This is a genomic window from Streptomyces sp. NPDC058812, from assembly GCF_042744565.1.
Classification (GTDB): domain Bacteria; phylum Actinomycetota; class Actinomycetes; order Streptomycetales; family Streptomycetaceae; genus Streptomyces; species Streptomyces thinghirensis.
This window is the reverse complement of sequence record NZ_JBHYOB010000018.1, coordinates 56,382-113,259: the sequence shown is the minus strand read 5'-3', so window position 1 is coordinate 113,259 and position 56,878 is coordinate 56,382. Positions and strand designations below refer to the sequence as shown.

The following is a 56,878-nucleotide window of genomic DNA, read 5'->3' as shown; positions in this document are numbered from 1 at the left end:
GCGCCGAGTTCGCCGGTGCCTACCAGGCGCTGGGGTCGCGGGTCACCCTCGTGTCGTCGCGGGACCGGGTGCTGCCCGGTGAGGACCCGGACGCCGCCGCCGTGCTGGAGGACGTCTTCCGGCGGCGCGGCATGAATGTCATGTCGCGGTCGCGGGCCCAGTCCGCCAAGCGTGTCGGGGACCGCGTGGAGGTGACGCTCGCCGACGGGCGCGTCATCACCGGCTCGCACTGTCTGGTGGCCGTGGGCGCCATTCCCAACACCGAGGGGATGGGCCTGGAGGAGGCCGGGGTCAAGCTCAAGGACTCCGGGCACATCCGGACCGACCGGGTGTCGCGGACCTCCGCTCCCGGCGTGTACGCCGCCGGTGACGTGACCGGCATCTTCGCGCTCGCCTCGGTCGCCGCCATGCAGGGGCGTATCGCCATGTACCACTTCCTCGGGGACGCGGTCACCCCGCTGAACCTGAAGACCGTCTCGTCCAACGTCTTCACCGACCCCGAGATCGCCACCGTCGGGTACTCGCAGGCCGACGTCGACGCCGGCAAGATCGACGCCCGCGTGGTGAAGCTGCCGCTGCTGCGGAACCCGCGCGCCAAGATGCAGGGCATCCGGGACGGGTTCGTCAAGATCTTCTGCCGGCCGGGTACCGAGATCGTCGTGGGTGGTGTGGTCGTGGCGCCGCGCGCCTCGGAGCTCATCCATCCCATCTCGATCGCGGTCGACAACAACCTGACGGTCGAACAGATCGCGAACGCCTTCACCGTGTATCCCTCCCTTTCGGGGTCGATCGCGGAGGTTGCACGGCAGCTGCACACGCGCAAGGCCGGTGGCGAGAGCTAGCGACTGGGGCCGCGGCTGGAATCGACTCCCCGCTGGTCACGGGGAGTTGCGGAGCTTGCGGGCGGCATAGGCGGCCCGGGTAGGCCCGTATACCACTTCCGGCTCTGGTGTGCGAACAACTTCTGTTATTCGGCGCATACTGCTGAAAGCAGACGGTCGTTGGGGTTACTGTCAGTTTCGTGTTCGCTGCAGAACGTCGCCAATTGATCCTCGAAATGGTGCGAGCGAACGGGGCCGTGTCGCTCCGTGAGCTCGCCCGCGTCGTCCAGACCTCCGAAGTGACCGTACGGCGGGACGTGCGCGCACTGGAGGCAGAAGGACTCCTCGACCGCCGGCACGGCGGTGCGGTATTGCCGGGCGGGTTCACGCGAGAGTCCGGCTTTCCGCAGAAGTCCCATCTCGCGACCGCCGAGAAGACGGCCATCGCCGACCTCGCCGCGGGCTTCGTCGAAGAGGGCGAGGCCATCGTGGTGGGGGCGGGTACCACGACGCAGGAGCTGGCGCGCCGGCTCGCGCGGGTGCCCGGGCTGACCGTCGTCACCAACTCGCTGCTGGTGGCCCAGGCCCTCGCCCATGCCAACCGGGTCGAGGTCGTGATGACCGGTGGCACGCTCCGGGGGTCCAACTACGCCCTCGTCGGGTCCGGTGCCGAGCAGTCCCTGCAAGGGTTGCGGGTCTCCAAGGCGTTCCTGTCCGGGAGCGGGCTGACGGCCGAGCGGGGCCTGTCCACGTCCAACATGCTGTCGGCGTCCGTCGACCGCGCCCTAGTGCAGGCGGCCGCCGAGGTCGTCGTCCTCGCCGACCACTCCAAGCTGGGCACGGACACCATGTTCCAGACCGTGCCCACGGACGTCATCACGCGCCTGGTCACGGACGAGCCGCCCGCCCACGACGACCGGGCCGCCACCGAGCTCCAGGCCCTGGCCGACCAGGGCGTGCAGATCGCCGTGACCGGCGCGTCGGGGGGTGCGACGACGACCGGTCCGGGGGGACCGGGGGCCTCCGGAAATGATGCCGTCCCGGCGCGTCAGCAGCGTCGGGACGTGCCGCTTCCGGGGCCGCGCCGTCAGGTCCCGGGCGCGGCGGCGGGCCTGCGGTCGGCCACGGCCCTGGGAGAGCAGAACGCCGGGGCGGAACGGGCACGCGTCGCGGATCTGCGCCGACGCTGAGCCACCGCACGGTCCGTCGCGTCCCCGGCACCAACGGCGGGGCGCCCGGCGGACCGTTGTGGTCCACCGGGCGCCCAGGACGTCGCGTACGCTCGCTCAGTCCTTGATCTCGCAGATGGGGGCGCCGGAGGTGACGGAGGCGCCGACTTCGGCGCCCAGGCTCTTGATGGTGCCGGACTTGTGGGCGTTGAGGGGCTGTTCCATCTTCATGGCTTCCAGGACGACGATCAGGTCGCCTTCCTGGACTTCCTGGCCTTCCTCGACCGCGATCTTCACGATGGTGCCCTGCATCGGGGAGGCGAGGGTGTCGCCGGACGCGGCGGGGCCGGACTTCTTCGCCGCGCGGCGCTTGGGCTTGGCACCGGCCGCCAGACCCGTGCGGGCCAGGCTCATGCCGAGCGAGGAGGGGAGGGAGACCTCCAGGCGCTTGCCGCCGACCTCGACGACGACCGTCTCCCGGCCGATCTCGTCGTCCGCCTCCGTGTCGGCGGGGGCGGTGAAGGGCTTGATGTCGTTGACGAACTCCGTCTCGATCCAGCGGGTGTGGACCGTGAAGGGGTCGGTGGAGCCGGTCAGTTCCGGCGCGAAGGCCGGGTCCCGCACGACCGTGCGGTGGAAGGGGATGGCGGTGGCCATGCCCTCGACGGTGAACTCCTCCAGAGCGCGGGAGGCACGCTGGAGGGCCTCGGCGCGGGTGCGGCCGGTCACGATCAGCTTCGCCAGCAGGGAGTCCCACGCCGGGCCGATCACCGAACCGGATTCGACGCCGGCGTCCAGGCGGACGCCGGGGCCGGTGGGCGGGTCGAAGAGGGTGACGGTGCCGGGGGCGGGCAGGAAGCCCCGGCCGGGGTCCTCGCCGTTGATGCGGAACTCGAAGGAGTGGCCGCGCAGCACCGGGTCGTCGTAGCCGAGCTTCTCACCGTCGGCGATGCGGAACATCTCGCGGACCAGGTCGATGCCGGCGACTTCCTCGGTGACCGGGTGCTCGACCTGGAGGCGGGTGTTGACCTCCAGGAAGGAGATCGTGCCGTCGGTGCCGACGAGGAACTCCACCGTGCCGGCGCCGACGTAGCCGGCCTCCTTCAGGATCGCCTTCGAGGCCGCGTACAGCTCGTCGACCTGCGCCTGGGACAGGAACGGGGCGGGGGCTTCCTCGACGAGCTTCTGGTGGCGGCGCTGGAGGGAGCAGTCACGGGTGGAGACGACGACCACGTTGCCGTGGGTGTCGGCCAGGCACTGGGTCTCCACGTGGCGGGGCCTGTCGAGGTAACGCTCGACGAAGCACTCCCCGCGGCCGAACGCGGCGACCGCCTCACGCACGGCCGAGTCGTAGAGCTCGGGGACCTCTTCGAGGGTGCGGGCGACTTTGAGGCCGCGGCCGCCGCCGCCGAAGGCGGCCTTGATCGCGATCGGCAGGCCGTGCTCCTTCGCGAAGGCCACGACCTCCTCCGCGCCCGAGACCGGGTCCGGGGTACCCGCGACCAGCGGGGCGCCCGCACGCTGGGCGATGTGGCGGGCGGCGACCTTGTCGCCCAGGTCACGGATGGCGTGCGGGGGCGGCCCGATCCAGATCAGACCCGCGTCCAGAACCGCCTGCGCGAACTCGGCGTTCTCGGAAAGGAATCCGTAGCCGGGGTGGACGGCGTCCGCGCCCGACTCACGCGCGGCCTTGAGGACCTTGGCGATGTCCAGGTAACTGGTGCCGGGGGTGTCACCACCCAGGGCGAACGCCTCATCAGCGGCGCGGACATGCAGAGCGTCCCGGTCCGGGTCCGCGTAGACGGCCACGCTCGCGATCCCGGCGTCCCGGCAGGCCCGGGCCACACGGACAGCGATTTCGCCACGATTGGCGATGAGCACCTTGCGCACGATTGAGGCTCCCTCCTTGAAACAAGCCGAGTTTAGGGACTGCCGACACGGCACTTCGACCCATCCCCAATGGTGAGCTTGCCCACACGGAGTGTGACCCGAGGCTCGCTCGACCCGCGAAATCCCTTGTCGTGCCGCGTTACGCAGGACTCCTCGGGGAAACCCTAGCCCCCTGATGTGGGCAAGGTCTCTGTAAGAGGGTGCCGCGGGCCACTCCGTTTCTTTGTGGAGTCCCTACGAATGGCCCAATGATTCTTTGCTCCCTGCCGACCTCTTGTCGCGAGGTTTACCCGTTAGTAGCGTTCCGGCTGTCTCGAACATACTTGGGGTAACGGCTGTCCTGTGCGGCAGCGGTCGAAAGTGGGTGGGGACCGGTGTCAGTGCGCAGGCCGGTGGCGTGGATCGTGGCGGTCGTGCTCTTCGCGGAGGCGGTCGGCGTCGCGGCGCTGAACTGGTTCCTCGGGATCGTCGTCGACCGGCAGGACATGTCCCTGGCCGGTCTCGACCCGGACATGATGTCCGTGTCCTCGAAGATCGGCGGTGTCGTCTTCGGGCTGTACTTCGCGCTGTGCGGGCTGGTGGCCCTGCTCGTGGCGTTGCGTGACCGTCCGCCCGCCGGCCTCGGCCGGATCCTGCTGATCAGCGCGGCCGTGGTGCACGGGCTGCTCGGTGCCTTCACCTGGGGACTGGTCGGCTGGCACGCCTTCCTCTTCATGATCCTCACCCTCGCCCTCATCGTGCTGCTGCTGATGACCTACGACGCTCGCGCGGAACCCGCGACCGGGCAGCGGACCGAGGACGGCAAGGGTGACGACGGTTCCCCGGTCAGCCCTCCGCCGGCGCCCACAACTCCGTGATGCCGACCCCGAGTTCGGCGAGCAGTCGGCGTACGAGGGGCAGGCTGATGCCGATCACGTTCCCGTGGTCGCCCTCGATGCCGTCGATGAACGGGGCCGAGCGGCCGTCCAGGGTGAACGCCCCGGCGACGTACAGGGGCTCGCCGGAGGCCACGTAGGCCGCGACCTCCTCGTCGGTCGGCTCGCCGAAGCGGACGACGGTGGAGGCGGTGGCCGAGACGTGGCGGCCGGAGGCGGTGTCCCAGACGCAGTGGCCGGTCTGCAGCGTGCCCGCCCGGCCGCGCATCGCCTTCCAGCGGGCGGTGGCCTCCTCGGCGTCCGCCGGCTTGCCGAGGGCCCGGCCGTCCAGGTCGAGCACCGAGTCGCAGCCGATCACCAGGGCGCCGTGCACCTCGGGCTTCGCGGCCACGACGGAGGCCTTGGCCTCGGCGAGGGCGAGGGCCAGCTCGGCGGGGGTGGGCGCGGTGACGGCGTCCTCGTCGACGCCGCTCACGAGCACCTCGGGGGCGAGCCCGGCCTGGCGGAGCAGGCCGAGCCGGGCCGGGGACTGGGAGGCGAGGACGAGTCGGCGGCGCGGCTGCTGGTCTGTCATGGGACCAGGGTATCGGCGGCGCCGGGAGGGCCGGTGCCTAGCGCACGCCGATCACGATCATCGCGAGGACCATGGCCAGCGCCAGGAAAACGCTCAGCCGCCGCAGCATGTCCTGCATGTCGCGCAGTTCCTTGGGCGGCTCGTTCTCGGGGTCGGACCAGAGCATGCCACCAGCGTGGGGCTTGGCCGTGGGGGGCGCTTGAGTACGGGTACTTATTTGGGGGCGCGGGGTTGCGGTGCTGTGCGCGGTTCCCCGCGCCCCTGAGCCTGCTGCAGCTAGCTCGGCCAGTAGGTGCGGCCCCATGACGCCGGGCCGGGAGGTGGCAGGTGGGCCGCCGCGATGCGGGACGGGTCGGACCACGCGTCGTGCGGGGTCTCGGCGCCGGACGGCTCGGCGACTGCCGTCGCGGCGCGGGCGCGGACCACCGCCAGAGCGGCGGCCAGCTCCTCGGGGGTGGGGTTGCCCCGTACGACCTTGATCGTCACAGCGGCTCCTTAGAGGGGGATGTTGCCGTGCTTCTTCGGGGGGAGGGATTCCCGCTTCGTACGCAGCTGACGCAGGCCGCGGACGAGGTGGCGGCGGGTGTCGGACGGCATGATCACCGCGTCGACGTAGCCGCGTTCGGCCGCCGTGTAGGGGTTGAGGAGGGCGTCCTCGTACTCCTGGATCAGGCGGGCGCGGGTGGCCTCGGCGTCGTCACCGGCCTCGGTGATGGTGCGGCGGTGCAGGATGTTGACCGCGCCCTGGGCGCCCATGACGGCGATCTGGGCGGTGGGCCAGGCGAGGTTCAGGTCGGCGCCCAGGTGCTTGGAGCCCATGACGTCGTAGGCGCCGCCGAAGGCCTTGCGGGTGATGACCGTGATCAGGGGGACGGTGGCCTCGGCGTAGGCGAAGATCAGCTTGGCGCCGCGGCGGATGATGCCGTCGTGCTCCTGGTCGACGCCCGGGAGGAAACCGGGGACGTCCACGAAGGTGATGACGGGGACGTTGAAGGCGTCGCAGGTGCGGACGAAGCGGGCCGCCTTCTCGGAGGCGGTGATGTCCAGGCAGCCGGCGAACTGCATCGGCTGGTTGGCGACGATGCCGACCGGGCGGCCCTCGACGCGGCCGAAGCCGGTGAGGATGTTCGGCGCGAACAGCGGCTGCGTCTCGAAGAACTCGGCGTCGTCGAGGACGTGCTCGATGACGGTGTGCATGTCGTACGGCTGGTTCGCCGAGTCCGGGACGATCACGTCCAGCTCGCGGTCCTCGTCCGTGACCTCGAGGTCCGCCTCCTCGGGGAAGGCGGGCGGGTCGGAGAGGTTGTTGGACGGCAGGTACGACAGCAGCTGCTTGACGTACTCGACGGCGTCCTTCTCGTCGCCGGCCATGTGGTGGGCCACGCCGGAGGTGGAGTTGTGGGTGCGGGCGCCGCCCAGCTCCTCGAAGCCGACGTCCTCGCCGGTGACGGTCTTGATGACGTCGGGGCCGGTGATGAACATGTGGCTGGTCTGGTCGACCATCACCGTGAAGTCGGTGATCGCGGGGGAGTAGACCGCGCCGCCCGCGCACGGACCGACGACCAGGCTGATCTGCGGGATGACGCCGGAGGCGTGGGTGTTGCGGCGGAAGATCTCGCCGTAGGCGCCGAGGGAGGCCACGCCCTCCTGGATGCGGGCGCCGCCGGAGTCGTTGATGCCGATGACCGGGCAGCCGGTCTTCAGCGCGAAGTCCATGACCTTGACGATCTTCTGGCCGTAGACCTCGCCCAACGCCCCGCCGAAGACGGTGAAGTCCTGGGAGAAGACCGCGACGGGACGGCCGTCGACGGTGCCGTAGCCGGTGACGACGCCGTCGCCGTAGGGGCGGTTGGCGTCAAGGCCGAAGTTGGTGGAGCGGTGCCGGGCGAACTCGTCCAGCTCGACGAAGGACCCCTCGTCGAGGAGGAGGTCGATGCGCTCACGGGCCGTCAGCTTGCCCTTGGCGTGCTGCTTCTCGACGGCGCGTTCCGAACCGGCGTGCGTCGCTTCCTCGATACGGCGCCTGAGATCCGCGAGCTTGCCCGCGGTCGTGTGGATGTCGGGCTGCTGCTCTTCCGGCTCGGACATCGAGATGCGGCTCCCTGCCTGCTCAAAAGGGGGGACGGTTACTCGTTCGTAGAGTAGTAGGGGGCCTTCCGTTCGGCAGTGCGGTGTTTCCCACACCTAGTGTGGGTTGCATGACGCCGCGAGATGCCTCTGACTCCCCGAACAACCGCTGGTCCGACCTGGACCGGCCGCCCCTCAACACCACGGCCCTGCGCCGGGGGCTGGTACGCGAGGGAGGGCTGTGGCGGCAGGTGGACGTGGTGCAGCGCACCGGCTCCACCAACTCCGACCTCGTGGCCCGTGCCGCCGAGGGGAACCTGGCCGAAGGGGTCGTCCTCGTCGCCGAGGAGCAGACCGCCGCGCGTGGCCGGCTGGACCGGCAGTGGACGGCACCGGCCCGCTCCGGGCTCTTCTTCTCCGTACTGCTGCGGCCCGCCGAGGTGCCGGTGACCCGCTGGGGCTGGCTGCCGCTGCTCACCGGCGTCGCGGTGGCGACGGGGCTCTCCCGGGCGGCGGGTGTCGATACGGCCCTGAAGTGGCCCAACGACCTGCTGGTGACGGTCGGCGACGAGGAGCGCAAGGCGGGCGGCATCCTCGCCGAGCGGGCCGGGGACGACGGGGTCGTCATCGGTGTGGGCATCAACGTCACCCTCCGGGCCGACGAACTCCCGGTGCCGCGGGCCGGGTCCCTGGCGCTGGCCGGGGCCGTGAACACCGACCGGGATCCGCTGCTGCGGGGAATACTGCGGTCGCTCGAGGAGTGGTACGGGCGGTGGCGGGCGGCCGAGGGCGACCCGGCGGCCAGCGGGCTCCAGGAGACGTACGCGGCGGGGTGCGCGACGCTCGGTCGGGTGGTGCGGGCGGAGCTTCCGGGCGAGCGGTCGCTCGTGGGGGAGGCGGTGGCCGTGGACGGGGACGGGAGGCTCGTGCTGGCCACCGAGGCGGGGGTGCAGGAGCCGGTTGGGGCGGGGGACATCGTGCACTTGCGGTTGGCGTGAGTGCGCCCACCCGTGCGGCGGGCTGCGGGCCGCAAGCTCGCCGGGAGTGAGCTGGGGCACACCTGACGTAAAGTTGGGGCCGGTCGAACCTGACCGCAGCAGATCGGAAGGGCAGCAGGCGTGACCGTCGACGACACGGGCTCCGGCGCGGACGGGGGCGGCCGGGTGGACCCCGAGCCCGACCCGGAGTCCGCCGACTCCGGCGAGGACCCGCTCGCGCTGCGCCTCGAAGGGCTCATTCTGGGCGCCGAGCGCCGCTACACCCCCTTCCAGGCCGCCCGCAGCGCGGGCGTCTCCATGGAGCTGGCCTCCCGTTTCTGGCGGGCCATGGGCTTCGCCGACATCGGCCAGGCCAAGGCGCTCACCGAGGCGGACGTCCTCGCCCTGCGTCGCCTGGCCGGTCTGGTGGAGGCGGGGCTGCTCAGCGAGGCCATGGCCGTCCAGGTGGCCCGGTCCACCGGGCAGACCACCGCCCGGTTGGCCGAGTGGCAGATCGACTCCTTCCTGGAGGGGCTGACCGAGCCGCCGGAGCCCGGGATGACGCGCACCGAGGTGACGTATCCCATCGTCGAGCTGCTGCTGCCCGAGTTGCAGGAGTTCCTCGTCTACGTCTGGCGGCGCCAGCTCGCCGCCTCGGCCGGCCGGGTCGTCCAGGCCGGTGACGACGAGGAGATGGTGGACCGGCGTCTCGCGGTCGGCTTCGCGGACCTGGTCGGGTTCACCCGGCTGACCCGCCGGATGGAGGAGGAGGAGCTCGGCGAGCTGGTCGAGGCCTTCGAGACCACCTGCGCCGACCTGGTGGCCGCACGCGGCGGACGGCTGATCAAGACCCTCGGCGACGAGGTGCTCTACGCCGCCGACGACGCCGGTACGGCCGCCGAGATCGCGCTGCGTCTCATCGAGACGATGGCGAACGACGAGACCATGCCGGAACTGCGCGTCGGCATCGCCTTCGGCACGGTGACCACCCGGATGGGCGACGTCTTCGGCACGACCGTCAACCTGGCCTCCCGGCTCACCTCGATAGCCCCCCGGGACGCCGTCCTCGTCGATGCCGCCTTCGCGGAGGAGCTGATCCGTACGCGCGACGCCCCGGCCTCGGAGGCGGCGGCCGCCGAGGAGGCCGCCGCGGCGGAGAAGGAGGGCGAGGAGCCGCCGGCGTACCGCTTCGCGCTCCAGCCGATGTGGCAGCGGCCGGTGCGCGGTCTCGGCGTGGTGGAGCCGTGGCTGCTCACCCGGCGGGGGGACGGCGGGGAGTCGTAGGGCTTGCCGGTCTCCGTCGTGTCCCTCGTGGCCGTCAGCCGTCGCCGTCGAGCAGGTCCACGCACAGGCCGATGACCGGCACGCACAGGCCCGGAGGGTCCGGCTCCGGCGTCGGGGCGGGCGCGGGTGGCGGCGTACCGCGGTCCGGGGGCGGGGCCGGTGTGGGGCGCGGTGCGGGGGTGTCCGGCCGCGGTGGCCGCGAAGATGCCGGAGGCTGTGCAGGCCGCGGGGTGTGAGCGGGCGGCGGAGCCTTGTCGTCCGTGTTCGGGGAGTCCGGGACGGTCGTCGCGGAGGGGAGCGCGGCCGAGGGGCCGCTCGCGGACGGCCCCGGCCCCGGTATGAGACCCGGTCCCGGGGTGCCGCTCAGACCGCCCATGGCCGAAGTCGCCGACGGGCTCACCTCGGGCGGACCGGCGGTGCTCGCGGCCGCGGGTGTCGTCGCCGGGTCCGGCGCGGTGCCCTGATCCCCGCCCGCCTCCGCGCGCGGCCCGGCCTCGGCGCCGTACCCGTCCACGTCGCCGCCGCCGGGCTCGGGCAGCAGGCGTACGAGGCTCAGGGTGCCGACCGCCAGTGCGAGGCCGCCGACGGTGCGTACCGCCTTGCGGGGGCGGGGCCTGCGGTGTCGGCCGCGGTTGCCCCACGGGTGCCGAGGGTTCGCCGGTGTGCCGGTGGTGCCGCTCGTCGTCATGGTCCCTCCCCGGTGCGCACGCGCCCCCGCTGCGCCGGTGGCGGAGCGACGCTACGGGCTGCCGTGGGCTCGGACACGCCGGTCGGCCGGATGTCACCCGATCGGGTAAGCGGGGCGGGTGGTGAGCGGGTGCGTTCGGCCTTTCGCCGCGGGGGTCCGCCTGCGATGATCGGGTGGTCGACTTGTTAACACGCGTTAACCGGAGGGTGTCATGAGCGAGGAGCGGTTCGGAGAGTTCGTCCTGGTGCGGCGGCACGGGGACGGACATGTCGCGGAGCTCGCGCTCGACCGGCCGAAGGCCATGAACGCCGTCTCGACCGCGATGGCCCGGTCCGTCGGGGCGGCGTGCGCGGCGCTGGGCGAGGACCGGAGCGTACGGGTGGTGGTGCTGACCTCGACCCACGAGCGCGCGTTCTGCGTCGGGGCCGACCTGAAGGAGCGCAACTCCTTCTCCGACGCCGACCTGCTGCGGCAGCGGCCGGTGACGCGGGGGGCGTACACCGCGGTGCTGGAGCTGCCGGTGCCGACGGTCGCGGCCGTGCACGGGTTCGCGCTGGGGGGCGGGTTCGAGCTGGCGCTGTCGTGCGACGTGATCGTGGCCGACCCCACGGCGGTGGTGGGACTGCCCGAGGTGTCGGTCGGGGTGATTCCGGGCGGCGGCGGTACGCAGTTGCTGCCGCGCCGGGTGGGGGCGGCGCGCGCCGCCGAGCTGGTGTTCACGGCGCGGCGGGTGGCGGCCGCGGAGGCGCGCGAGCTGGGGCTCGTGGACCAGCTGGTGGACGAGGGCCGGGACCGGGAGGAGGCCCTGGACCTCGCCTCCCGGATGGCCGCGAACTCACCCGTGGGACTGCGGGCGGCCAAGCGGGCACTGCGGCTCGGGCACGGACTGGACCTGCGGGCCGGCCTGGAGGTCGAGGACGCGGCGTGGCGGGCGGTGGCGTTCTCGGGGGACCGGGCCGAGGGGGTGGCGGCGTTCAACGAGAAGCGGGCGCCGCGGTGGCCGGGGGAGTGACCCCGCTCGTCCGTCTCCCCGGCTGTCCGGTAGCCGCACCGCAGGTGGGCGCCCCCGTTCGCCCCGCTTGAGTCCCGTTTCGCCCTGAATCTCCCTAGCCTGGAGTGATGGGTGACGACAGGCGGCTCGCGGCCGTGGTGGCACTGGCGCAGGGCATGGCCGCCGCGCACAGCTCGCGTGAGGCGTGGCGGGCGGCGGCCGCCGGTGCGTGCCTGGCGCTGGGCGGCAGCTTCGCCGCGCTGTCGGTGTGGGAGCGTGAGCTGGGCCGGCTCCGGGTCCTGGTGAACGTCGGCCGGCGGGCCGAGGGCGAGGAGGAGTTCCCGGAGGACGAGTCCTATCCGGTGCACCAGTTCGCGGAGATCACCGAGTTCCTGCACGAGCGCTGGGCCGGCGGCGGTGAGCCCGACGCCTGGGTCGAGACGGCCGAGGGGCCCGCCGCCGGGCGTCCCGGGTACGTCCACCAGCGCGTCGCCGCCCTGCGCCGCCGGGGGCGCGGCTGCTGCGTGGTCGCGCCGATCGTGCTGCACGGCCGCGCCTGGGGTGAGCTGTACGTGGCCCGCCCGGTGGGGGAGCGGGTCTTCGCGCGGCCCGACGCCGACTTCGCCACCGTGCTGGCCTCGGTCGTCGCCGCCGGTATCGCCCAGACCGAGCGGCTGGAGGAGGTCCGGCGCCTCGCGTACACCGACGCGCTCACCGGGCTGGCCAACCGCCGCGCCGTCGACACGGCACTGGACGAGGCCGTCGAACGGCACCGCAAGGAGGACGTCGCCGTCAGCCTCGTCGTATGCGACCTGAACGGCCTCAAGCGGGTGAACGACACGCACGGGCACGCCGTCGGCGACCGGCTCCTGGAGCGTTTCGGGTCGGTGCTGTCGCTGTGCGGGGCGATGCTGCCGGGGGCGCTCGCCGCGCGGCTCGGCGGGGACGAGTTCTGTCTGCTCGCGGTCGGGCCGTCCGCCGACGAGGTGGTCAAGGCGGCCGAGGAGCTGTGCCGCCGCGCGGCCGAGCTGGAGCTGGGTGACGGCGTCGCCTGCGGGGTCGCGTCCACGGAGGACCCGGTCGGGCCGGTGTGCTCCGCCCGCAGGCTCTTCCGGCTCGCCGACGCCGCCCAGTACCGCGCCAAGGCCGAACGGTCCGCCGGGCCGGTCGTCGCCGGTCGCGAGGGGCCCGACGACCCCGTCGTACGGCTCGCCGACGAGCCGTCCCGGGAGGAGGACGGGGAGCGCCGGCGGTTCCGCGGGCGGCACTCGCCGTGACGCCGGTCCGGTAAGGGGCGCAACCGGCACGCATCCGTGACGTACCCCCTCGTGACATCATCGAATTCACTGCGTACGCTCCTGAATATGGATATGCACACTGTGGTGGTGGGGACATCCGGGGTCACCGTGTCCGACGTCCTCGCCGTGGCGCGGGACGGCGCCCGGATCGAACTCTCCGACGACGCGGTCGCCGCCCTGGCCGCGGCCCGCGGGATCGTGGACGCGCTGGCCGCCAAGCCGGACCCCGTGTACGGCGTGAGCACCGGTTTCGGCGCCCTGGCGACCCGGCACATCAGCCCGGACCTGCGGGCCCAGCTACAGCGCAACATCGTCCGCTCGCACGCCGCCGGGATGGGCCCGCGCGTCGAGCGCGAGGTGGTCCGCGCGCTGATGTTCCTGCGGCTGAAGACCGTCTGCTCCGGACACACCGGCGTCCGCCCCGAGGTCGCGCGGACCATGGCCGACGTGCTCAACGCCGGGATCACCCCGGTCGTGCACGAGTACGGCTCCCTCGGCTGCTCCGGCGACCTCGCCCCGCTCTCGCACTGCGCGCTCACCCTCATGGGCGAGGGCGACGCCGAGGGCCCCGACGGCACCGTACGGCCGGCCGGCGAGCTGCTCGCCGAGCACGGGATCGCCCCCGTCGAGCTGCGCGAGAAGGAGGGCCTCGCCCTCCTCAACGGCACCGACGGCATGCTCGGCATGCTGGTCATGGCCCTCGCCGACCTCGACACCCTCTACAAGTCCGCCGACATCACCGCGGCGTTGACCATGGAGGCGCTGCTCGGCACCGACAAGGTGCTCGCCCCCGAGCTGCACGCCATCCGCCCGCACCCCGGGCAGGCCGCCAGCGCCGCCAACATGGCCGCCGTGCTCAAGGGCTCCGGACTGACCGGGCACCACCAGGACGACGCCCCCCGCGTCCAGGACGCCTACTCGGTGCGCTGTGCCCCGCAGGTCGCCGGTGCCGGACGCGACACGATGGCCCACGCGGGTCTCGTCGCCGAGCGGGAGCTGGCCGCGGCCGTGGACAACCCGGTCGTCCTGCCCGACGGCCGCGTGGAGTCCAACGGCAACTTCCACGGCGCCCCGGTCGCCTACGTCCTCGACTTCCTCGCCGTCGCCGTCGCGGACCTCGGTTCCATCGCCGAGCGGCGCACCGACCGGCTCCTCGACAAGAACCGCAGCCACGGCCTGCCGCCGTTCCTCGCCGACGACGCCGGTGTCGACTCCGGGCTGATGATCGCCCAGTACACGCAGGCGGCCCTGGTCAGCGAGTTGAAGCGGCTCGCCGTACCGGCCTCGGCGGACTCGATCCCGTCCTCCGCGATGCAGGAGGACCACGTGTCCATGGGCTGGTCGGCGGCGCGCAAGCTGCGCACGGCCGTCGACAACCTCACCCGCGTGATCGCCGTCGAGCTGTACGCCGCCACCCGCGCGATCCAGCTCCGCGAGGGACTCACCCCCGCCCCGGCCTCGCAGGCCGTCATCGACGCCGTACGGGCGGCCGGTGTGGAGGGTCCCGGGCCGGACCGGTTCCTGGCGCCCGACCTCGCCGCGGCGGACGCGTTCGTACGCGCCGGGCACCTGGTGGCGGCGGCGGAGACGGTCACCGGGCCGCTGCGCTAGGGCTTGTCGGCGGCATGATCCGCCGGCCAGGCCCTGGCGGAGCCGGCGAAGTCCGAGGGGCCCCTGTCGGGAGGACGGGGCCCCTCTGCGCTGCCTGTGAAGAGCCTGCCGCCCCCGAACGGTCAAAAAAGCCAAAAGAACGTCAAGCGCTGTCAAAAATCAAGGCGTTCCCGGCGCACCGAATACCCGACGAACCCGGCGCCGAGACCGAGGCAGAGGGCGCCGCCGACGACGTACGGGGTGCTGTCGAAGCTTCCGGTGTCGGCCAGGCGGGCCGTGCCCTCACCGGTGGCCGCCGTGTCCGTGGAAGCGACTCTGGCCTGCTCGGTGACCTGCGGAGACGGGCTCGCGGAGGCGGACTTGAGCACCGGCGTGTCGGGTGTCGCGTTGGCGGACGGGACGAACCACATGGCGCACAGCAGGCCGCCTGCGGCGGCGGCGGTCAGCAACGGTCGGCGAGCGGATGACACGGAATATCGATCCCCTTGTGGCGCTGGCGAATTGGCCGTGTGGGCAGATGTTAGTGAAAGCCGCGGGTCACAGGAAAGTCACGGGAGCGGTCGGCCTTACGCTCCGGGCATGAGTACTCCAGAGACATCACGTTTTGTACGGATTCGCGTCGAGCTCGTTCTCGAGGTCGACGACGAGGAGGCCGTCACCGGGGCGGCGCTGCAGGCGCTCGCCGAGGACGCCGACCTGCCCGACGCGGAAAGGGCTCACGCCGAGCGTGCCGTGACGGAGGACACCGCGGAGGCCCTGGCTCACCTCGTGGACCCGTTCGACCTGGTCAGCGCGGTGCCCGGAGTCGAGCTCCAGCAGGCCTCCTGGAGCAGCGAGCAGATCGACTACGACCCCGATTCGCCCGAGTGGGACCTGGACGAGGAAGATGGCGACGAGAACGACCCGGAAGACGATGAAATGACGGTCGGCTGACGCAGTGTGGGGAAAAACGTGACCCCGGGCGGCAACCGTCGTCCGGGGTTTCGTCGTCTCAAGGGGCGCACCGGCCGACCCCCGCACCGCCCCCGCCTCCGCGGCAAACGTGGTATGCCCCACACCGGCGAGCGATGTGGAACGGGACGAACCGGTCGTAGCGTTGAAGTTCTTGACGGGAAATCTCGGGGTTTCCGGACTCGGCAACGATGGAGAAGCGTGTGATGACGGACGGTAAGCGGCGCAAGGGCCTGGCGGCCGCGTCCGCACTGCTCGGCGGTGTGCTGGTGCTCTCGGCATGTTCCAGTAGCGACGCCGGCACCTCCGAGGGTGGGGACGGCAAGACCTCGCAGGCCGAGGCCGACAAGGCGGCGGCCAAGAAGGCGTCCGAGGCCCAGATCAAGATCACACCCAAGGACAACTCGGACAACGCCTCCATCAACAACGCCGCCGGCGTCACCGTGAGCAAGGGGACGCTCACCGAGGTGAAGATGACCGCCTCCGACGGCACCGAGGTCAGCGGCGAGATATCCGCCGACAAGACCAGCTGGAAGCCCAGCGGTCAGCTGGAGCGGGCCACCACCTACAAGCTGACGGCGACCGCGAAGGACTCCGAGGGCCGCGCCGCCCACGAGAACGCGTCGTTCACCACGGTCTCCCAGAAGAACAGCTTCATCGGCACCTTCACCCCGGACGACGGCAAGACCGTCGGCGTCGGCATGCCGGTGTCGATCAACTTCGACAAGGAGATCACCGACAAGGCCGCCGTCCAGAAGGGCATCACGGTCAACACCAGCAGCGGCCAGGAGGTCGCCTGCCACTGGTTCAGCACCCAGCGCATGGACTGCCGCCCGGAGAACTACTGGCAGGAGGGCTCGACCGTCACCCTCAAGCTGGCGCTCGACGGGGTCGAGGGCGCCGAGGGCGTCTACGGCGTCCAGCAGAAGTCGGTCACCTTCAAGATCGGCCGCAACCAGGTCTCGTACGTCGACGCGAAGACCAAGCAGATGAAGATCACGCAGGACGGCAAGACCGTCAAGACGATCCCGATCTCCGCCGGCTCCCCCGAGAACAAGACCTACGAAGGCCAGATGGTGATCTCCGAGAAGTTCAAGGAGACCCGGATGGACGGCTCGACGGTCGGCTTCACCGACGACGACGGCAAGGGCGAGTACGACATCAAGGACGTGCCCCACGCCATGCGCCTGAGCACCTCCGGCACCTTCATCCACGGCAACTACTGGAGCAAGGGCATCTTCGGCAGCGCCAACACCAGCCACGGCTGCGTCGGCCTCGCCGACACCCAGGGCGCCGACGACCCGAACACGCCGGGCGCGTGGTTCTACAACAACTCGATCATCGGTGACGTGGTCGTCGTCCAGAACACCGGCGACAAGACCATCGCCCCGGACAACGGCCTCAACGGCTGGAACATGGACTGGGCCCAGTGGAAGGCGGGTTCGGCGGTCTGACGCCGAACGCACCGCGGCCCACCGCGACTTCGCTTCATCCGACGCCCGTCGCCCCTCACCGGGGCGGCGGGCGTCCGTCGTCCAACCCCACCGGCAGGTAACGGAGTTCGCGCGGACGCGTAACACCGGACGGCGATCTCGTAACAGTTGGCAGGCGGTTTCCCGACCGTCTCCGCCACCGCCGTTCGCGGTCTTGAGCGGCTGATCTCCCCTCGGCATACTCCGAGTTCCGGGGGGAGCACGCGTGTGCTGGACCACCCCCGGCCGGGTGAACGGGGAATTCTCCCGGTACTTCCGCAAGGGGGAACGTTGCGCAGACAAGTGAAGAAGGCCGGCGCGGCCACCGTCGCCACGGCGGCGGCCGTGGCCCTCGCGGCGGGCATGACCAGCCCGGCAGCGGCGGACGGGGCACGGACGGCGGACGGGGGCCGTACGGCGGCCTCGGCGCGGGCCGAGACCGCACAGGCCGAGACCGCACAGGCCGATGCCGCGCGGGCCGCGTCCGGCACGGCCAGGCACCGCGTCACGCTGATCACCGGCGACCGGGTCGCCGTCGACGCCAAGGGCCGCGTCGTCGGCCTGGAGCGGGCCGAGGGCCGCGAGCACATACCCGTCCAGATCCGCAGAGCCGGCGGGCACACCCTCGTCGTCCCGGCCGACGCCGCCCGCCTGGTCGCCACCGGCAGACTGGACCAGCGCCTCTTCGACATCACCGAGCTGAACAAGGCCACCACCCGCAAGGCCCAGAAGAACGGCCTGAAGGTCATCGTCGGCTACCGGGGCAGCGCGAAGGCCACCAAGGCCGACGTCCGCGACGCGGGCACCCTCCGCCGCGCCCTCACCTCCCTGAACGCCGACGCCGTACAGACCCCGCACGAGAACGCGCCCGAGCTGTGGGACGCGGTGACCGACGGCGAGAAGACCGCCTCCGGCATCGCGCGCGTCTGGCTCGACGGCGTCCGCACCGCCAGCCTCGACAAGTCCGTCCCGCAGATCGGCGCCCCCAAGGCATGGGCCGCCGGCTACGACGGCAAGGGCGTCAAGATCGCCGTACTGGACACCGGCGTCGACACCACCCACCCCGACCTGAAGAACCAGGTCGTCGCGTCCAAGAACTTCTCCGTCTCGCCCGACGCCACCGACAAGTACGGCCACGGCACCCACGTCGCCTCCATCGCCGCCGGCACCGGCGCGAAGGCGGGCGCCACGTACAAGGGCGTGGCCCCCGGAGCCAAGCTGCTCAACGGCAAGGTGCTCAGCGACGAGGGCTTCGGCGACGACTCCGGCATCCTCGCCGGCATGGAGTGGGCGGCCGCGCAGGGCGCCGACGTCATCAACCTCAGCCTGGGTGGCGGCGACACCCCGGAGATCGATCCGCTGGAGGCCGAGGTCAACAGGCTCTCCGAGGAGAAGGGCATCCTCTTCGCCATCGCCGCCGGCAACGACGGCGAGTTCGGCGACCGCACCGTCGGCTCCCCGGGCAGCGCCGCCGCCGCCCTGACCGTCGGCGCGGTCGACGACGGGGACAAGCTCGCGTCGTTCTCCAGCACCGGACCCGGCCTCGACGGCGCGATCAAGCCCGATGTGACCGCGCCCGGCGTCGACATCACCGCCGCCTCCGCCAAGGGCAGCATCATCGCCCGCGAGGAGGGCGAGAAGCCCGCCGGATACGTCACCATCTCCGGTACGTCGATGGCGACCCCGCACGTCGCGGGCGCCGCGGCCCTCCTCAAGCAGCAGCACCCCGACTGGACGTACGCCGAGCTGAAGGGCGCGCTGACGGGATCGGCGAAGGGCGGCAAGTACACGCCCTTCCAGCAGGGTTCGGGCCGCGTCCAGGTCGACAAGGCGGTCAAGCAGACCGTGATCGCCGACCCGGTGTCGGCCACCTTCGGCACCCAGCAGTGGCCGCACACCGACGACAAGCCGGTCACCAAGCAGCTGACCTACCGCAACCTCGGCACCAAGGCCGTCAAGCTGAAGCTGACGTCGACCGCCACCGACCCCAAGGGCAAGGCGGCCCCCGCCGGCTTCTTCAAACTGGGCGCCGGCTCGGTCACCGTCCCGGCGGGCGGCAAGGCCTCCGTGGCCCTCACCGCCGACACCAGGCTCGGCGGCACGGTGGACGGCGCCTACTCGGCGTACGTCACGGCGACCGGCGGCGGGCAGACCGTCCGCACGGCCGCCGCCGTGGAGCGCGAGGTGGAGTCGTACGACGTCACGCTGAAGGCCCTCGGCCGCGACGGCAGGCCCACCGCGAACTACGAGACCGACCTGACCGGCGTCTCCGGCCTCGCCACGGACGCCTGGTTCACGCCGTACGAGGCCGACGGCACCGTCACCGTGCGCGTGCCCAAGGGCGCCTACATCCTCAACTCCTCGATCCGCGTGAGCGACGACCCGGAGAAGTGGAAGGGCGCCGACTGGATCGCGCAGCCGAAGCTCAACGTCACGAAGAAGACCACCGTCACCCTCGACGCGCGCACCGCGAAGCCGGTGGACATCACCGTCCCGGACAAGGCCGCGAAGTCCGAGTTCGCCTCCGCGGACTTCACGGTGGAGGCGGGCGGCAACAGCTACAGCTACGGCTGGTGGCTGGACTCCTACGCGGGCCTGCGCACCAAGCACCTCGGCCCGCGGATCACCGACGGCTCGCTCAGCCAGCAGTGGGACGGCCACTGGACCAAGGGCGCCAAGGAGCAGTACGACACCGTCGCCGGCGGCACGGTCGAGCAGCTCGCCACCGGTTACACCCGGCACTACAAGGCGGGCGAACTGGCCACCCTCAAGGCCGGCCTCGGCGCCTCCGCGAGCGGCAAGAAGGGCGCCGTCTCCGCGACCGGCTGGCTGCCCGGCGGCGTCGGCGGCTCCTCGATCGGCATCGAGCAGACCCTGCCCGGCACCCGCACCCTGCACCTGTCCACCGGGAACGGCGTGACGTGGGAGCTCGGCTTCGAGCAGTACGGAGGCAGGGACGCCGACGGCTTCCCGGTCGTCGAGGCCGGCTACACGTTCGGCAACGCCCAGCGCTACAAGGCGGGCAAGAGCTACTCGGCGACCTTCAACACCGCCGTCTTCGGCCCGCGCCTCAACGCCGTCTTCGGCCTCCACCGCGACGGCGACACCATCACCGGCCTGCTCCCGCTCTTCGCCGACGGCAAGGGCCACGCCGGCTCCTCGGCCTTCACCTCGGTCGCCACCACGCTGTACCGCAACGGCACCAAGGTCGGCTCCCACAAGGACCCGCTCTTCGGCGAGGGCGAGTTCAAGGTCCCCTCCGGTGACGCCCGGTACCGGCTGACGACGTCGGTCAAGCGGTCCGCCAAGGTCGCCGCGGCCTCCAGCCGCATCGACGCGAGCTGGACGTTCCGCTCCAAGAAGACGGCCGACCGCACCAAGCTGCCCGCCTCCACGGCCCGCTTCGCCGCGGCCACCGGCCTGGACAGCAAGGTCACGGCCGGCAAGCAGGTCACCATCCCGGTCACCGTCGAGGGCGCGGCAGCGGGCCGCAACCTCAAGTCGCTCACGGTGCACGTGTCGTACGACCACGGCAAGACCTGGAAGAAGGTCACCGTCAAGAAGGGCAGGGTCAGCGTCAAGAACCCGGCGAAGGGGAAGTCCCTCTCCTTCCGTGCCAAGATCGTCGACAAGAAGAAGAACGAGTCGGTGATCTCGATCTACGACGCGTACTACGGCAAGTAGGCCGCAGCCCCTACGGGCGGTAGACCGCAGCCCCTACGGGCAGTAGACCGCCCCACGCGAAACGACCTGGCCGGAGCCCGGCGGCTCCGGCCAGGTCACGTCCGCAGCGAAGCCGCCGCGTCCGTCCCCCAGCTCGCCAGCAGCCGCAGCGCCTCCGCCGACGGTGAGCCCGGCTCGGCGTGGTACGTGATGAACGCCTGCTCGTCGTCGTCGACCAGGCGGAACGTCTCGAAGGACAGGGTCAGGTCTCCGACCAGCGGGTGCCGCATCCGCTTGACGCCGTAGGACTTCTCCTTGACGTCGTGCGTGGCCCACAGGCGCCGGAACTCCTCGCTCTTCACGGACAGCTCGCCGACCAGGGCGGACAGCCGCGGGTCGTCCGGGTGCCGGCCCGCGTCCATGCGCAGGAAACTGACCATGTCGTGCGCCTTCTGGTCCCAGTCCGTGAACAGATCGCGGTAGTCCGGGTTCAGGAAGACCAGCCGCGCCCAGTTCCGCTCCTGGGCGGGCAGCTTGCCCCAGTCGCCGAAGAGGGCCGCCGCCATCCGGTTCCAGGCGAGGATCTCCGACCGCCGGCCGGTCACGTACGCCGGGACCGTGTCGATCGACTCCAGCAGCTGGAGCAGCGCCACCCGCACCGGCTGCTGCGCCCGTGACGCCGCCGCCCGCCTGCGCCGCTGCTGCGGTTTCGCCAGGTGCGTCAGGTGCGCCTGCTCGGCGTCGGACAGCCTGAGCGCGCGGGCGATCGCGTCCAGGACCTCCGCCGACACGTTCCGTCCGTTGCCCTGCTCAAGGCGCGTGTAGTACGCCACGGACACCCCGGCCAGCTGCGCCAGCTCCTCCCGCCGCAGCCCCGGCACCCGGCGGTGCCGCCCGTACGACGGCAGCCCGACGTCCTCCGGCTTCAGCCGGGCCCGCCGGGTGCGCAGGAACTCGCTCAGTTCGGCACGCCGGTCCAGCTGTCCATCCATGCCCTCCAGTATTGCCGGTCGTATTCCCGGTCGTACGCCCGTGAGCCTGTCCCCGTCAGTGGTACGCACGCTGGTCGTAGGCAAAGCCGTGGTCTGGGTGGATGCCCGCCGCGGCGGCAGGCTGGAGGCATCCCACAGAAGAGCAGTCACGAGGAACCCGGAGAACCCGGCATGACCACTGTCGCCGCATACGCCGCATACGCCGCACCCGCCGCCAAGGCTCCGCTGGAGCGGACCACCATCGAGCGGCGCGAGGTGCGTGAGCACGACGTCCTGATCGACATCAAGTTCGCCGGCATCTGCCACTCCGACATCCACCAGGTCCGCGAGGGCTGGGGCGAGGCCATCTTCCCGATGGTCCCCGGTCACGAGATCGCGGGCATCGTCTCCGAGGTCGGCCCCGGCGTCACCAAGTACGCCGTCGGCGACCGGGTGGGCGTCGGCTGCCTGGTCGACTCCTGCCGCGAGTGCGACAACTGCCGGGCCGGCCTGGAGCAGTACTGCACCGGCGGCAGTGTGGGCACCTACAATGCCGTCGGCAAGGACGGGGAGCCGACCTACGGCGGCTACTCCGAGAAGATCGTCGTCGACGAGAACTTCGTCCTCGGCATCCCCGAGGGCATCGCGCTGGACGAGGCCGCGCCCCTGCTGTGCGCCGGCATCACCACGTACTCCCCGCTCAGGCGCTGGAACGCCGGCCCCGGCAAGAAGGTCGCCGTCGTCGGCATGGGCGGCCTCGGCCACATGGCCGTCAAGCTCGCGCACGCCCTGGGCGCCGAGGTGACGGTGCTGTCGCAGTCCCTGCGCAAGAAGGACGACGGCCTGAAGCTGGGCGCCGACCACTACTACGCGACCAGCGACCCGGCCACCTTCGAGGAGCTGGCCGGCACCTTCGACCTGATCGTCTCGACGGTGTCCGCCCCGCTCGACCTCGGCGCCTACCTGGGGCTGCTGAGGACGGAGGGCACCCTGGCCAACGTCGGCGCCCCCGAGGAGCCGGTCTCCCTCAACCTGTTCGCACTGCTCGGCGGCGGCAAGACCCTCGCCGGGTCCATGATCGGCGGCATCCGGGAGACCCAGGAGATGCTGGACTTCTGCGCCGAGCACGGCATCGGCGCCGAGATCGAGCTGATCGCCGCGTCCGAGGTCAACGAGGCGTACGAGCGGGTCATGGCGAGCGACGTGCGGTACCGCTTCGTGATCGACACGGCGACGATCTGACCGGCCGGAAACATTCTTGGGGATTTCTCCCCGTCCCTGTCACACACCCGAGCCGCCCCGGGTCATACCGCCGTAGACACACACGGCGGCCGCCCGGACGGGCAGGAACCAGACACCTGTCGACCTGCCCGTCCGGGCGCCAGGACCCTCGGGAGCAGCCATGACGTACCCCTCGTCCCCCACCAACCCCCTCCTGGTCACCGGCGGCACCGGCACCCTCGGCGGCCACGTCGTCCCGCTGCTGCGGGCGGCCGGCCACGAGGTACGGGTCCTCACCCGCCGTCCCCGCCCCGCCGAGGACGGCGTCACCTACGTCACCGGCGACCTCCTCACCGGCGAGGGCGTCGAGGCCGCGGTCGACGGCGTGCACACCGTCCTGCACCTGGCGGGCGGCCCCAAGGGCGACGACGAGGCGACCCGCACGCTGGTGCGCGCCGCCTCGCACGCGGACGTACGGCACCTCGTGTACGTCTCGGTCGTGGGCGCGGACGGCGTGCCGCTGGCGTGGCTGCGCACCAAGCTGGACTCGGAGCGGGCGATCGCCGACTCGGGCATCGGGTGGACGGTGCTGCGGGCGGCCCAGTTCCACGAGCTGACCCTGACGATGATCGAGAAGATGGCCAAGCTGCCGGTCCTCCCCGTCCCGGGCGGCCTGCGCCTCCAGCCGGTCGACTCCCGCGAGGTCGCCGCCCGCCTGGCCGAACTGACCTTCGCGGCACCCTCCGGCCGGGTTCCCGACATGACCGGCCCCGAGGTCCACGACCTGGCCGCCCTGGCCCGCCCGTACCTCGCCCTGCACGCCCGGCGCCGCCGCCCGACGCTGCCGGTACGCATCCCCGGCAAGGCGGGCCGCGCCTACCGCGCGGGGGCGAACCTCACGCTGGAGGGGGCGCGGGTGGGCCGGCGGACGTGGGAGGAGTTCCTGACGGAGCGGGCCGGGCGCGGGACGGCACCGGCTGCCGCGCGCCGCCCGTGAGTCCGGCGCGATCGTCAGCGGCGCCGCAGCGACGCGTCCAGCAGCGCGGGCGGGGTGTCGAACTTCTCGTGCGCGGCCAGGTCGGTGCCGGGAGCCACGATCGCGTCGATCGCGTCGAGGACATCGGCGGAGAGCACGGTGTCGGCGGCGGCGAGCTGCGAGCGCAGGTGGTCCGGGGTGCGGGGGCCGATGAGCGCGCTGGTCACGGCGGGGTGCGCGGTCACGAAGCCGAGCGCCAGCTGGATCATGGTCAGGCCGGCCTCGTCGGCGACCGTGGCCAGCCGCTCGACGGCGTCGAGCCTGGCCCGGTTGGCGGGCAGGGAGGTGTCGAAGCGTTCCGGCATGAACGCCGAGCGGTGGGTGGCGACGTCCCGGCCCGCGCGGACCGCTCCCGACAGCCAGCCCGAGGCCAGCGGGCTCCACACCAGCACGCCCAGCCCGTACTCCTCGGCCACGGGCAGCACGTGGCTCTCGATCCCGCGCTGCAGGACGGAGTAGCTGGGCTGCTCGGTGACGTACCGGCTCAGGCGGTGCTCGCGGGCGGCCCACTGAGCCTGGACGATGCGGTAGGCGGGGAAGGTCGAGGAGCCGAAGTAGCGGATCTTCCCCGCGCGCTGGAGGTCGGTCAGGGCCGACAGCGTCTCCTCGTCGCTGGTGGCCGGGTCCCACCGGTGGACCTGGTAGAGGTCTACGTGGTCGACACCGAGGCGGCGCAGACTGTTGTCCAGTTCGGTGACCAGCCAGCGGCGCGAGGCGCCCCGGTGGTTGCGCTCCTCGCCCATGGGCATGCTCGCCTTCGTGGCCAGCACGATGTCGTCGCGGCGGCCGGTGATGGCCTTGCCGACCATCTCCTCCGACTCGCCCTGGCCGTACATGTCGGCGGTGTCGATGACGTTGACCCCGCCCTCCAGGGCGGCGTCGACGATGGCGGTGGCCTCGTCCTGGGTGGTGCGCCCGATGCTGCCGAAGTTCATGGCGCCGAGTGCGAGCGAGCTGACCTGGACGCCGGTGCGGCCCAAGGTGCGGTATTGCATGACGGTGTTCCTTCGTTGTGGGTGAAGTGAAGGGAAGCGAAGTGGGGTGCTGAGCGTGTATGACGAGTCCATGCCAAGGTGAGCGAGGCGGGGCTTGGTGCCGGCTCTCGCGCTCTGGCATCATGGCGGTCAAATGGAACCCTGTCCCGTTTGACGATACGGAACAGTGTCCCGTTTAGCAATCCCGGGTGGCGGAGGAAACGACGTGGTGCAGGAGCAGGACGGCGAGGAGGGCACGGGGCAGGCGGCCCGGCCCAAACGGGCGGACGCCCGGCGCAACCAGAAGACCCTGCTCGACGCGGCCGCCGCGGTCTTCGTCGAGTCGGGCGTGGAGGCCCCGGTGCGCGACATCGCGGCCAGGGCCGGCGTCGGAACGGCCACGATCTACCGCCACTTCCCGACGCGGGCGGACCTCATCATCGGCGTCTACCGACACCAGGTGGAGGCCTGCGCCGAGGCCGGCCCGGCCCTGCTGGCGAGCAGCCCGACCCCGTACGCCGCACTCGGACGGTGGATCGACCTCTTCGTCGACTTCCTGGTCACCAAGCACGGACTCGCCGCCGTACTGCAGTCCGACAACGCCGGCTTCGAGACGCTGCACGCGTACTTCCTCGATCGCCTCGTGCCCGTGTGCACCCTCCTCCTCGACGCCGCGACCGCCTCCGGCGAGATCCGGTCCGACCTGTCCGCCCTGGAACTCATGCGCGGCGTCGGCAACCTCTGCATCGGCGCGGAGAGCGACCCGCGCTACGACGCCCGGCGCCTGGTCGAACACCTCATCGCGGGGCTGCGCCGACCGGACTGACCGGCGCGGCCAGACGTCGGCGCCGTCACAGGCCGTCCGGACGGCCCGAGAGCCAGTCGCCGTGCCGTTGCCGGAACCGGTCCCGTTCGGCGGGCGTGGCGAGGATGACGTCCGCGCCGCCGTCGTACGGATGATGAACGTGGCGGAGGTCCGTGTCCGTGACGAAGACCTCCACCAGCGCCTCGTCGGCGACGGCCCGCAGCAGACCGTCGACGCAGCCGCGCAGCCAGCGCCGCCGGTCGGCGTAGAGGCGTGTGTGAGTGTGGAACCCGGGGTCGGGGTCGTCCTCCTCCGACTCCGTCCACCAGTGGACGCCGTCCGGTTGGAGGGCCCGCCGTGGGGTCGGAAAGCCTTCGGGCCCGTTGGGCGTACTGGACCAGTCCATGGTCACGACGAACACGTCGAGCCCTGTGAACAACTCGTCCAGAACCGTGTTGCAGCGATCGGCCACCACCGCGTACTCCTCCTCGGACTCCGGGTGGCGCTTCGATCCGGGGAGGCTGTGGAAGCGCACCCAACGGTCCGCGTACGCGCCGCGGAAGGTGTGCGCCAAGGGCGGCACCGACGGGTGCCGGGCCCGCCACAGAGCCGCGAGCCCGTCCTCGCCGGGGAATCGCTCCGTCACGGTCGCAGGTGGGTGAGCAGTTCGGCCGCGGCCGGATAGGGCCGCTCCAGGGGCAGCAGGCGGCTCGCCGAGTCGAGGGCGCCGTCGCGCACGAGCGCGTGGATCTCGTGGGCGAGCGGGGTCACGTCGCGGATGCCGACCGTCCATTCGTCTGCGTACAGCCGTGCGGCCTCGCCCGAGAGGCCGAGTTGCAGGGAGCGGTACGGCAGTGGTTGCAGTCGCAGGTCCCGCTCGGGGTCCCACTGGATGCGGGCCGGCGCGCGCTTCAACTGCCGCTGCCAGGTGGCGCGGTCGGGGTGCGTCCCGGGAACGTAGCTCGAAAGGCACGCGCCTCGCAGCGCCGACTCGAAGCCGTCACGACTGATCTCGACGGCCAGCACGGTCTCCTGATCCGCTTTCGTGGCCCAGCCGCAGCGGTACATCATCCACAGGAACGACGGTTTGATCCACGTCATCCTGTCCCGTTTCCACGAGGCGGGGAAACGCCCCTCGCGGACGGCGGGAAGGCCGATTTCCGGGGAGTACGCCTGATAGACGGTGATGGTGGATGCCGTGTAGGCCGCCCGGATCTGGCGCTGCCGTTCTTCCATGACGTACAGCGTGGAGCCGCGGACCCCCGGTAGCCACCGGTTTTCGACCGCGGGGGCGGTCGGGCGGGCTCGGAATCGCCGGGAACCCTCGCGCGTTGAGAAGGTGTGGCCGGGGATACCGGCGGTGTGCGAGCCGAGTAGCCCGAGTGACCGAACCGATAGATTGTGGAGGGCCGCAATGGCTGCGCAGACGCAGAGGGCCGTGCTCGCGGGTGGATGCTTCTGGGGGATGGAGGAGCTGATCCGCCGGCTCCCGGGTGTTACGGCGACCCGGGTCGGATACACCGGGGGAGACGTGCCGAACGCGACGTATCGCAACCACGGCACGCACGCGGAGGCCATTGAGATCCTCTTCGACCCCGAGCGGACCGACTTCCGCACGCTCCTGGAGTTCTTCTTCCAGATCCACGACCCGAGCACCAAGAACCGCCAGGGCAACGACATCGGCCTCAGCTACCGCTCGGCGATCTACTACGTGGACGACGAGCAGAAGCGGATCGCCGAGGACACGATCGCGGACGTCGACGCATCCGGACTGTGGCCGGGCAAGGTCGTCACCGAGGTGGAGCCGGTCGGCCCCTTCTGGGAGGCCGAACCGGAGCATCAGGACTACCTGCAGCGTTACCCGGAGGGCTACACCTGCCACTTCCCGCGCCCGGGGTGGCGGCTGCCAGCCCGCGCCGAGGGCTGACCGGGCCGAGGGCTGACCGGGGGCGGCCCGGCCGGCGTTCCCGCCGGGCCGCCTGTCGCGGAAATTTCAGTGGGGGAGTGTCGCCGGGCTGCCGCCGTTCGCCTCGTAGCCCGCGACCGCCAGCGCGCGGTAGACCGCGAACTCCGCCGCCGGGTCGGGGGAGAGGGTCCAGGGCAGGGCGCCGACGTGGCCGTCGATGAGTATCAGCTGGTTCATGGCCTCGGCCCAGCGCTCGCCGCGGACCAGGAAGAAGACCAGCAGATGGCGGACGTGCGCCTGCATCGGGTCGTCCGGGCGGGCCGAGTGGACCGCGTGCAGGGCGCCGTGGACCGCCTTGGTGACGACCTCGCTCTGGTAGAAGCCGCGGACCAGGTTGACCTCGGGGAGATGCTCGAAGACCGCGAAGAGCGGCATCGCCGCGAGGAGCGAGCCCTTCGGGGCGCGGGCCGCCGCCGCCTCCGCGAAGGAGTACGCCAGGTCGCGGGAGCCGTGCCACTTCTCGCACCAGTAGTGCAGGGCGGCCAGGTGCGCGCCCATGTGGGCCTGGGCGCGGTCGAGGATCTTCAGCCAGAGCTGCTCGAAGTCCTCGCGCGGGTAGGCGAGACCGCGGGCGACCGACAGCTCGATGATGTACGGGATCGGGTCGCCGGGAGCGAGCAGTGCCGCCTCGCCGCAGGCCGCCTTCGCCTCCTCCATGATGATCCGGAAGTCGTCCGTGCCCCGCGTCGCCGTCCGCCACGCCTGCTGCACCAGGAACTCGGCGTGCACCGCCGCGCCGCCCGCGTCCTTCGGGGCCTCGGCCCGCCACACCCGCAGCCACTGCCCGCCCGGCGTCTCGCCGACGCCACCGGGCCGCTGCCGCAGCTCCAGCGACGCGGCGCCCGCGAAGGCCTGCACGCGCTGCCAGCGCCGCTCACCCTCCGCCTCCGTACCGGCGAGGAGCTGCTGGGCACCCCGGTAGTCCTGCGTGCGCTGCACCAGGTCCAGTACGTCCAGCAGGTCCTGGTCGGGGCCGGGCATGCGGATGTCCAGCTCCTCCTCGCGCGCGAAGCCGTAGTTCGCGGGGTCCGCCGCGTCCGGGTGGCCGGCGGGTACCAGACCGACCGCGCTCCGTCGGCGCCGCAGAACGGGGAGCAGCACCACAGCCAGCATGGCCAGTGCCATCAGGACCCAGAGAATCTCCATGTCTCAAGCGAACCAGACTGCGCCGACAATTGGCCAACCTGTGCCGTGCCCCTGTGGAAAACGCGCGGAGCCGTCCGCGCCGCTACCCTCGGTGCCCATGAGCGACAGGCACATCAGTCAGCACTTCGAGACGCTCGCGATTCACGCGGGCAACACCGCCGATCCCCAGACGGGCGCGGTCGTCCCGCCGATCTATCAGGTGTCGACCTACAAGCAGGACGGCGTCGGCGGACTGCGCGGCGGATACGAGTACAGCCGCAGCGCGAACCCGACCCGTACGGCCCTCGAGGAGAACCTGGCCGCGCTGGAGGGCGGCCGCCGCGGCCTCGCGTTCGCGTCCGGACTGGCGGCCGAGGACTGCCTGTTGCGTACGCTGCTGCGTCCCGGCGACCACGTGGTGATCCCCAACGACGCGTACGGCGGCACCTTCCGGCTCTTCGCCAAGGTCGCCACGCGGTGGGGCGTGGAGTGGTCCGTGGCCGACACGAGCGACCCCGCCGCGGTGCGGGCCGCCCTGACCCCGCAGACCAAGGCCGTGTGGGTGGAGACGCCCTCCAACCCGCTGCTCGGCATCACCGACATCGCCGCCGTGGCCCAGGTCGCCCGGGACGCCGGCGCCCGGCTCGTCGTCGACAACACCTTCGCCACGCCGTACCTCCAGCAGCCCCTGGCGCTCGGTGCGGACGTCGTCGTGCACTCCCTGACCAAGTACATGGGCGGCCACTCGGACGTCGTCGGCGGCGCGCTGATCGTGGGCGACCGGGAGCTGGGGGAGGAACTGGCGTTCCACCAGAACGCCATGGGCGCGGTCGCCGGGCCCTTCGACTCCTGGCTGGTGCTGCGCGGTACCAAGACGCTCGCGGTGCGCATGGACCGGCACAGCGAGAACGCCACCAAGGTCGCCGAGATGCTCTCCCGGCACGCGCGCGTGACGAGCGTGCTCTACCCGGGGCTGCCGGAGCACCCCGGGCACGAGGTCGCCGCCAAGCAGATGAAGGCGTTCGGCGGCATGGTCTCGTTCCGCGTCGAGGGCGGCGAGGAGGCGGCGGTCGAGGTCTGCAACCGCGCGAAGGTGTTCACGCTGGGTGAGTCCCTGGGCGGTGTGGAGTCGCTGATCGAGCACCCCGGTCGGATGACGCATGCCTCCGCCGCCGGTTCGGCCCTGGAGGTGCCCGCCGACCTGGTGCGTCTGTCGGTCGGTATCGAGAACGTCGACGACCTGCTCGCGGACCTCCAGCAGGCCCTCGGCTAGTCCGACAGTCCGACGAGTGGAACGGGCTCACCAGCCCTCCCAGCCCGTCACGGGTGGGGTCGTCTCCGACGGCGGCTCCACCCAGGGCTGGACGGTCAGCGCCCACACCGTGAACGCCACGGCGGCGGCGCACAGCACCAGCCACATCAGGCGGCGGGCGGCGGTCCTGCGCCGCAGCATGCGGCCGCCGCGGCGCACCGCCTCCGCGTACAGCTCGGGCGGCACCCGGGGCGACGACTGCTCCATGATCCGCCGTGCGGCGGCCTCTCTCTGAGGGCGGTTCACCGGCGCCTCCCGGTCCTCCACGCGCGCGTGCCCGTCGTCCCACCGGCCGTCGTGTCGAGTGCCGCGCCCGTCATGGCGTCGCCGCCTTCGCGCCCGCCGCCACCGGGCGGGCCGGTTCCGCGGGCGGGTGCAGCAGGGTGGCCGTCGCACGGTCGCAGATCGTCCGTACGCGTTCCACGGGCAGGCCCAGCAGTGCGGCCGCCTGTTCCTCGGCGACGCCCTCGTAGAGCCTGAGCACCAGGATCAGACGTGCCTGCGGGGTGAGCCCGCGCAGGGGGCCGGCGGCGTGCCGGCGGGCCCGGCCGACGCCGCCGCCGTACCGGTGCCAGGCCTCGCGGGCGAAGCGGGTGGCCAGGTACTGGCGGGCCCGGTCGTACGGGTCCTCCCCGTGCAGTCGGTCCCAGCACGCGTACGTGTGGGCGAGGGACAGGGCCAGCAGGCGCCGCGCGCGCGGGTTGTCGCCCGGTGGCTCGGCCGTGAGCAGGGTGGCGGCGTGCAGCAGCCGCCCTGCCGCGCCCGCGACGAACGCCTCGAACTCCCGGGCCCGGCGGGCACTGTGGAACGCCTGCCGTTCTCGCACCGCGCCTCCCGCCCAGAGGGCGACGACCCCTGGGTCTCGTACGACGACCCCTGGGTCTCATATCAGGCCAGGGGTGGCCCGCCGGTCAAGAGTCCGGTGCGAACCGCCCCGGAAAGGCGGTGGAGGGTGGCTCAGGAGGCCGACGAGGATTCCGGGCCCGATGGGGCCATACGGGCGGACAGGGCGCCGTTGAAGCGTGCGAGGAGCGCGCAGAACGCCTCGCGCTCCTCCGGCGCCCAGTCGTGGGTCAGTTCGGCCATGAGCTGACGCCGGGAGGACCGGACCTCTTCCAGCCGCGACACGCCGCGCGGGGACAGCTGGAGCACGACCGCGCGTCCGTCCTCGGGGTGCGAGGTCCGCTTGACGAGTCCGGTGTCGACGAGCGGTGCCACCTGCCGGGTGACCGTCGAGGAGTCGATTCCCATGCTCGCGGCGAGCGCCTTGACGCCCATCGGGCCCTCTTTGTCGAGGCGGTTGAGCAGCAGGTATGCGGCGCGGTCCATGGAGTTGCGGACCTGCCCGACCCCGCCGAGGCGGGTCTGTTCGGCACGACGGGCGAAGAGTGCCACCTCGTGCTGGAGCGTCTCGAGAAGACCGGTGTCACCGGCGGTCGTCATGTCCATCGACATTTCAGGTGTTGTGGGCATGGCCGGGGGCTCACTTCGTGGAGGGCTGCTGATTGGGGGACAGGGTACGCGGCCGGGCGGCGAGGCGTACCGACGCTGCGCAAAGCGGGTCTCGGAGGTTGGTCACAACGGTCCCGAGCGCCCGTGAACTGCGATGCTGGAGGAATGAGCTACAGCACGGCCGCCCTTGTCGGACCCGTCACCCTCGACGACGTGCGCGGTGCCCAGAAGATGCTCTCGGGTGTGGCGCGGGTGACGGCGATGGAGGGCAGCAGGCACCTGTCCCAGCTGGTCGGCGCGCCGGTGCACCTCAAGTGCGAGAACCTCCAGCGGACGGGTTCGTTCAAGCTGCGCGGCGCCTACGTCCGTATCGCCGGGCTGCTGCCCGAGCAGCGGGCCGCCGGTGTGGTCGCGGCGAGCGCGGGCAATCACGCGCAGGGTGTGGCGCTGGCGTCGTCACTGCTCGGGGTGCGCTCGACGGTGTTCATGCCGAAGGGCGCCCCGCTGCCGAAGATCAGCGCGACCCGGGACTACGGCGCCGAGGTGCGGCTGCACGGTCAGGTGGTCGACGAGACGCTGGCCGCCGCACAGGAGTACGCGGAGCGGACCGGCGCGGTGTTCATTCACCCCTTCGATCACCCGGACGTCATCGCGGGCCAGGGCACGGTCGGGCTGGAGATCCTGGAGCAGTGCCCCGAGGTGCGGACCGTCGTGGTCGGCATCGGCGGGGGCGGGCTGGCGGCCGGGATCGCGGTCGCGGTGAAGGCGCTGCGGCCGGACGTGCGGATCGTGGGCGTCCAGGCGGCGGGCGCGGCGGCGTATCCGCCGTCGCTGGCGGCGGGGCGACCGGTGGCCGTCGAGCATCCGGCGACGATGGCCGACGGCATCAAGGTGGGGCGGCCCGGTGACGTGCCGTTCGGGATCGTCGGCGAACTGGTGGACGAGGTCCGTACGGTCTCCGAGGACGAGCTGTCCACCGCGCTGCTGCTGTGCCTGGAGCGGGCCAAGCTGGTCGTGGAGCCGGCCGGGGCATCCCCGGTGGCGGCGTTGCTGAGTGAGCCGGGTGCCTTCGAGGGTCCGGTGGTGGCGGTGCTGTCCGGCGGCAACGTGGACCCGGTGCTGATGCAGGGGGTGCTGCGGCACGGCATGGCCGCGCAGGGCCGCTATCTGGCGGTCCGGCTGCGTCTGACGGACCGGCCCGGTGCCCTCGCCACGCTTCTCGGGGTGTTGTCAGTGGTCGACGCCAACGTCCTCGATGTGAGCCACGTCCGGACCGATCCGCGGCTCGGGCTCACGGAGGCGGAGGTCGAGCTGCACCTGGAGACGAAGGGCCCGGAGCACTGCGCCGAGGTCGGCCGGGCGCTGCGGGAGGCGGGGTATCCCGTCATCGGCTGACCCGTCGTCGTCTTGGGTCACTCGTTCGAGCGATTCCATTGTGGGACGCGATACATCGCGTTATGGTGTGTCGTAAATCGCTCGCTGCACGGAGCGAAACGTACGAACCTAGGCTTCCCGAAGAATCCCCGACGACGTGGAGACTCATATGCCAGGCGCCATCTATGCCGAAGGCCTGGTGAAAACCTTCGGTGACGTAAGGGCTCTGGACGGCGTCGACCTCGACGTTCCCGAAGGCACGGTCCTGGGCCTGCTCGGGCCGAACGGCGCGGGCAAGACGACCGCCGTCCGCTGCCTCACGACCCTGCTGCGACCCGACAGCGGCAAGGCGGTCGTCGCGGGCATCGACGTGCTCAAGCAGCCCAACGAGGTGCGGCGGTCGATCGGCCTCTCCGGCCAGTTCGCCGCCGTCGACGAATACCTGACCGGCCGGGAGAACCTCCAGATGGTCGGCCAGCTCTACCAGATGAGGGCCAAGGCCGCGAAGGCCCGGGCCGGCGAGCTGCTCGAACAGTTCCACCTCGCGGACGCCGCCGACCGCCCGACGAAGACCTACTCGGGAGGTATGCGCCGCAGGCTCGACCTGGCGGCCGCCCTGGTCGTCTCCCCGCCCGTCATGTTCATGGACGAGCCGACGACCGGCCTCGACCCACGCAACCGCCAGGAGCTGTGGGAGGTCATCAAACAGCTGGTCGCCGGCGGCACGACCTTGCTGCTGACCACGCAGTACCTGGAGGAGGCCGACCACCTCGCGCACGACATCGCGGTCGTCGACCACGGCCGCGTCATCGCCCGCGGCACCTCCGACCAGCTCAAGGCCCGCACCGGCGGAGAGCGCGTCGAGGTCGTGGTCCACGAACGGGAGCACATGACCACGGCCGCCGAGGTGCTCGGAGGGTTCGGCAAGGGCTCGACCACCGTCGAGGAGCACACCCGCAAGCTCACCGTCCCCGTCACCGGTGGCGCCAAGCTGCTCGCCGAGGTCATCCGGGAACTCGACACCCGCGGTATCGAGATCGACGACATCGGCCTGCGCCGCCCCACCCTCGACGACGTCTTCCTCTCCCTCACCGGCCATGTGGCCGAGGCGAAGGAGAACGGCCTCGGGGCCGACGCCGGCCCCGAGGACAAGGACGCGGGCCACAAGGCCAAGAAGGAGACCGCCAAGTGAGCGCCACCACCGACGCCGCTCGGGCTGCGGCGCCCACCAACCCCCTCGGCCAGTCCGTCCGGGACTCCCTGGTCATCGCCCGCAGGAACTTGATCCGGATGACCAGGATCCCCGAGATGGTCCTGTTCGGGGTCATTCAGCCGGTGATGTTCGTCGTCCTCTTCACGTACGTCTTCGGTGGTTCGATGAAGATCGGGAACACCACCGACTCGGGCGTCTACAAGGACTTCCTGATGGCGGGCATCTTCGCGCAGACCGTCACGTTCGCCACCGCGGGATCGGCGGCCGGCATCGCCGACGACATGCAGAAGGGACTCGTCGACCGCTTCCGCTCCCTGCCGATGGCCCGGGGCGCGGTGCTGACCGGCCGCACCGTCGCCGATCTCGCGCAGACGGCCATCACGCTGCTCGTCCTCGCGATCGTCGCGCTGATCGTCGGCTGGCGCACCGGCTCCGCGGAGCCGACCAACCTCGGACAGATCCTGGCCGGCTTCGCCCTGCTGCTTCTCCTGGGATACGCCTTCACCTGGATCGGCGCGCTGATCGGCCTGTCCGTGCGAACCCCGGAGGCGGCGACCTCGGGAGGAATCATCTGGCTGTTCCCGGTGACGTTCGTTTCGAACGCCTTCGTGGACTCCAGCAAGATGACCCCCTGGCTGCGGCACATCGCCGAGTGGAACCCGTTCAGCGCCACGGTGCAGGCCTGCCGCGAACTGTTCGGCAACCCCGGCGTCGTGCAGTCCGATGCCTGGCCGATGCAGCATCCCGTCTGGGCCTCGGTGATCTGGTCCGTTCTGATCATCGTGGTCTTCCGGACCCTGGCGGTGCGCAAGTACCGCTCGGCCGCCGCATGACGACGAGCCCCCGGCGTCACCGGGACGCCGGGGGCTCGTCAACGACAGACGGCCGGGGGTACCACCGGCCGGGGGGAGCGGGCCTGGTCAGCCGTTGTAGGGCTCGGCCTTGAGGATCTTCACGGACGCCGGCTTGCCGTTGGGCAGCTCGTACTGCGCGTCCTCGCCGACCTTGTGGCCCATGACGCCCGAGCCCAGCGGGGACTGCGGCGAGTAGGTCTCGATGTCCGAGCTCGCGTACTCGCGCGAGGCGAGCAGGAAGGTCAGCGTGTCGTCCTCGTCACCGTCGAAGGCGATCGTGACGACCATGCCGGGCGCCACCGCGCCGTCCGCGGCCGGAGCCTCACCGACCTTGGCGCTCTCGAGCAGCTGGGTCAGCTGGCGCACGCGGAGCTCCTGCTTGCCCTGCTCCTCCTTCGCCGCGTGGTACCCGCCGTTCTCGCGCAGGTCCCCCTCCTCACGGGCCGCGGCGATCTTGGCAGAGATCTCGGTGCGCGCAGGACCAGTAAGGTATTCAAGCTCCTCCTTGAGCTTGTTGTACGCCTCCTGGGTCAGCCAGGTGACGTTCTCGCTGGTCTGGGTCACGGGTGCTCCTCGTTGGTACTGGGAATACAAATCAACGCCCTACCCAGAAGGATGTTCCTTCACGGAAGGGCGAAACCACGAGCCTAACAATTCAGTGGCCAAAGGGGGAGGACATAAGCCACCAGATTCATGTCACCGCAGGTCAGCGCCCATGTATTCGCGCCGACCGGGCTCCGCGGGATCAGTCCGCGTGGCAGCCGAGCAGCTCGGCCGTCGTGCCCGCGGCCTTGGTCCGCAGGGTGACGACCTTGTCGATGCGCGTGGAGTCCCCGTCGAAGCGGAAGTCGGCCCGGCCCACCTCGTCGCCGTCCTCCGCCTGGGAGCGCACCGTGCAGTAGCCGGCGACACCGGCGTCCTTGCGGACCTCCAGGTGTACCTGCACCGAGTCCTCGGCGAGCTCGAACCCGATCAACTCGCCGCTGATCTTGTTCTGGCCGACGTAGTGGTAGCCGAACCAGCCGATCACGGCGAGCAGGACGGCACCGAGCACGGCACCGACGACCTTGAGCGTGCGGTCGGCCCGTTCGTCCGAGGAGCGGCCGTACCGGCTCTCGGGCGTCTGCGTGCTCGCCGTACTCATGATCGTCCTCTCGGCAGGAGCGGGACGGGCGTGTCCCGAAAGGGGTCCCGGCACCCGGTCTTCCCGGGCTCCGGAATTATTCGGCTCCCGATTCGGTCACTATAGAAGCCGCCGATTGCGCCGACGCACACGGGCGCCGACTGACCGAGGATTGAGTCTTGACTGACCAGCTGCGATTGATGGCCGTGCACGCCCACCCCGACGACGAGTCGAGCAAGGGCGCGGCCACCATGGCGAAGTACGTGTCCGAGGGGGTGGACGTGCTGGTGGTGACCTGCACGGGCGGGGAGCGCGGCTCCATCCTCAATCCCAAGCTCCAGGGCGACGCGTACATCGAGGAGAACATCCACGAGGTGCGCAAGAAGGAGATGGACGAGGCCCGGGAGATCCTGGGCGTGAGGCAGGAGTGGCTCGGCTTCGTCGACTCCGGCCTGCCCGAGGGCGACCCGCTGCCGCCGCTGCCGGAGGGCTGCTTCGCCCTGGAGGACGTCGACAAGGCGGCCGGTGAGCTGGTGCGGAAGATCCGCTCCTTCCGTCCCCAGGTGATCACCACCTACGACGAGAACGGCGGCTATCCGCACCCCGACCACATCATGACCCACAAGATCACGATGGTGGCCTTCGAGGGCGCGGCCGACACCGAGAAGTACCCGGAGGGCGAGTACGGACCGGCGTACCAGCCGCAGAAGGTGTACTACAACCAGGGCTTCAACCGCCCCCGCACCGAGGCGCTGCACAGCGCGCTGCTGGAGCGCGGCATGGAGTCGCCCTACGGGGACTGGCTCAAGCGCTGGTCGGAGTTCGAGCGCAAGGAGCGCACGCTCACCACGCACGTGCCCTGCGCCGACTTCTTCGAGATCCGGGACAAGGCGCTGATCGCGCACGCCACGCAGATCGACCCCGACGGGGGTTGGTTCCGGGTGCCGATGGACATCCAGAAGGAGGTCTGGCCCACCGAGGAGTACGAGCTCGCGAAGTCCCTCGTGGATACCTCCCTCCCCGAGGACGACCTCTTCGCGGGCATCCGGGACAATGCCTGACATGAGTGCAAGCGCAAGCATGGCAATGACGCATCTCGTCACTCTCGCCGAACTGGACGAGGACAAGGTCACGCCCGGTGTCCTCGGGTTCATCGTCTTCGCGGTGATGGCCCTGGCGGTGTGGGGGCTGATGCGGTCCATGAGCCGGCACATGGGGAAGGTGGACTTCAAGGAGGCGCCGGAAGCCTCCAGCGGTGAGGCGGGGGAGAAGCGGCGAGGTTAGCCGGGCTGGCCGGGGCTGGTGCGGGCCGGGGGTGGGTCGCGTGGCCCGGCGCCGGCGGGGTGCCTCCCCCACGCTCGGCTGCGCTCGCGCGGGAGGTGCCCCCACCGCCCACCCGTGCCGTCCCTGGGGGTACCTCCCAGGCCGTTCAGGCACTGGGGGAGGCACGACTGCCCGCAGCTACGCGAGCACGACTGCCCGCAGCTAGGCGGCTGTCACCGCCACCCCCATCACCTCCCGGGCCTGGCGGTTGGGGACCATGCCCAGGTGCCAGGCCTGCCAGCCGGATTCCAGTTGGACGCCGCGTTCCAGGAGGAGCTGGTACGCCTCGATGTAGTCGTCCAGCTTCGGGTCCCTGACCGCGTGGCGGGCGCGGGACAGCTGGGCCAGCTCCTCCTGCGCCACCGCCGTACCGACCTCCACGCCCCCGGGGGCGGCGTACGGCAGGAGGGTGCAGCGCAGGAAGCGGGCCCAGTCGTCGCCCCGCCGGTCGCCGTACGCCGCGAAGAGTGCCGCCGCCTCGTCGCAGAGCGCCAGCGCCTGCGGCGTACGGGCGTTGCCCGCGTCCACGACCGCCAGCTCCAGGCAGGTCCACGCCTCGCCGTGGCCGACGCCGATGCGCTGGAAGTCCGCGCGGGCGTCGACCAGGAGCTGTCGGGCGAAGCCCGAGTTCCGCAGCGAGCCGGTCTGGGCGGCGCGCTGGTCCCGGGTGACCCGCGCCGAGTGGTGCCGGGCGCAGGCCAGGCCGTACACGTCGCGCATCCGGGAGAACATCGTGCGGGAGCGTTCCAGCTCGCGCACCGCCTGGTCCAGGGCGCCCGTCTCCTCCAGCGCCTGGCCGACGTAGTAGACCGTCCACGCCTCGCCGCGCGCGTCCTCGTTCTCCCGGTGCCGGGCCGCCGCCCGCCGCAGCTCCTCGACCGCCTCGGAGGCGTCGCCGTCCACCAGGCGCGTCCGCGCCAGCTGGGTCAGCGCCCAGGCCTCGCCGCGGGCGTCCTGGGTGCGGCCGTACAGCTCCAGGGCGGCGCGCAGGTCCGCCTCCGCGCGCGGTACGTCGCCCATGCGCAGACGCAGCTGGCCGAGCTGGAAGTGGGCCCACGCCTGGCCGTGCACCGACTCGCCCGCGCGGTGCAGCACCAGTGACTCCGTGAGCAGGTCCAGGGCCTCCGCGAGCCGGGCCCGGTCCCGCTGCACCGCCGCCAGCGCGTGCAGCGTCCACGCCCGGTCCGTGTCCAGCTCGGGCGAGGCCTGGAGGTCCAGCGCCTCCCGCAGTTTCGCCGCCGCCTCGGTCAGGTTGCCCTGGTGGTGCAGCGTGATGCCCAGCGAGCACAGCGCGCGGGCCGCCCCCGCGTCGTGGTGGGCCTCCAGGTACAGGTCGACCACGGAGGTGAGCGTCGTCCGCGCCTTGTCCAGCTCGCCGAGCTGCCGGGCCGCGATACCGGTACGCCACTGCACCGAACGCACCAGCAGCCCCTGGTCCACGGACTGCGCCAGCTCGCTGATCTCACCCAGCCGGTACAGGTCGCCGCGCAGCAGGCAGTAGTCGCACAGCGCGCCCAGCAGGTTCAGCACCGCTCCCTGGTCGACGCCCTCCGCGTGTCTGAGCGCCGCCGTGATGAAGCTGGACTCGTCGTCCAGCCAGCGCAGCGCCTCGTCCAGGGACGTGAAGCCGTAACTCCCGAACTGGTTCGAGCGGGTCGACATGTTGCCGTCGACCAGGCGCAGTACCGAGTCGGCCAGCTCGGCGTAGTTGGCGATCAGCCGTTCCTGCGCCGCCGTCCGCTCGGCCGGCTCCTCCTCGTCGGCGAGCCGGGCCTGTGCGAAGGCCCGCACCACGTCGTGCAGCCGGTAGCGGCTGCCCCGGACGTGATCGAGCAGCCCCGCCCGCGACAGCGCCGCCAGCTGCCGCGACGCCTCCGTCTCGTCCGTGGCCAGCAGCGCGGCGGCGGCAGCGGCACCCAGCGAGGTGCGGCCCGCCAGCGCCAGCCGGCGCAGCAGCCGCCGGGCCGTCTCCGGCTGGTCGGTGTAGCGCAGCCACAGCGCCCGCTCGACCGGCTCCGCCGGCCCGTACGCGCCCAGGTCGGTCACCAGGGCGCGCGCGGAGCGCGGCCCCAGCGACGAACCCGCCACCCGCAGCGCCAGCGGCAGGCCGCCGCACAACTGCCGGATCCCGTCGGTGGACTCGGCGTCGTAGGGACCCGACGCGTCCTGGGCGGCCGCCCCCAGCAGTTCCTCCGCGCCCGCCGCGTCCAGTGCCTCGACCGGGAGGTCGTACACCCGGGCGGGCAGGTCGGGCGGCAGCCGGAGCGCCTCCCGCGCGGTGACCAGCACCAGGCTGTCCGACCGCTCCGGCACCAGCGTGCGCACCTGCTCGGCGTCCGAGGCGTCGTCCAGGACGACGGTGACCGGGACGCCCGTCAGGTGCTGGTGGTACAGCTCGCTGAGCCGTTTGACCTGCTGGTCCGCCGAGGACCGCTCACGGAACAGCAGTTGCTCGCGGGGCGCGCCGAGCCGGTTCAGTAGATGCAGCAGGGCGTCCCGCGTGCTCAGCGGCGACTCGCCGCCCGACGCGGGAGCGTCCCCGCGCGGATCCACACCGTCCCCGCGCAGATCGACCAGGCACGCCCCGCGGAAGTAGTCCCGCAGCTCATGGGCGGCCCGCACCGCGAGCGTCGTACGGCCGCTGCCGGGCACCCCGTGCAGCACGACCACCGTCGGCTTCGTCTCCGTGCTCGCGCGGGCCGCCTGCACCCACTGCCGCAGCCGCGCCATCTCCTGCCGCCTGCCCGCGAAGGTGCCCTCCGGCTCCGGGAGCTGTGCGAACGACTGTTCCAGTGCGCTGCGTCCCCGGGCCGCGGCGCTCTTGTCGGCACCCCGCAGCTTCGGCCCGGCCTTCTTCGGCCCGGTGGACGCGGCGAGCATCCGCTGCTGGTCCAGGAACGGCCGGATGCCGCGTACCTCCAGTGCCGTCAGCCACTGCAACCGCAGCTGCTCGGGCCCGCCGGGCTGGCTGACGGCCCCGGCGCGGTGATGGGCGGCCGGTACGTGCGAGCCGACGACCTTCACCACGGTCGCCGCGGCGCCGACGACCCCGACGGCCACTCCCGCGCCCACCGCCGTGCCCGTGCCGGTGCCGAGCGCCATGTCGGCCACCACCGCGGCGACCGCCGCCACAGCGGCCACCAGCAGGGGAGTGCCGGCCCCCTCCCGGGCGTAGCGCTGCCGGAAGGTGAGCTGGCCGGCCGCCGCCTCGTCGAGGGCGCGGGTGTAGGCCTCGTACTCCTCGGCGGCCGTGCCCGCCATCGCGTCCAGCGACCCGCGCGCCCGGGACAGCAGCACGTTCCCGTCCGTGCGCCCGCCCGAGCGCCGTACCTCTTCCTCCACGGCCCGCCTCAGTAGCCGCTCGGCCTCCGACCGATGACTGTCCCGCATGTCGCGCCCCCTCCGGCGGCATCGGTGTCACCCGGGTGTGCCCAGACCCCGCTGGGGCTCTCCCGGCCCATTCCCGGGTCCTTCCCCAGTTGTGCCTCGGTCAAGTGTCCTGCGATGGGGAGACCCTGGGGAGGGGGAGGCGGCCCTCATCGGCCGGGAGAGTCGGCCAGTTCACCCCTTGACCCGGATGGCCGCGGCCACTAATACTCGATGGAGCAGACTCATGACTGCCGATAGCCCATTGACTGGCGAAAGGAGGCGACCGGCGGATGTACACCAACTCTGATCTGGGTCGCCTCGCCCGCCGTACGGTCTGGGTTTCGGGTCGGGTCGCGCACGGCTGCTGAGTACGCCGTTCCGCTGTGCCCCGTACGTGGCACATTTCGGGTTTTCCCCTTCATCACTTCACGGCATGCCCCTGTCGCGTGCCGATTTGCGCTCGCTTCTCTTATGCGGCGCGTCCGGACATAGAAAGCTGCCTGAAATTGGCGAACACGATGAATCGACCTGTCCCGAGTCGAAATGAAGGTCAGTCATGGTAGCGGCACGGATCACGGTCAACGGGAAAGAGACACCGATCGCGCCGGCCGCGCCCCACACCACGGTGCTGGATTTCCTGCGCGACCGCGGCCTCACCGGGACCAAGGAGGGCTGCGCCGAGGGTGAATGCGGCGCCTGTTCGGTCCTGGTGGCCCGCCCCGGGGTGGACAAGCCCACCGACTGGGTGCCGGTCAACGCCTGCCTGGTCCCGGTCGCGGCGCTGGACGGCCAGGAGGTCGTCACCTCCGAAGGCCTCGCCACCGCCGGCGAGCCCGGCACACCGCCCACCCTGCACCCGGTGCAGGAGGAGATGGCGGTCCGCGGCGGCTCCCAATGCGGTTACTGCACGCCGGGGTTCATCTGCAGCATGGCCGCCGAGTACTACCGGCCCGGCCGCTGCGCGCACGCGGGGTCGGGCTCGGACGCGACCGACCCGGCCGTCGGCTCCGACGGAACCGACGCCGAGCACGGCCCGAACGGCTTCGATCTGCACGCGCTCAGCGGAAACCTGTGCCGCTGCACCGGTTACCGCCCGATCCGCGACGCCGCCTTCGCCGTCGGCACGCCCACCGACGAGGACCCGCTGGCGCGGCGCCGCGAGCAGTCCCCGCCCGCGCCGGTCGCCACCGAATACAACCAGGACGACAGCGAGTTCCTGCGGAAGAGCACCCTGGCCGAAACGCTGCGGCTGCTCCGCGAGCGGCCCGACGCGGTGGTGGTCGCCGGGAGCACCGACTGGGGCGTCGAGGTGAACATCCGTTCCCGCCGGGCGGATTGCGTGGTCGCCATCGACCGGCTGCCCGAACTCCGGGAACTGCGGGTCGAATCCGACCACATCGAGATCGGGGCGGCACTGACGCTCACCGAGATCGAGCGCCGCCTCGACGGAACGGTCCCGCTGCTGGGGGAGCTGTTCCCGCAGTTCGCGTCCCGGCTCATCCGCAACGGCGCGACCCTGGGCGGCAACCTGGGGACCGGCTCGCCCATCGGTGACAGTCCGCCGGTGCTGCTCGCGCTGGAGGCGTCGGTGGTGCTCGCCGACGCCGACGGTGAGCGCGAGGTCCCGCTCGCGGACTACTTCACCGGCTACCGGCAGAGCGTGCGCCGTCCCGGCGAGCTGATCCGCGCGGTGCGCGTCCCGTTGCCGCTGTCGCCGGTCGCGGCCTTCCACAAGATCGCCAAGCGGCGCTTCGACGACATCTCCAGCGTGGCGGTCGCCTTCGCGCTCGACATCGAGTCAGGGGTCGTCCGCAAGGCGCGCATCGGCCTGGGCGGAGTGGCCGCCACCCCGGTCCGCGCGCTCGCCACCGAGGCGGCCCTGGAGGGCAGGCCGTGGGCGGCGGAGACCGTCGAGGCCGCGGCCGAGGTGCTGCGGGGCGAGGGCACGCCGATGAGCGATCACCGCGCCAGCGCCGACTACCGCTCCGCGATGCTCGGCCAGAGCCTGCTGAAGCTGTACGCACAGACCACCGAGGCGGTGCCGTCATGAGCCAGTTGTCCGAGCGTCCCGAAAAGCCCCTCGTCGGCGTATCGATGCCGCACGAGAGTGCCGTCCAGCACGTCACCGGCACCGCGCTGTACACCGACGACCTGGTCCAGCGCACCAAGGACGTGCTGCACGCGTACCCGGTCCAGGTCATGAAGGCCCGCGGCCGGGTCACGGCGCTGCGTACCGAGCCCGCGCTCGCCGTGCCGGGCGTGGTGCGTGTGCTGACCGGGGCCGATGTGCCCGGCGTCAACGACGCCGGCATGAAGCACGACGAGCCGCTCTTCCCCGACGAGGTCATGTTCCACGGCCACGCGGTCGCCTGGGTGCTCGGCGAGACCCTGGAGGCGGCCCGGCTCGGTGCGGCGGCCGTGGAGGTGGAGCTGGAGGAGCTGCCTTCCCTGATCACGCTTCAGGACGCCATCGCGGCGGACAGCTACCACGGCGCCCGGCCCGTCATGGTGCACGGCGACGTCGACGCCGGCTTCGCCGACTCCGCGCACGTGCTCACCGGCGAGTTCCAGTTCTCCGGTCAGGAACACTTCTACCTGGAGACGCACGCGGCGCTCGCCCAGGTCGACGAGAACGGGCAGGTGTTCATCCAGAGCAGCACCCAGCACCCGTCGGAGACCCAGGAAATCGTCTCCCACGTGCTCGGTGTGCCCTCCCACGAGGTGACCGTGCAGTGCCTGCGGATGGGCGGCGGCTTCGGCGGCAAGGAGATGCAGCCGCACGGGTTCGCGGCCGTCGCCGCGCTCGGCGCCAAGCTGACCGGGCGGCCGGTCCGGTTCCGGCTCAACCGGACCCAGGACCTGACCATGTCCGGCAAGCGGCACGGGTTCCACGCCACCTGGAAGATCGGCTTCGACGCCGAGGGCCGTATCCAGGCCCTGGACGCCACGCTGACCGCGGACGGCGGCTGGAGCCTGGACCTGTCCGAGCCGGTGCTGGCCCGGGCGCTGTGCCACATCGACAACACCTACTGGATCCCCAACGCGCGCGTCGCCGGTCGCATCGCCAAGACCAACACGGTCTCCAACACCGCCTTCCGCGGCTTCGGCGGACCGCAGGGCATGCTGGTGATCGAGGACATCCTGGGCCGCTGCGCGCCGCGGCTCGGCCTGGACCCCAGGGAGCTGCGGGAACGCAACTTCTACCGGCCGGGCCAGGGCCAGACGACGCCGTACGGGCAGCCGGTCACGCAGCCCGAGCGGATCTCCGCCGTCTGGCAGCAGGTCCTGGACGACGGCGGCATCGCCGACCGCGAGCGCGAGATCGCCGCCTTCAACGCCGCGCACCCGCACACCAAGCGGGCCCTCGCGATCACCGGCGTCAAGTTCGGCATCTCGTTCAACCTCACCGCCTTCAACCAGGGCGGCGCGCTGGTGCTGATCTACAAGGACGGCTCCGTCCTGATCAACCACGGCGGCACCGAGATGGGCCAGGGCCTGCACACCAAGATGATGCAGGTGGCCGCGACCACGCTGGGCATCCCGCTGCACAAGGTGCGCCTCGCCCCGACGCGGACCGACAAGGTGCCCAACACCTCCGCCACCGCGGCCAGTTCCGGAGCGGACCTCAACGGCGGGGCGATCAAGAACGCCTGTGAGCAGCTGCGCGAGCGGCTGCTCCAGGTGGCCGCGAGCCAGCTGGGGTCGAACGCCTCGGACGTGCGCATCGTCGAGGGCGTCGCGCGCGCCCTGGGCAGCGACAAGGAGCTGGCCTGGGACGACCTCGTGCGCACCGCGTACTTCCAGCGGGTCCAGCTGTCGGCGGCCGGTTACTACCGGACCGAGGGTCTGCACTGGGACGCGAAGGCCTTCCAGGGCTCGCCGTTCAAGTACTTCGCCATCGGGGCCGCCGCCGCCGAGGTCGAGGTGGACGGCTTCACCGGCGCGTACCGCCTGCGGCGGGTGGACATCGTGCACGACGTCGGCGACAGCCTCTCCCCGCTGATCGACATCGGTCAGGTCGAGGGCGGTTTCGTGCAGGGCGCGGGCTGGCTGACGCTCGAGGACCTGCGCTGGGACACCAGCGACGGACCCCACCGCGGCCGGCTGCAGACCCAGGCGGCCAGCACCTACAAGCTGCCGAGCTTCTCGGAGATGCCCGAGGAGTTCAACGTCACGCTGCTGGAGAACGCCACCGAAGAGGGCGCGGTCTACGGGTCCAAGGCGGTCGGCGAGCCTCCGCTGATGCTGGCGTTCTCGGTGCGGGAGGCGTTGCGGCAGGCCGCCGCCGCCTTCGGGCCGAGTGGGGTCGGCGTCGAGTTGGCCTCGCCGGCGACGCCGGAGGCGGTGTACTGGGCGATCCAGTCGGCCCGCCAGGGCGCCGCCTCGCAGAACGGTCGGGCCCGCAGCGGAACCGCCGCCGACGGCCACGCCGGAAACGGGCACGTCGACGGCGAGGTCCGAACCGACGCAGAAGTGCTGAGCGGTGCCTGACATGACATGGATCGCCGCGGTCGCGCGGTTGCGGGCACGCCGGGAGTCCGGCGTGCTGGTGACCGTCGCGACCGTGCGCGGCCACGCCCCGCGCGACGCCGGTGCGAAACTCGTCGTGGGGCGGACCGGGACGTGGGGCTCGATCGGCGGCGGAAACGTCGAGGCGGTGGCGATCGACCGGGCCCGGGAGATGATCGCCGCGGCCAAGCCGGAGCCGGAGCTGATCGACTTCGCCCTGAACGACAAGGTGACCAACCAGCACGGCGTGCAGTGCTGCGGCGGCACGGTCTCGGTACTGCTGGAACCGCTGCCGGTGGTACGGGCTGTGGCGGTCTTCGGTGTCGGGCACGTCGGGCTGGAACTGGCGCGCATCCTGGCACGCCAGGACCTCGACCTCCACCTGGTCGACAACCGCTCCGACATGCTCACCGAGGAGCGGCTCGGCGTGCTGGCGGACGCGGTGGCGCAGGTGCACGTGCACCACACGCCGCTGCTGCCCGAGGAGGTGCTGGCCCAGTTGCCGCACGGCACCCACATCCTGATCATGACCCATGACCATGCCGAGGACGCCGCGCTGTGCGACGCCGCCCTGCGCACCACCCACCTCGGTTCCATCGGGCTGATCGGATCGGCGGCCAAGTGGGTGCGGTTCCGTAAGCGTCTGGCCACCGAGGGCGGTCATGACGAGGCCACCATCGACCGGATCAAGACCCCGATCGGGCTGGCCGACATCACCGGCAAGGAACCCGCGACGATCGCGGTGAGCGTCGCGGCCGATCTGCTGCGCACCTTCGAGACCGAGGGCGTCGGCCCCGGACCGACACCTTCCACCCGCCGGTCCGACTGACGAAAGCAGGCCGGACCGGTCTTTGTAGGAGTCTACGAAGCGCCGTTCTCAGCCCGCCCGCTGTTCGTGCCTTCGGCCTCTGGCCGGTTGTGATCGGCAGGATGTGTACTCCCTGTACAGGCTGAAATTCCGCGGACGCCCCGAACCGCGCCGAGGGGCGTCCGCGGGCCCACCCACACGCCAACCAGGGGACACCCATGACCACCTACACCGTCGAACCCGGCATCCGCGAGTCCGAGCGCGCCTGGATGGACCAGGCCATCGAGCTCGCCACCACCAGCGTCGCGAACGGCGGCGGCCCCTTCGGCGCCCTCGTCGCCAAGGACGGCGAGATCGTCGCGCTCGCCAACAACCGGGTCACCGTCGGCCTCGACCCCACCGCGCACGCCGAGGTCAACGCCATCCGCGCCGCCTGCCAGAAGCTCGGCACCTTCAGCCTGGAAGGCTGCACCCTCGTCACGTCCTGCGAGCCCTGCCCGATGTGCCTGTCCTCCTCCCTGTGGGCACGCGTCGACCGGCTCATCTTCTCCGCCGACCGCCACGACGCCGCCGTGGCCGGCTTCGACGACCGCAAGTTCTACGACCTGTTCGAGAAGCGGCCCCAGGAGATGTGGCCCATGTCCGTCGAGCACCTCGACCTGCCCCACCGCACCCAGCCGTTCGACGCGTGGATCGCCAAGAGCGACCGCGTCGACTACTGAGCGTCGGCTCCCGCGAGGGAGCCTCTTCGTGGTGTCGGCTGCCCCGTCCGCGCGTCCCATCCCCGTGGCGTATCGGCGGGGCAGCGGCACGTGCGCGAGGATGGAGGTATGCCGAACCGACTTGCGCAGGCGACGTCCCCGTACCTCCTCCAGCACGCGGAGAACCCGGTCGACTGGTGGCCATGGGAGGACGGCGCCTTCGAAGAGGCCCGGCGGCGCGACGTGCCCGTCCTGCTGAGCGTCGGCTACAGCGCGTGCCACTGGTGCCACGTGATGGCCCACGAGTCCTTCGAGGACGGGCCCACGGCCGAATTCCTCAACTCCCACTTCGTGAACGTCAAGGTCGACCGCGAGGAGCGTCCCGACGTCGACGCCGTCTACATGGAGGCCGTGCAGGCGGCGACCGGGCAGGGCGGCTGGCCCATGACCGTGTTCCTCACACCGGACGCCAAGCCCTTCTACTTCGGCACCTACTACCCGCCCGAGCCCCGGCACGGCATGCCGTCCTTCCGCCAGGTGCTCCAGGGCGTCCACCAGGCCTGGGCGGAACGGCGGGACGAGGTCACCGAGGTCGCGGGGAAGATCGTGCGGGACCTCGCCGGACGGGAGATCTCCTACGGCGACGCGCAGCCGCCCGGGGAGGCGGAGCTGGGACAGGCGCTCCTCGGGCTCACCCGGGAGTACGACCCGCAGCGCGGCGGGTTCGGCGGGGCGCCGAAGTTCCCGCCGTCCATGGTGGTCGAGTTCCTGCTGCGCCACCACGCCCGCACCGGCGCCGACGGCGCCCTGGAGATGGCGCGCGACACCTGCGAGCGGATGGCGCGCGGCGGGATCTACGACCAGCTGGGCGGCGGCTTCGCCCGTTACTCCGTCGACCGGGAGTGGGTGGTGCCCCACTTCGAGAAGATGCTCTACGACAACGCCCTGCTGTGCCGCGTCTACGCACACCTGTGGCGCGCCACGGGTTCGGACCTCGCCCGCCGCGTCGCCCTGGAGACCGCCGACTTCATGGTGCGTGAACTGCGCACCGCCGAGGGCGGCTTCGCCTCCGCGCTGGACGCGGACAGCGACGACGGCACGGGCAGGCACGTCGAGGGCGCGTACTACGTGTGGACGCCCGCGCAGCTCACCGAGGTCCTCGGGGCCGACGACGCCGCACTCGCCGCGCAGTACTTCGGGGTGACCGAGGAGGGCACCTTCGAGCACGGGTCCTCCGTGCTGCAGCTGCCGCAGCAGGAGGGCGTGTTCGACGCCGGGCGGATCGCCTCGGTCAGGGAACGGCTGCTGGCCGCCCGGGACGGGCGCCCCGCCCCGGGTCGGGACGACAAGGTGGTCGCCGCCTGGAACGGCCTCGCGATCGCCGCGCTCGCCGAGACGGGCGCCTACTTCGAGCGCCCCGACCTGGTGGAGGCCGCCGTCGCCGCCGCCGACCTGCTGGTGCGGTTGCACCTCGACGAGCACGCCCGGCTCTTCCGCACCAGCAAGGACGGCCGGGCGGGCGCCCACGCGGGGGTGCTGGAGGACTACGCCGACGTGGCGGAGGGCTTCCTCGCGCTCGCGTCGGTCACCGGCGAGGGCGTCTGGCTGGACTTCGCCGGGCTGCTGCTCGACCACGTCATCACCCGCTTCACCGACGAATCCGGCTCCCTCTACGACACCGCGGCCGACGCCGAGCAGCTGATCCGCCGCCCCCAGGACCCCACCGACAACGCCACCCCGTCCGGCTGGACCGCCGCCGCGGGCGCCCTGCTGTCCTACGCCGCGCACACCGGCTCCGAGTCGCACCGCAGTGCCGCCGAGCACGCCCTCGGCGTGGTGAAGGCGCTCGGCCCGCGGGTCCCGCGCTTCGTCGGCTGGGGGCTGGCCGCCGCCGAGGCGCTGCTCGACGGGCCCCGAGAAGTCGCCGTCGTAGGACCGGGATTGGACGACGGCGCCGCAAAGGGCCTGCACCGTACGGCACTTCTGGGGACGGCTCCCGGCGCGGTCGTCGCCTTCGGCGCCGAGGGGAGCGACGAGTTCCCCCTGCTCGCCGACCGGCCGCTGGTGGACGGGGCGCCGGCCGCGTACGTCTGCCGGAACTTCACCTGTGACGTGCCGACGACCGACCCGGAGCGGCTGCGTACCGCGCTGCGTACGACCCTGAACAGCTAAAACGACATAAACGGAAGCATCCGGAACGCGATCGGTGGGCGAATTGTTCAGACCCGGTCCTCATGGTGAGGAAACACGCTCTTCACCCAAACACCTTATGGGTTTCACAGGTTGCCCCTAATCTCTTCACCGTGACGCGGCGGAGCGGGTGCCCGACTCGGGTGCTCCGCCGCGCAGGGGGAGTTCGAAGATCTGGGGGGATCTTTCTTGCTTACGTCCGTCTTCATCGCTGCCGTTTCACTGGCACTGTTCTGGATGGCGGCGTTCACGCTCTGGTGGCAGATGCACGCCTGGCGTACGCCGGAGGTACTCGCCTCCACCCGGTTCAGCCGGCCCGACGGCGCCGAGCACGTGTCGTTCTCGCTGCTCGTGCCCGCGCGGCACGAGCAGGCCGTGCTCGACCACACCATCCAGCGGCTGCTGACCTCGTCCCACACCGACTTCGAGATCATCGTGATCGTCGGGCACGACGATCCGGAGACCACCGCCGTCGCCGAGAGCGCCGCCGACCGCGATCCACGCGTGCGGGTCGTCGTCGACACCCACGAGAAGAAGAACAAACCGAAGGCCATGAACACGGCGCTGCCGCACTGCCGCGGCGACGTCGTCGGGGTCTTCGACGCCGAGGACCAGGTCCATCCCGAACTGCTCGCCCACGTCGACCACGCCTTCCGCACCACCGGCGCCGACGTCGTGCAGGGCGGGGTCCAGCTGATCAACTTCCACTCCAGCTGGTACAGCCTGCGCAACTGCCTGGAGTACTTCTTCTGGTTCCGCTCCCGGCTGCACCTGCACGCGCAGAAGGGGTTCATCCCGCTCGGCGGCAACACCGTCTTCGTCCGTACCGACGTGCTGCGGGCGGCCGACGGCTGGGACCCGAACTGCCTGGCCGAGGACTGCGACCTCGGCGTCCGGCTCTCCAGCTCCGGCAAGAAGGTCGTCGTCGCCTACGACTCCGACATGGTGACCCGGGAGGAGACCCCGGGCTCGCTGGTGTCCCTGCTCAAGCAGCGCACCCGCTGGAACCAGGGCTTCCTCCAGGTGTACCGGAAGAAGGACTGGAAGCAACTGCCCACCTTCACCCAGCGGCTGCTGGCCCGCTACACCCTGATGACGCCGTTCCTGCAAGCCTTCACCGGTGTCGTCATCCCGCTCAACGCGGCCATCGCGCTCTTCCTGGACGTGCCCGTCGGCATCGCCTTCGTCACCTTCCTGCCGGCCGTCACCGCCCTGGTCACCTTCGTCTTCGAGGTCGTCGGGCTGCACGACTTCGGTAAGCAGTACGGCCTGCGGGTCCGCTTCACGCACTACCTGAAGCTGATCGTCGGCGGCCCCTTCTACCAGGTACTCCTCGCCGGAGCCGCCGTCCGCGCCGTTTGGCGCGAGCAACGCGGCCGCAACGACTGGGAGCTGACCAGCCATGTCGGCGCGCACCTCGTGCCCGTGGACCGAGAGGACGTTCCCGCGTGACCTCCACCCTCCCCGCGGCGACCGGCACCAAGGTCCCCGCGCAGCGCCGGCCTGCCCATGACACCGGACCGGCCCCCGCGACCGGGGCGCCGCCGGGCCGCCTGCGCTCCGCACGCCCCGACCTGCTGCTGTGTGGCGGGCTCCTCGTGGCGATCATGCTCGTGCAGGGCTGGAACATCTCCGACTACCCGACCCTCAGCGACGACGAGGGCACCTACCTCGCCCAGGCCTGGGCCGTCCAGCAGGGCGAGGGCCTCGCCCACTACACCTACTGGTACGACCACCCGCCGCTCGGCTGGATCCAGATAGCCGTGCTGACCTGGATACCCGCGCTGCTCAGCCCCGAGTCGATGACGGTCGGCGCCATGCGCGGCGTGATGCTGATCGTCAGCGCCGTCTCCGCCGTCCTCGTCTACGTCATCGCCCGCCGGCTCTCCCTGCCGCGCTGGGCGGCCGGGCTCGCCATGGCCCTCTTCGGTCTCTCACCGCTGTCCGTGGTCCTCCAGCGGGAGATCTTCCTCGACAACCTCGCGGTGATGTGGACGCTGCTGGCGTTCGCGCTCGCCGCCTCCCCGAGCCGCCACCTGTGGCACCACTTCGGCGCGGGCATCGCCGCCGCCACGGCCGTGCTCACCAAGGAGACGATGCTCGTCGTCCTGCCCGCCCTGCTGGTCACCATGTGGCGGCACAGCCACCAGGACACCCGCAAGTTCGCGCTGACCGGCGCCGTCACGGCCTGCGCCCTCATCGGGTTCTCGTATCCGCTCTTCGCCCTCCTCAAGGGCGAGCTGCTGCCGGGCAGCGGACACGTCTCCCTGTGGGAGGGCATCGAGTACCAGCTCACCCGTCCCGGCTCCGGCTTCATCCTCGACGAGGGCTCCGGCTCGTGGGGCGTCCTCCAGTCCTGGCTGTACTACGACCGCGTCCTGCCGCTCGGCGGCCTCGCCGGGGCGCTGCTCCTGCTGGCCACGTGGCGCTGGTCGGTCACCGCGCGGGCGCTCGCCGGACCGGCCCTGACGGTCGCGATCCTCGCCGGCCTCGCCCTGCGTCCCAGCGGCTACCTGCCCGCGATGTACGTGATCCAGGCGCTGCCCTTCCTCGCCCTGGTCCTGGCCGGCGGCGCGGCGAGCGTCGCCCACGCCGTACTGCGCAGATGGCGCACCGAGGCCGAGAAACGAGGGGTGACCATCGGCCGGTACGCGCTCGCCGGCGTCCTGGTGCTCGCCGCCGGCGCCTACGTCGTACCCCGCTGGTACGACGGCGGCCGCACCGCGGTCACGGCCGACGCCAACGCCCCCTACGAGGCCGCCGCCGACTGGCTGGCCAGTGAGGTGGACAATCCCGCCGACACCCGGGTCCTCGTCGACGACGCGCTCTGGCTGGACCTCGTGCACGCCGGATACGAACCCGGGCTCGGGGTCATCTGGTTCTACAAGGCGGACCTCGACCCGGCGGTGACGAAGACGATGCCGGGCGGCTGGCGCGACATCGACTACGTGGTCGCCTCCCCGACGGTGCGGCGCGACGCGGTCGACCTGCCCAACGTCGAGGCCGCCATGAACCATTCGGCCCCGGTCGCCGTCTTCGGCACCGGTGCGGACCGCATCGAGATCCGCCGTATCCAGCCCTCCGGAGCCGCCCGATGAGCCACGAGTCCACCGTCCCCGACGAGCTGGGACATCCGGCCGTAGGCGCCTCGGAGGTGCCCGAGCCGGGCGCCGTCACCATCGTCGTACCGACCTACAACGAGTCCGGGAACGTACGGCGGCTGCTGCACCTGATCACCGAGTCCGTACCCGCCCGGCTGCCCTGCGAGGTCGTCTTCGTGGACGACTCCACCGACGACACCCCGGACGTGATCCGCGAGGCGGCGCTCGACTGCCCCTTCCCGGTCACCGTCCTGCACCGGGACGAGCCGGCCGGCGGGCTCGGCGGCGCGGTCGTCGAGGGCATGAAGGCGGCCGGGTCGGACTGGATCGTCGTCATGGACGGGGACTGTCAGCACCCTCCCTCCCTCGTGCCGGAGCTGGTCGCCACCGGCGAGCGGGCGAACGCGGGGCTCGTCGTCGCCTCCCGCTACATCAAGGGCGGCAGCCGCGCCGGGCTGGCGGGCAGCTACCGGATCGCCGTCTCGCGCGCGGCGACCTGGCTGACCAAGGCGCTCTTCCCGCGCCGGCTGCACGGCATCAGCGACCCGATGAGCGGCTTCTTCGCCATCCGCCGCAGCGAGGTCACCGCCGAGGTGCTCAAGCCGCTCGGCTACAAGATCCTCCTGGAACTGGCCGTCCGCAGTCGCCCCCAGGCGGTCACCGAGGTGCCGTTCGTCTTCGAGGAGCGGTTCGCCGGGGAGTCCAAGTCCACGGCGCAGGAGGGGCTGCGTTTCCTGCGCCACCTGGCCGGGCTGCGCACCACCTCGCCGCTGGCCCGCATGGTCGCCTTCGGGCTGATCGGCCTGAGCGGCTTCGTGCCGAACCTGGCCGCCCTGTGGGCGCTCACCGAGGCAGGCGTGCACTACCTGCCCGCCGAGATCGTCGCCAACCAGTTCGGCGTGGCCTGGAACTTCCTGCTCCTGGAGCGGCTGCTCTTCCGCGACCGGCGCCGGCACCGGCACTGGGCCGACCGGACCGCGCGGTTCGCGCTGATCGCCAACGCCGACCTGGTGCTGCGCATACCGCTCATCGCCCTGCTCGTCGGGGAGTTCGGGCTGACCGTGCTGCCGGCCACCGCCTTGGCCCTCGTCATCACCTTCGTCCTGCGCTTCGCCGGGACGGAGGCGCTCGTGTACCTCCCCCGCCGACGCCGTACGGCCCGCACAGCAAGGAGTGAGGCATGAGAAGCAGACCGCGGAGGAGCCGGCGCCGGACCCCCCGACGGAGAACCTCCGCCCTCCTGGCGGTGTCCGTCCTCACCGGCGGGCTCCTCCTCACCGCACCCCAGCCCGCCTCGGCCGCCAACCTGATCAAGAACCCCGGCTTCGAGACCGCCGGCACCGGCGACATGCCGTACTGCTGGTCGAAGTCCGGCTGGGGCGACAACGACTTCACCTTCGAGACGGTCGCCGACGCCCATTCCGGCACCAAGGCCATGAAGGTCGAGCTGACCCGCCGGACCGACGGCGACCGCAAGGCCCTGATCACCGAGTCCACCGAGTGCGCGCCCGTGGTGACGGAGGGCAAGCAGTACGACCTGTCCCTCTGGTACAAGACCACCACGCCGGACGCCTCCCTCACCCTCTTCCGGCACGACCCCACCGCGGGCTGGCGGTACTGGACCGACCTCAAGACCCTGGACCTGGCCGCCGGCTGGACCGAGGCGAGCGTCCGCACGCCCGAGGTCCCGGCCGGCACCGACCGCATCAGCTGGGGCGTCTCCGTCTACGGCACCGGCTCGGCGACCACCGACGACTACACGATGGAGCAGGTCGCCGACCCCGTCCCGGACCCGGAGTGCACGGGCACCGCCGCGGAGTGCGCGAACGGCCGCTGGGACGTGCTGCCCACGCGGAACCCGGTGCGCTCCATGCACTCCGTCGTCCTCCACAACGGCAAGGTGCTGCTGATCGCGGGCTCCGGCAACGACCCGGAGATGTTCGAGGCGGGCACCTTCACGTCGGCGGTCTACGACCCGCGGACCGGCGACTACAGGACGATCCGCACGCCCAAGGACATGTTCTGCGCCGGGCACGTGCAGCTCAAGGACGGCCGCGTCCTCGTCATGAGCGGCAACGCCGGCTATCCGTCGGCGGACGGCACGATCGGCTACCAGGGCTACAAGGACTCGTACGTCTTCGACCCGGAGACCGAGACCTACGCCAGGACCAACGACATGAACGACGGCCACTGGTACCCGTCGGCGACGGTCCTCGGCAACGGCGACGTCATCTCCTTCGGCGGGCTGCGCGAGGACTCCACCGGATCGGTGACGGCCGACCTGTGGTCCGACGAGCAGCAGAAGTGGCTGCCGACCTGGCAGGTCAACCAGACCTGGTCGTACTGGGGCCTGTACCCGTCGATGATCCTGATGCAGGACGGGCGGCTCTTCTACTCGGGCAGCCACGTCTTCGGCAACAACATCCCGGGCACCGGCTCGGCGATCTACGACTACGACGCCAACAGCATCACCCAGGTGCCGGGCCTCCAGGACAAGGACGTGCGCGACCAGTCGGCCAGCGTGCTGCTGCCCCCGGCGCAGGACCAGAAGGTGCTGACCATCGGCGGCGGCAACATCGACTCCAACCCGGACGCCAACCGGCTGACCGACATCATCGACCTCAAGCAGCCCAACCCGACGTACGTGGCCGGGCCCCCGCTCCCGCAGGGCACCGTCGACCTCGGCAACGGCCCGGTCCCGCAGACCGGCGACCAGGGCAAGATGTACGTCTCCACCGTCCTGCTGCCCGACGGCACGGTCCTGGAGACCGGCGGCGCCCTGCACAACCGGGCCAACCCGGTGTTCGAGACGTCGATCTTCGATCCGGAGACGGAGACCTTCGACCCGGTGGCCGTGGACCCGGAGGCGCGCGGCTACCACTCCTCGGCGTTCCTGCTGCCCGACGGGCGGGTGATGACGACCGGCGACAACCCGGGCAACGGTTCCTGGAACCACGACGTGTCGGTCTACACCCCGCCCTACCTGCTGAAGGGCGAGCGTCCGACGATCACCTCGGTCATCGACACCGAGTGGAACTACGGCGACACCCAGCGGATCACCGTCGACCGGCCGATCGCCAAGGCGGAGCTGATCCGCCCGGCCGCCGTGACGCACTCCTCGGACCCGAACCAGCGGTTCGTGGACCTGCCGCTGTCCGTCGACGGCGACAACGTCGACCTCAATGTCACCAGCAACCCCAACCTGGCCCCGCCCGGCTGGTACATGCTCTTCGCGGTCGACGCGAACGGCGTGCCGTCGGTGGCGAAGTGGGTGCACCTCGACGGCCCGAAGGCGCTCAGCACCAAGGACGCCGCCGCGCACGTCCACTCCTTCGCCGACGCCCCGTCCGGCAAGGTCGCGGGGCCCGGCAAGAAGCGCGAGTCGCACCCGGTCGGCCCCACCGTCTCCGGCTGCGACCGGCACTACGGTTCCGCGAACGTCTGCGTGCCGACCGCGTTCCCGGAAGAGGTCAGGGCGACGACGGCCGACCGCTGCACCTGGCTCAAGGAGCACGACTACGGCCGTCTGAAGGTCAACGGCGAGGACGACCCGCTGAAGCTGGACCGCGACCGCGACGGCGTCGCCTGCGGGAAGGGGGACGTGCGCGGGAGGCGCTAACGCTCCCGCCGTGACTCGGTGAGGGCGCGCTCCACGATGGCCTCCAGCTGTTCGTGGTGCGCGCCCTTCCAGTACGCGCGCCCGCACGCGCGGCACTTCGCGAACACGTCGTACGACCGCTCGGTCCCGCCCTTGAGCTGGTCCGCCACCTCGTCCTTGGTGGCCTCCTTCAGCAGTCCGTTGCAGGCGGTGCACCTGGTCCACGGGCGCAGCTCGGGCCGGAACCGCTCCAGGACCTCCCGGAGCTGGTCGTCGGGGCGGGTGCCGTAGACGTAGGCGCCGGCCCACAGTTCGCGGCGGCGCAGCAGGCCGCGGTCGCGGCTGAGCATGACCCGCTTCTCGGCCGCCGACAGCGCCGCGAGCGCCGGGTCGCCGAGGTCCGTCGACTCGTACGCCGTGTCCACGCCGAGCAGCCGCAGCCGGCGGGCGAGGGTGCCGAGGTGCACGTCGAGCAGGAAGCGCAGGGGAGCGCCCGGGACCCGCTGGGGGCGTTCCACCGGCCGTACGCTCACCGACTCGCCGCCCGTGGGGACGTGGCCGGGCGGCACCTCGCGGCCGTCCACGAGGAGCGTGCCGACCTCGGTCAGCGGCACGCCGAGGGACTCGACGACATGGCCGAGTGTGGAGACGCCGTCGGTGGCCGCGCGGGCGGCGCCGGTGGGGCGGGCGCGCGGCACGAACAGGTGCAGTTCGGGGGCGAACTCGACGTGGATCTCGGGACCGTTCACCTGGTCAGGATGCCATGGGGCAGGGACGTGGCCTCAGTCTTTTCCGGGAGCCGGCAGTCCGTGCTCCAGGACGTCCAGTGCGCGTTCGACCAGGTCGGCGAGGTCCTCCTCGTGGTCGTGCTCGGCCCAGTACCGCGAGACCTCCAGCACGCCGCCGACCAGGGACATGGAGAGGACCCGCACCTCCAGGCACTCGGGGGCGAGGCCGGTGCGGTCGGCGATGGCGCGGCCGAGCAGGCGGCCGGTGGCCGACATGATCTCCAGCATCCGCGAGCGCACCGCGGGCACCTCTGCCAGCAGCCGTGCCCTCAGCCGGGTCAGGTCGGCTTCCTCGCCGGCGCCGAGTTCGACGGCCTTGCGCATGACGTGCCGCAGGGAGGCCGGCCACGGCTCGTCGGCGGGCCGGGCGGCCAGCTCCGCCGCCATGACCGGGGCGTACTCGTCCGTGAGGACGATGTCCTCCTTGGCCGGGAAGTAGCGGAAGAGAGTCGACGGCGACACTTCGGCGCGGTCGGCGATCTGCTCCGTCGTCGTCGCGTCGTACCCCTGCTCCCGGATCAGCGCGTAGGCCGCGGCACGGATGTCCTCGCGGGTCCTGGCCTTCTTCCGCTCCCGCAGACCGGGCCGGGGGCCGTCGGCGGGGGAGCGGGGGGAGCGGGAGCGTGCGGCCGTCATGGGGCCATTGTCGGCCACGGGGGCGGAGCGGAGCCGCCGGGTGATGCACCGGATGTTCGGCGGAGCGCCTGGGTCCTGTTGTTTGGATCTTGCCGGGG

General features: G+C 71.6%; 50 protein-coding genes (1 of these 50 running past the window's edge). 30 read left to right on the top strand and 20 right to left on the bottom strand.

The window, feature by feature from the left end:
• Both ACFW48_RS30120 and ACFW48_RS30115 read left to right on the top strand, forming a co-directional pair.
• Positions 1–842, top strand: partial view of an NAD(P)H-quinone dehydrogenase gene (locus tag ACFW48_RS30120; protein ID WP_386320056.1) — the 3' portion only. The gene continues 607 nt to the left of window position 1, outside the view; 842 of the gene's 1,449 nt are visible here — the last part of the coding sequence; its start codon lies beyond the left edge, outside the window; its stop codon occupies positions 840–842.
• 179 nt (positions 843–1,021) lie between these two features.
• Complete coding sequence (locus ACFW48_RS30115) at positions 1,022–2,011, top strand: DeoR/GlpR family DNA-binding transcription regulator (protein WP_310871564.1); 990 nt, start codon at positions 1,022–1,024, stop codon at positions 2,009–2,011.
• A gap of 96 nt (positions 2,012–2,107) precedes the next feature.
• On the opposite strand, the gene ACFW48_RS30110 is transcribed toward ACFW48_RS30115, so the two are convergent.
• Positions 2,108–3,880: an acetyl/propionyl/methylcrotonyl-CoA carboxylase subunit alpha gene (locus ACFW48_RS30110; protein ID WP_386320054.1), complete on the bottom strand. Its 1,773-nt coding sequence runs from the start codon at positions 3,878–3,880 to the stop codon at positions 2,108–2,110.
• Between the two features lie 374 nt (positions 3,881–4,254).
• Here ACFW48_RS30110 and ACFW48_RS30105 point away from each other — a divergent pair, with 374 nt between their 5' ends.
• Positions 4,255–4,737, top strand: coding sequence for a hypothetical protein (locus ACFW48_RS30105; protein WP_386320052.1), 483 nt, complete (start codon positions 4,255–4,257; stop codon positions 4,735–4,737).
• On the opposite strand, the gene ACFW48_RS30100 is transcribed toward ACFW48_RS30105, so the two are convergent.
• From ACFW48_RS30100 to ACFW48_RS30085, 4 genes are all read right to left on the bottom strand, one after another.
• The gene (locus ACFW48_RS30100; RefSeq protein ID WP_386320050.1) at positions 4,706–5,329 is read right to left on the bottom strand and encodes a Maf family protein; all 624 of its coding nucleotides are present in this window, start codon (positions 5,327–5,329) and stop codon (positions 4,706–4,708) included. The two genes, ACFW48_RS30105 and ACFW48_RS30100, sit on opposite strands and share 32 nt — an antisense overlap.
• A 37-nt stretch (positions 5,330–5,366) precedes the next feature.
• Positions 5,367–5,495: a morphogenic membrane protein MmpB gene (gene mmpB / locus ACFW48_RS30095; protein ID WP_386320048.1), complete on the bottom strand. Its 129-nt coding sequence runs from the start codon at positions 5,493–5,495 to the stop codon at positions 5,367–5,369.
• Positions 5,496–5,605: 110 nt separating this feature from the next.
• Positions 5,606–5,815: an acyl-CoA carboxylase epsilon subunit gene (locus ACFW48_RS30090; RefSeq protein WP_386320045.1), complete on the bottom strand. Its 210-nt coding sequence runs from the start codon at positions 5,813–5,815 to the stop codon at positions 5,606–5,608.
• Between the two features lie 9 nt (positions 5,816–5,824).
• On the bottom strand, positions 5,825–7,417 hold the full coding sequence (locus ACFW48_RS30085) for an acyl-CoA carboxylase subunit beta (RefSeq protein WP_386320042.1): 1,593 nt from the start codon (positions 7,415–7,417) through the stop codon (positions 5,825–5,827).
• 110 nt (positions 7,418–7,527) lie between these two features.
• Here ACFW48_RS30085 and ACFW48_RS30080 point away from each other — a divergent pair, with 110 nt between their 5' ends.
• Together ACFW48_RS30080 and ACFW48_RS30075 are read left to right on the top strand one after the other, a co-directional pair.
• Positions 7,528–8,394: a biotin--[acetyl-CoA-carboxylase] ligase gene (locus tag ACFW48_RS30080; RefSeq protein ID WP_386320040.1), complete on the top strand. Its 867-nt coding sequence runs from the start codon at positions 7,528–7,530 to the stop codon at positions 8,392–8,394.
• Between the two features lie 120 nt (positions 8,395–8,514).
• The gene (locus ACFW48_RS30075) at positions 8,515–9,657 is read left to right on the top strand and encodes an adenylate/guanylate cyclase domain-containing protein (RefSeq protein WP_386320038.1); all 1,143 of its coding nucleotides are present in this window, start codon (positions 8,515–8,517) and stop codon (positions 9,655–9,657) included.
• Positions 9,658–9,691: 34 nt separating this feature from the next.
• On the opposite strand, the gene ACFW48_RS30070 is transcribed toward ACFW48_RS30075, so the two are convergent.
• The gene (locus ACFW48_RS30070) at positions 9,692–10,345 is read right to left on the bottom strand and encodes a hypothetical protein (protein WP_386320035.1); all 654 of its coding nucleotides are present in this window, start codon (positions 10,343–10,345) and stop codon (positions 9,692–9,694) included.
• 211 nt (positions 10,346–10,556) lie between these two features.
• On the opposite strand from ACFW48_RS30070, the gene ACFW48_RS30065 reads away from it, so the two are divergent.
• The 3 genes from ACFW48_RS30065 (at position 10,557) to hutH (ending at position 14,245) form a co-directional block, all read left to right on the top strand.
• Complete coding sequence (locus ACFW48_RS30065) at positions 10,557–11,357, top strand: enoyl-CoA hydratase/isomerase family protein (protein WP_386320032.1); 801 nt, start codon at positions 10,557–10,559, stop codon at positions 11,355–11,357.
• A 107-nt stretch (positions 11,358–11,464) separates the two neighbouring features.
• A complete protein-coding gene (locus ACFW48_RS30060; protein WP_386320029.1) occupies positions 11,465–12,613 on the top strand; it encodes a diguanylate cyclase domain-containing protein in 1,149 nt (382 codons plus the stop codon).
• A 93-nt stretch (positions 12,614–12,706) separates the two neighbouring features.
• Positions 12,707–14,245, top strand: a complete 1,539-nt coding sequence (gene hutH / locus ACFW48_RS30055) for a histidine ammonia-lyase (RefSeq protein WP_386320171.1) — start codon at positions 12,707–12,709, stop codon at positions 14,243–14,245.
• A 152-nt stretch (positions 14,246–14,397) separates the two neighbouring features.
• On the opposite strand, the gene ACFW48_RS30050 is transcribed toward hutH, so the two are convergent.
• A complete protein-coding gene (locus ACFW48_RS30050; RefSeq protein ID WP_386320027.1) occupies positions 14,398–14,715 on the bottom strand; it encodes a hypothetical protein in 318 nt (105 codons plus the stop codon).
• A 109-nt stretch (positions 14,716–14,824) separates the two neighbouring features.
• On the opposite strand from ACFW48_RS30050, the gene ACFW48_RS30045 reads away from it, so the two are divergent.
• The 3 genes from ACFW48_RS30045 (at position 14,825) to ACFW48_RS30035 (ending at position 20,352) form a co-directional block, all read left to right on the top strand.
• Positions 14,825–15,178, top strand: coding sequence for a hypothetical protein (locus ACFW48_RS30045; protein WP_386320024.1), 354 nt, complete (start codon positions 14,825–14,827; stop codon positions 15,176–15,178).
• A 224-nt stretch (positions 15,179–15,402) separates the two neighbouring features.
• Complete coding sequence (locus ACFW48_RS30040; protein WP_386320022.1) at positions 15,403–16,650, top strand: Ig-like domain-containing protein; 1,248 nt, start codon at positions 15,403–15,405, stop codon at positions 16,648–16,650.
• A 309-nt stretch (positions 16,651–16,959) separates the two neighbouring features.
• Complete coding sequence (locus tag ACFW48_RS30035; RefSeq protein WP_386320019.1) at positions 16,960–20,352, top strand: S8 family serine peptidase; 3,393 nt, start codon at positions 16,960–16,962, stop codon at positions 20,350–20,352.
• A gap of 95 nt (positions 20,353–20,447) precedes the next feature.
• On the opposite strand, the gene ACFW48_RS30030 is transcribed toward ACFW48_RS30035, so the two are convergent.
• Complete coding sequence (locus ACFW48_RS30030; RefSeq protein WP_386320016.1) at positions 20,448–21,323, bottom strand: helix-turn-helix domain-containing protein; 876 nt, start codon at positions 21,321–21,323, stop codon at positions 20,448–20,450.
• Positions 21,324–21,494: 171 nt separating this feature from the next.
• Here ACFW48_RS30030 and ACFW48_RS30025 point away from each other — a divergent pair, with 171 nt between their 5' ends.
• Both ACFW48_RS30025 and ACFW48_RS30020 read left to right on the top strand, forming a co-directional pair.
• Positions 21,495–22,544: an NAD(P)-dependent alcohol dehydrogenase gene (locus ACFW48_RS30025; protein ID WP_386320014.1), complete on the top strand. Its 1,050-nt coding sequence runs from the start codon at positions 21,495–21,497 to the stop codon at positions 22,542–22,544.
• Between the two features lie 160 nt (positions 22,545–22,704).
• The gene (locus ACFW48_RS30020) at positions 22,705–23,520 is read left to right on the top strand and encodes an SDR family oxidoreductase (protein WP_386320011.1); all 816 of its coding nucleotides are present in this window, start codon (positions 22,705–22,707) and stop codon (positions 23,518–23,520) included.
• Between the two features lie 14 nt (positions 23,521–23,534).
• Here the strand turns inward: ACFW48_RS30020 and ACFW48_RS30015 are convergent, their stop codons facing one another.
• Positions 23,535–24,554: an aldo/keto reductase gene (locus ACFW48_RS30015; protein WP_386320009.1), complete on the bottom strand. Its 1,020-nt coding sequence runs from the start codon at positions 24,552–24,554 to the stop codon at positions 23,535–23,537.
• 205 nt (positions 24,555–24,759) lie between these two features.
• Between ACFW48_RS30015 and ACFW48_RS30010 the strand changes: the two genes are divergently transcribed.
• Entirely contained in the window at positions 24,760–25,359 is a 600-nt protein-coding gene (locus ACFW48_RS30010; protein WP_386320006.1) for a TetR/AcrR family transcriptional regulator, read from the top strand.
• Positions 25,360–25,384: 25 nt separating this feature from the next.
• Here the strand turns inward: ACFW48_RS30010 and ACFW48_RS30005 are convergent, their stop codons facing one another.
• Together ACFW48_RS30005 and ACFW48_RS30000 are read right to left on the bottom strand one after the other, a co-directional pair.
• Positions 25,385–25,984: a hypothetical protein gene (locus ACFW48_RS30005; RefSeq protein WP_386320004.1), complete on the bottom strand. Its 600-nt coding sequence runs from the start codon at positions 25,982–25,984 to the stop codon at positions 25,385–25,387.
• Positions 25,981–26,574, bottom strand: a complete 594-nt coding sequence (locus tag ACFW48_RS30000; protein ID WP_386320001.1) for a DUF4291 domain-containing protein — start codon at positions 26,572–26,574, stop codon at positions 25,981–25,983. The genes ACFW48_RS30005 and ACFW48_RS30000 overlap by 4 nt, the downstream gene beginning before the upstream one ends.
• Before the next feature lie 178 nt (positions 26,575–26,752).
• Here ACFW48_RS30000 and msrA point away from each other — a divergent pair, with 178 nt between their 5' ends.
• Entirely contained in the window at positions 26,753–27,265 is a 513-nt protein-coding gene (msrA, locus tag ACFW48_RS29995) for a peptide-methionine (S)-S-oxide reductase MsrA (protein WP_386319999.1), read from the top strand.
• 66 nt (positions 27,266–27,331) lie between these two features.
• Here msrA and ACFW48_RS29990 read toward each other — a convergent pair whose 3' ends face one another.
• On the bottom strand, positions 27,332–28,450 hold the full coding sequence (locus tag ACFW48_RS29990) for a hypothetical protein (RefSeq protein WP_386319998.1): 1,119 nt from the start codon (positions 28,448–28,450) through the stop codon (positions 27,332–27,334).
• Between the two features lie 97 nt (positions 28,451–28,547).
• Here ACFW48_RS29990 and ACFW48_RS29985 point away from each other — a divergent pair, with 97 nt between their 5' ends.
• A complete protein-coding gene (locus tag ACFW48_RS29985; RefSeq protein ID WP_386319995.1) occupies positions 28,548–29,702 on the top strand; it encodes a cystathionine gamma-synthase in 1,155 nt (384 codons plus the stop codon).
• Positions 29,703–29,729: 27 nt separating this feature from the next.
• On the opposite strand, the gene ACFW48_RS29980 is transcribed toward ACFW48_RS29985, so the two are convergent.
• From ACFW48_RS29980 to ACFW48_RS29970, 3 genes are all read right to left on the bottom strand, one after another.
• Positions 29,730–29,987, bottom strand: coding sequence for a hypothetical protein (locus ACFW48_RS29980; RefSeq protein WP_386319992.1), 258 nt, complete (start codon positions 29,985–29,987; stop codon positions 29,730–29,732).
• A gap of 70 nt (positions 29,988–30,057) precedes the next feature.
• The gene (locus ACFW48_RS29975; protein WP_386319990.1) at positions 30,058–30,567 is read right to left on the bottom strand and encodes a sigma factor-like helix-turn-helix DNA-binding protein; all 510 of its coding nucleotides are present in this window, start codon (positions 30,565–30,567) and stop codon (positions 30,058–30,060) included.
• A gap of 131 nt (positions 30,568–30,698) precedes the next feature.
• On the bottom strand, positions 30,699–31,196 hold the full coding sequence (locus ACFW48_RS29970) for a MarR family winged helix-turn-helix transcriptional regulator (protein ID WP_386319987.1): 498 nt from the start codon (positions 31,194–31,196) through the stop codon (positions 30,699–30,701).
• Between the two features lie 162 nt (positions 31,197–31,358).
• On the opposite strand from ACFW48_RS29970, the gene ilvA reads away from it, so the two are divergent.
• From ilvA to ACFW48_RS29955, 3 genes are all read left to right on the top strand, one after another.
• Positions 31,359–32,588 (top strand): threonine ammonia-lyase, encoded by a 1,230-nt coding sequence (gene ilvA, locus ACFW48_RS29965; protein WP_386319984.1) that lies wholly within the window; start codon positions 31,359–31,361, stop codon positions 32,586–32,588.
• 148 nt (positions 32,589–32,736) lie between these two features.
• Positions 32,737–33,759: an ATP-binding cassette domain-containing protein gene (locus ACFW48_RS29960; protein ID WP_386319981.1), complete on the top strand. Its 1,023-nt coding sequence runs from the start codon at positions 32,737–32,739 to the stop codon at positions 33,757–33,759.
• A complete protein-coding gene (locus tag ACFW48_RS29955) occupies positions 33,756–34,613 on the top strand; it encodes an ABC transporter permease (RefSeq protein WP_386319978.1) in 858 nt (285 codons plus the stop codon). The genes ACFW48_RS29960 and ACFW48_RS29955 overlap by 4 nt, the downstream gene beginning before the upstream one ends.
• 87 nt (positions 34,614–34,700) lie before the next feature.
• Here ACFW48_RS29955 and greA read toward each other — a convergent pair whose 3' ends face one another.
• Both greA and ACFW48_RS29945 read right to left on the bottom strand, forming a co-directional pair.
• Positions 34,701–35,198, bottom strand: coding sequence for a transcription elongation factor GreA (greA, locus tag ACFW48_RS29950; RefSeq protein ID WP_055418146.1), 498 nt, complete (start codon positions 35,196–35,198; stop codon positions 34,701–34,703).
• Positions 35,199–35,379: 181 nt separating this feature from the next.
• On the bottom strand, positions 35,380–35,778 hold the full coding sequence (locus ACFW48_RS29945; protein WP_386319976.1) for a DUF4307 domain-containing protein: 399 nt from the start codon (positions 35,776–35,778) through the stop codon (positions 35,380–35,382).
• A 158-nt stretch (positions 35,779–35,936) separates the two neighbouring features.
• Between ACFW48_RS29945 and mca the strand changes: the two genes are divergently transcribed.
• Both mca and ACFW48_RS29935 read left to right on the top strand, forming a co-directional pair.
• Positions 35,937–36,818 (top strand): mycothiol conjugate amidase Mca, encoded by an 882-nt coding sequence (gene mca, locus ACFW48_RS29940; RefSeq protein ID WP_386319974.1) that lies wholly within the window; start codon positions 35,937–35,939, stop codon positions 36,816–36,818.
• Positions 36,811–37,041: a hypothetical protein gene (locus ACFW48_RS29935; RefSeq protein WP_386319971.1), complete on the top strand. Its 231-nt coding sequence runs from the start codon at positions 36,811–36,813 to the stop codon at positions 37,039–37,041. Before mca ends, ACFW48_RS29935 begins: the two co-directional genes overlap by 8 nt.
• A gap of 201 nt (positions 37,042–37,242) precedes the next feature.
• Here the strand turns inward: ACFW48_RS29935 and ACFW48_RS29930 are convergent, their stop codons facing one another.
• On the bottom strand, positions 37,243–40,470 hold the full coding sequence (locus ACFW48_RS29930) for a tetratricopeptide repeat protein (RefSeq protein ID WP_386319969.1): 3,228 nt from the start codon (positions 40,468–40,470) through the stop codon (positions 37,243–37,245).
• A gap of 535 nt (positions 40,471–41,005) precedes the next feature.
• Between ACFW48_RS29930 and ACFW48_RS29925 the strand changes: the two genes are divergently transcribed.
• From ACFW48_RS29925 to ACFW48_RS29885, 9 genes are all read left to right on the top strand, one after another.
• On the top strand, positions 41,006–42,499 hold the full coding sequence (locus ACFW48_RS29925) for a xanthine dehydrogenase small subunit (protein ID WP_386319966.1): 1,494 nt from the start codon (positions 41,006–41,008) through the stop codon (positions 42,497–42,499).
• A complete protein-coding gene (gene xdhB, locus ACFW48_RS29920) occupies positions 42,496–44,940 on the top strand; it encodes a xanthine dehydrogenase molybdopterin binding subunit (RefSeq protein WP_386319963.1) in 2,445 nt (814 codons plus the stop codon). The genes ACFW48_RS29925 and xdhB overlap by 4 nt, the downstream gene beginning before the upstream one ends.
• A gap of 1 nt (position 44,941) precedes the next feature.
• On the top strand, positions 44,942–45,787 hold the full coding sequence (xdhC, locus tag ACFW48_RS29915; RefSeq protein WP_386320168.1) for a xanthine dehydrogenase accessory protein XdhC: 846 nt from the start codon (positions 44,942–44,944) through the stop codon (positions 45,785–45,787).
• 197 nt (positions 45,788–45,984) lie between these two features.
• Entirely contained in the window at positions 45,985–46,488 is a 504-nt protein-coding gene (locus tag ACFW48_RS29910) for a nucleoside deaminase (RefSeq protein ID WP_386319960.1), read from the top strand.
• Positions 46,489–46,596: 108 nt separating this feature from the next.
• Complete coding sequence (locus ACFW48_RS29905; protein ID WP_386319958.1) at positions 46,597–48,639, top strand: thioredoxin domain-containing protein; 2,043 nt, start codon at positions 46,597–46,599, stop codon at positions 48,637–48,639.
• Between the two features lie 207 nt (positions 48,640–48,846).
• Entirely contained in the window at positions 48,847–50,109 is a 1,263-nt protein-coding gene (locus ACFW48_RS29900; protein WP_386319955.1) for a glycosyltransferase, read from the top strand.
• Complete coding sequence (locus tag ACFW48_RS29895; RefSeq protein WP_386319952.1) at positions 50,106–51,755, top strand: phospholipid carrier-dependent glycosyltransferase; 1,650 nt, start codon at positions 50,106–50,108, stop codon at positions 51,753–51,755. Before ACFW48_RS29900 ends, ACFW48_RS29895 begins: the two co-directional genes overlap by 4 nt.
• Positions 51,752–52,942: a glycosyltransferase gene (locus tag ACFW48_RS29890; RefSeq protein ID WP_386319950.1), complete on the top strand. Its 1,191-nt coding sequence runs from the start codon at positions 51,752–51,754 to the stop codon at positions 52,940–52,942. Before ACFW48_RS29895 ends, ACFW48_RS29890 begins: the two co-directional genes overlap by 4 nt.
• Positions 52,939–55,377: a galactose oxidase-like domain-containing protein gene (locus ACFW48_RS29885; protein ID WP_386319947.1), complete on the top strand. Its 2,439-nt coding sequence runs from the start codon at positions 52,939–52,941 to the stop codon at positions 55,375–55,377. Before ACFW48_RS29890 ends, ACFW48_RS29885 begins: the two co-directional genes overlap by 4 nt.
• Here the strand turns inward: ACFW48_RS29885 and ACFW48_RS29880 are convergent.
• Complete coding sequence (locus ACFW48_RS29880) at positions 55,374–56,105, bottom strand: Mut7-C RNAse domain-containing protein (protein WP_386319944.1); 732 nt, start codon at positions 56,103–56,105, stop codon at positions 55,374–55,376. The genes ACFW48_RS29885 and ACFW48_RS29880 overlap by 4 nt on opposite strands.
• Before the next feature lie 33 nt (positions 56,106–56,138).
• Positions 56,139–56,780, bottom strand: coding sequence for a TetR/AcrR family transcriptional regulator (locus ACFW48_RS29875; RefSeq protein ID WP_386319941.1), 642 nt, complete (start codon positions 56,778–56,780; stop codon positions 56,139–56,141).
• Positions 56,781–56,878 lie beyond the last annotated feature (98 nt).

What these genes read in the sequence shown, in the direction of transcription:
- ACFW48_RS30100 (WP_386320050.1), bottom strand. Translation starts at nt 5,329, where the DNA reads ATGACAGACCAGCAGCCGCGCCGCCGACTCGTCCTCGCCTCCCAGTCC.
- mmpB (WP_386320048.1), bottom strand. Translation starts at nt 5,495, where the DNA reads ATGCTCTGGTCCGACCCCGAGAACGAGCCGCCCAAGGAACTGCGCGAC.
- ACFW48_RS30085 (WP_386320042.1), bottom strand. Translation starts at nt 7,417, where the DNA reads ATGTCCGAGCCGGAAGAGCAGCAGCCCGACATCCACACGACCGCGGGC.
- ACFW48_RS30080 (WP_386320040.1), top strand. Translation starts at nt 7,528, where the DNA reads ATGACGCCGCGAGATGCCTCTGACTCCCCGAACAACCGCTGGTCCGAC.
- ACFW48_RS30070 (WP_386320035.1), bottom strand. Translation starts at nt 10,345, where the DNA reads ATGACGACGAGCGGCACCACCGGCACACCGGCGAACCCTCGGCACCCG.
- ACFW48_RS30065 (WP_386320032.1), top strand. Translation starts at nt 10,557, where the DNA reads ATGAGCGAGGAGCGGTTCGGAGAGTTCGTCCTGGTGCGGCGGCACGGG.
- ACFW48_RS30060 (WP_386320029.1), top strand. Translation starts at nt 11,465, where the DNA reads ATGGGTGACGACAGGCGGCTCGCGGCCGTGGTGGCACTGGCGCAGGGC.
- hutH (WP_386320171.1), top strand. Translation starts at nt 12,707, where the DNA reads ATGCACACTGTGGTGGTGGGGACATCCGGGGTCACCGTGTCCGACGTC.
- ACFW48_RS30045 (WP_386320024.1), top strand. Translation starts at nt 14,825, where the DNA reads ATGAGTACTCCAGAGACATCACGTTTTGTACGGATTCGCGTCGAGCTC.
- ACFW48_RS30040 (WP_386320022.1), top strand. Translation starts at nt 15,403, where the DNA reads ATGACGGACGGTAAGCGGCGCAAGGGCCTGGCGGCCGCGTCCGCACTG.
- ACFW48_RS30030 (WP_386320016.1), bottom strand. Translation starts at nt 21,323, where the DNA reads ATGGATGGACAGCTGGACCGGCGTGCCGAACTGAGCGAGTTCCTGCGC.
- ACFW48_RS30025 (WP_386320014.1), top strand. Translation starts at nt 21,495, where the DNA reads ATGACCACTGTCGCCGCATACGCCGCATACGCCGCACCCGCCGCCAAG.
- ACFW48_RS30020 (WP_386320011.1), top strand. Translation starts at nt 22,705, where the DNA reads ATGACGTACCCCTCGTCCCCCACCAACCCCCTCCTGGTCACCGGCGGC.
- ACFW48_RS30015 (WP_386320009.1), bottom strand. Translation starts at nt 24,554, where the DNA reads ATGCAATACCGCACCTTGGGCCGCACCGGCGTCCAGGTCAGCTCGCTC.
- ACFW48_RS30000 (WP_386320001.1), bottom strand. Translation starts at nt 26,574, where the DNA reads ATGGAAGAACGGCAGCGCCAGATCCGGGCGGCCTACACGGCATCCACC.
- msrA (WP_386319999.1), top strand. Translation starts at nt 26,753, where the DNA reads ATGGCTGCGCAGACGCAGAGGGCCGTGCTCGCGGGTGGATGCTTCTGG.
- ACFW48_RS29990 (WP_386319998.1), bottom strand. Translation starts at nt 28,450, where the DNA reads ATGGAGATTCTCTGGGTCCTGATGGCACTGGCCATGCTGGCTGTGGTG.
- ACFW48_RS29985 (WP_386319995.1), top strand. Translation starts at nt 28,548, where the DNA reads ATGAGCGACAGGCACATCAGTCAGCACTTCGAGACGCTCGCGATTCAC.
- ACFW48_RS29970 (WP_386319987.1), bottom strand. Translation starts at nt 31,196, where the DNA reads ATGTCGATGGACATGACGACCGCCGGTGACACCGGTCTTCTCGAGACG.
- ilvA (WP_386319984.1), top strand. Translation starts at nt 31,359, where the DNA reads ATGAGCTACAGCACGGCCGCCCTTGTCGGACCCGTCACCCTCGACGAC.
- ACFW48_RS29960 (WP_386319981.1), top strand. Translation starts at nt 32,737, where the DNA reads ATGCCAGGCGCCATCTATGCCGAAGGCCTGGTGAAAACCTTCGGTGAC.
- ACFW48_RS29945 (WP_386319976.1), bottom strand. Translation starts at nt 35,778, where the DNA reads ATGAGTACGGCGAGCACGCAGACGCCCGAGAGCCGGTACGGCCGCTCC.
- ACFW48_RS29935 (WP_386319971.1), top strand. Translation starts at nt 36,811, where the DNA reads ATGCCTGACATGAGTGCAAGCGCAAGCATGGCAATGACGCATCTCGTC.
- ACFW48_RS29930 (WP_386319969.1), bottom strand. Translation starts at nt 40,470, where the DNA reads ATGCGGGACAGTCATCGGTCGGAGGCCGAGCGGCTACTGAGGCGGGCC.
- ACFW48_RS29925 (WP_386319966.1), top strand. Translation starts at nt 41,006, where the DNA reads ATGGTAGCGGCACGGATCACGGTCAACGGGAAAGAGACACCGATCGCG.
- xdhB (WP_386319963.1), top strand. Translation starts at nt 42,496, where the DNA reads ATGAGCCAGTTGTCCGAGCGTCCCGAAAAGCCCCTCGTCGGCGTATCG.
- xdhC (WP_386320168.1), top strand. Translation starts at nt 44,942, where the DNA reads ATGACATGGATCGCCGCGGTCGCGCGGTTGCGGGCACGCCGGGAGTCC.
- ACFW48_RS29910 (WP_386319960.1), top strand. Translation starts at nt 45,985, where the DNA reads ATGACCACCTACACCGTCGAACCCGGCATCCGCGAGTCCGAGCGCGCC.
- ACFW48_RS29905 (WP_386319958.1), top strand. Translation starts at nt 46,597, where the DNA reads ATGCCGAACCGACTTGCGCAGGCGACGTCCCCGTACCTCCTCCAGCAC.
- ACFW48_RS29890 (WP_386319950.1), top strand. Translation starts at nt 51,752, where the DNA reads ATGAGCCACGAGTCCACCGTCCCCGACGAGCTGGGACATCCGGCCGTA.
- ACFW48_RS29885 (WP_386319947.1), top strand. Translation starts at nt 52,939, where the DNA reads ATGAGAAGCAGACCGCGGAGGAGCCGGCGCCGGACCCCCCGACGGAGA.
- ACFW48_RS29875 (WP_386319941.1), bottom strand. Translation starts at nt 56,780, where the DNA reads ATGACGGCCGCACGCTCCCGCTCCCCCCGCTCCCCCGCCGACGGCCCC.